Source organism: Agromyces sp. GL_144, assembly GCF_057834305.1.
In genome coordinates this window covers 461,374-519,044 of record NZ_CM174399.1, presented here as the reverse complement: position 1 = coordinate 519,044, position 57,671 = coordinate 461,374, and the positions used below count along the sequence as shown (strand labels likewise).

General features: G+C 71.2%; 42 protein-coding genes and 1 tRNA gene (1 of these 43 running past the window's edge). 10 read left to right on the top strand and 33 right to left on the bottom strand.

All coding sequences use genetic code 11. From position 1 onward, the window contains the following. Window positions 1–124 precede the first annotated feature (124 nt). The 7 genes from AC3IPY_RS02265 to AC3IPY_RS02235 form a co-directional block, all read right to left on the bottom strand. Window positions 125–808 carry an RHS repeat-associated core domain-containing protein gene (locus tag AC3IPY_RS02265; RefSeq protein WP_489186375.1) on the bottom strand — a complete coding sequence of 228 codons (684 nt, stop codon included), beginning with the start codon at window positions 806–808 and terminating at the stop codon, window positions 125–127. Continuing rightward, complete coding sequence (locus AC3IPY_RS02260; protein WP_489186374.1) at window positions 805–1,311, bottom strand: hypothetical protein; 507 nt, start codon at window positions 1,309–1,311, stop codon at window positions 805–807. Before AC3IPY_RS02260 ends, AC3IPY_RS02265 begins: the two co-directional genes overlap by 4 nt. Before the next feature lie 95 nt (window positions 1,312–1,406). Continuing rightward, the gene (locus tag AC3IPY_RS02255) at window positions 1,407–1,901 is read right to left on the bottom strand and encodes a hypothetical protein (protein ID WP_489186373.1); all 495 of its coding nucleotides are present in this window, start codon (window positions 1,899–1,901) and stop codon (window positions 1,407–1,409) included. 263 nt (window positions 1,902–2,164) lie between these two features. Beyond that, window positions 2,165–4,135 carry a glycoside hydrolase family 13 protein gene (locus AC3IPY_RS02250; RefSeq protein WP_489186372.1) on the bottom strand — a complete coding sequence of 657 codons (1,971 nt, stop codon included), beginning with the start codon at window positions 4,133–4,135 and terminating at the stop codon, window positions 2,165–2,167. 168 nt (window positions 4,136–4,303) lie between these two features. After that, window positions 4,304–5,173, bottom strand: coding sequence for a sugar ABC transporter permease (locus AC3IPY_RS02245; RefSeq protein ID WP_489188415.1), 870 nt, complete (start codon window positions 5,171–5,173; stop codon window positions 4,304–4,306). 122 nt (window positions 5,174–5,295) lie between these two features. Next, complete coding sequence (locus AC3IPY_RS02240) at window positions 5,296–6,930, bottom strand: ABC transporter permease subunit (RefSeq protein WP_489186370.1); 1,635 nt, start codon at window positions 6,928–6,930, stop codon at window positions 5,296–5,298. 118 nt (window positions 6,931–7,048) lie between these two features. Then, window positions 7,049–8,278 (bottom strand): sugar ABC transporter substrate-binding protein, encoded by a 1,230-nt coding sequence (locus AC3IPY_RS02235; RefSeq protein WP_489186368.1) that lies wholly within the window; start codon window positions 8,276–8,278, stop codon window positions 7,049–7,051. 270 nt (window positions 8,279–8,548) lie between these two features. Between AC3IPY_RS02235 and AC3IPY_RS02230 the strand changes: the two genes are divergently transcribed. Further along, window positions 8,549–10,381 (top strand): glycoside hydrolase family 13 protein, encoded by a 1,833-nt coding sequence (locus AC3IPY_RS02230; protein WP_489186367.1) that lies wholly within the window; start codon window positions 8,549–8,551, stop codon window positions 10,379–10,381. Window positions 10,382–10,699: 318 nt separating this feature from the next. Here AC3IPY_RS02230 and AC3IPY_RS02225 read toward each other — a convergent pair whose 3' ends face one another. The 5 genes from AC3IPY_RS02225 to AC3IPY_RS02205 form a co-directional block, all read right to left on the bottom strand. Next, a complete protein-coding gene (locus AC3IPY_RS02225) occupies window positions 10,700–12,298 on the bottom strand; it encodes a M23 family metallopeptidase (protein WP_489186365.1) in 1,599 nt (532 codons plus the stop codon). Between the two features lie 306 nt (window positions 12,299–12,604). Next, window positions 12,605–13,462: an inositol monophosphatase family protein gene (locus AC3IPY_RS02220; protein WP_489186363.1), complete on the bottom strand. Its 858-nt coding sequence runs from the start codon at window positions 13,460–13,462 to the stop codon at window positions 12,605–12,607. A gap of 127 nt (window positions 13,463–13,589) precedes the next feature. After that, window positions 13,590–13,674 (bottom strand) — tRNA-Tyr (locus AC3IPY_RS02215). A gap of 254 nt (window positions 13,675–13,928) precedes the next feature. After that, window positions 13,929–14,636, bottom strand: a complete 708-nt coding sequence (locus AC3IPY_RS02210; protein ID WP_489186362.1) for a PH domain-containing protein — start codon at window positions 14,634–14,636, stop codon at window positions 13,929–13,931. Between the two features lie 10 nt (window positions 14,637–14,646). Next, window positions 14,647–14,811, bottom strand: a complete 165-nt coding sequence (locus AC3IPY_RS02205; protein WP_489186361.1) for a hypothetical protein — start codon at window positions 14,809–14,811, stop codon at window positions 14,647–14,649. 160 nt (window positions 14,812–14,971) lie between these two features. Between AC3IPY_RS02205 and AC3IPY_RS02200 the strand changes: the two genes are divergently transcribed. Both AC3IPY_RS02200 and AC3IPY_RS02195 read left to right on the top strand, forming a co-directional pair. Then, window positions 14,972–15,991, top strand: a complete 1,020-nt coding sequence (locus AC3IPY_RS02200; RefSeq protein WP_489186359.1) for a LacI family DNA-binding transcriptional regulator — start codon at window positions 14,972–14,974, stop codon at window positions 15,989–15,991. 164 nt (window positions 15,992–16,155) lie between these two features. Beyond that, a complete protein-coding gene (locus AC3IPY_RS02195; RefSeq protein ID WP_489186357.1) occupies window positions 16,156–16,644 on the top strand; it encodes a YajQ family cyclic di-GMP-binding protein in 489 nt (162 codons plus the stop codon). 126 nt (window positions 16,645–16,770) lie between these two features. Here the strand turns inward: AC3IPY_RS02195 and AC3IPY_RS02190 are convergent, their stop codons facing one another. The 6 genes from AC3IPY_RS02190 to AC3IPY_RS02165 all read right to left on the bottom strand — a co-directional run bounded on the left by AC3IPY_RS02190 (window position 16,771) and on the right by AC3IPY_RS02165 (window position 23,504). Beyond that, complete coding sequence (locus tag AC3IPY_RS02190) at window positions 16,771–17,763, bottom strand: hypothetical protein (protein WP_489186355.1); 993 nt, start codon at window positions 17,761–17,763, stop codon at window positions 16,771–16,773. Between the two features lie 300 nt (window positions 17,764–18,063). Then, complete coding sequence (locus tag AC3IPY_RS02185) at window positions 18,064–19,116, bottom strand: alpha/beta hydrolase (protein WP_489188414.1); 1,053 nt, start codon at window positions 19,114–19,116, stop codon at window positions 18,064–18,066. Between the two features lie 97 nt (window positions 19,117–19,213). After that, entirely contained in the window at window positions 19,214–19,918 is a 705-nt protein-coding gene (locus tag AC3IPY_RS02180) for a prepilin peptidase (protein ID WP_489186353.1), read from the bottom strand. A 166-nt stretch (window positions 19,919–20,084) separates the two neighbouring features. After that, the gene (locus tag AC3IPY_RS02175; RefSeq protein ID WP_489186352.1) at window positions 20,085–21,464 is read right to left on the bottom strand and encodes an FAD-dependent oxidoreductase; all 1,380 of its coding nucleotides are present in this window, start codon (window positions 21,462–21,464) and stop codon (window positions 20,085–20,087) included. 54 nt (window positions 21,465–21,518) lie between these two features. After that, window positions 21,519–22,643 carry a polyprenyl synthetase family protein gene (locus AC3IPY_RS02170; RefSeq protein WP_489186351.1) on the bottom strand — a complete coding sequence of 375 codons (1,125 nt, stop codon included), beginning with the start codon at window positions 22,641–22,643 and terminating at the stop codon, window positions 21,519–21,521. A gap of 153 nt (window positions 22,644–22,796) precedes the next feature. Further along, a complete protein-coding gene (locus AC3IPY_RS02165; RefSeq protein WP_489186349.1) occupies window positions 22,797–23,504 on the bottom strand; it encodes a class I SAM-dependent methyltransferase in 708 nt (235 codons plus the stop codon). 95 nt (window positions 23,505–23,599) lie between these two features. Here AC3IPY_RS02165 and AC3IPY_RS02160 point away from each other — a divergent pair, with 95 nt between their 5' ends. Then, window positions 23,600–24,952 (top strand): isochorismate synthase, encoded by a 1,353-nt coding sequence (locus AC3IPY_RS02160; RefSeq protein ID WP_489188413.1) that lies wholly within the window; start codon window positions 23,600–23,602, stop codon window positions 24,950–24,952. A 608-nt stretch (window positions 24,953–25,560) separates the two neighbouring features. On the opposite strand, the gene AC3IPY_RS02155 is transcribed toward AC3IPY_RS02160, so the two are convergent. The 3 genes from AC3IPY_RS02155 to AC3IPY_RS02145 all read right to left on the bottom strand — a co-directional run bounded on the left by AC3IPY_RS02155 (window position 25,561) and on the right by AC3IPY_RS02145 (window position 28,869). Further along, window positions 25,561–26,418, bottom strand: a complete 858-nt coding sequence (locus AC3IPY_RS02155) for a polyphosphate kinase 2 family protein (RefSeq protein WP_489186347.1) — start codon at window positions 26,416–26,418, stop codon at window positions 25,561–25,563. 176 nt (window positions 26,419–26,594) lie between these two features. Continuing rightward, entirely contained in the window at window positions 26,595–28,448 is a 1,854-nt protein-coding gene (gene menD / locus AC3IPY_RS02150) for a 2-succinyl-5-enolpyruvyl-6-hydroxy-3-cyclohexene-1-carboxylic-acid synthase (protein WP_489186346.1), read from the bottom strand. Then, on the bottom strand, window positions 28,441–28,869 hold the full coding sequence (locus AC3IPY_RS02145; RefSeq protein ID WP_489186344.1) for a PLD nuclease N-terminal domain-containing protein: 429 nt from the start codon (window positions 28,867–28,869) through the stop codon (window positions 28,441–28,443). Before AC3IPY_RS02145 ends, menD begins: the two co-directional genes overlap by 8 nt. Before the next feature lie 72 nt (window positions 28,870–28,941). Here AC3IPY_RS02145 and AC3IPY_RS02140 point away from each other — a divergent pair, with 72 nt between their 5' ends. Beyond that, the gene (locus AC3IPY_RS02140) at window positions 28,942–29,226 is read left to right on the top strand and encodes a DUF4229 domain-containing protein (RefSeq protein WP_489186342.1); all 285 of its coding nucleotides are present in this window, start codon (window positions 28,942–28,944) and stop codon (window positions 29,224–29,226) included. Window positions 29,227–29,296: 70 nt separating this feature from the next. On the opposite strand, the gene AC3IPY_RS02135 is transcribed toward AC3IPY_RS02140, so the two are convergent. From AC3IPY_RS02135 to AC3IPY_RS02125, 3 genes are all read right to left on the bottom strand, one after another. Then, window positions 29,297–30,307 (bottom strand): 1,4-dihydroxy-2-naphthoate polyprenyltransferase, encoded by a 1,011-nt coding sequence (locus tag AC3IPY_RS02135; RefSeq protein ID WP_489186340.1) that lies wholly within the window; start codon window positions 30,305–30,307, stop codon window positions 29,297–29,299. 178 nt (window positions 30,308–30,485) lie between these two features. Further along, a complete protein-coding gene (locus AC3IPY_RS02130) occupies window positions 30,486–31,814 on the bottom strand; it encodes an AMP-binding protein (RefSeq protein WP_489186338.1) in 1,329 nt (442 codons plus the stop codon). A gap of 43 nt (window positions 31,815–31,857) precedes the next feature. Beyond that, window positions 31,858–32,784, bottom strand: a complete 927-nt coding sequence (locus tag AC3IPY_RS02125) for a 1,4-dihydroxy-2-naphthoyl-CoA synthase (RefSeq protein ID WP_489186337.1) — start codon at window positions 32,782–32,784, stop codon at window positions 31,858–31,860. 104 nt (window positions 32,785–32,888) lie between these two features. On the opposite strand from AC3IPY_RS02125, the gene AC3IPY_RS02120 reads away from it, so the two are divergent. Further along, window positions 32,889–33,458, top strand: coding sequence for a hypothetical protein (locus AC3IPY_RS02120; RefSeq protein ID WP_489186336.1), 570 nt, complete (start codon window positions 32,889–32,891; stop codon window positions 33,456–33,458). A gap of 32 nt (window positions 33,459–33,490) precedes the next feature. Further along, complete coding sequence (locus AC3IPY_RS02115; RefSeq protein ID WP_489186335.1) at window positions 33,491–36,625, top strand: ATP-binding cassette domain-containing protein; 3,135 nt, start codon at window positions 33,491–33,493, stop codon at window positions 36,623–36,625. Here AC3IPY_RS02115 and metH read toward each other — a convergent pair. Next, window positions 36,540–40,268, bottom strand: a complete 3,729-nt coding sequence (gene metH / locus AC3IPY_RS02110; protein WP_489186334.1) for a methionine synthase — start codon at window positions 40,266–40,268, stop codon at window positions 36,540–36,542. The two genes, AC3IPY_RS02115 and metH, sit on opposite strands and share 86 nt — an antisense overlap. A gap of 12 nt (window positions 40,269–40,280) precedes the next feature. Here metH and AC3IPY_RS02105 point away from each other — a divergent pair, with 12 nt between their 5' ends. Both AC3IPY_RS02105 and AC3IPY_RS02100 read left to right on the top strand, forming a co-directional pair. After that, window positions 40,281–41,282 (top strand): o-succinylbenzoate synthase, encoded by a 1,002-nt coding sequence (locus tag AC3IPY_RS02105; RefSeq protein ID WP_489188412.1) that lies wholly within the window; start codon window positions 40,281–40,283, stop codon window positions 41,280–41,282. An 85-nt stretch (window positions 41,283–41,367) separates the two neighbouring features. After that, complete coding sequence (locus AC3IPY_RS02100) at window positions 41,368–42,027, top strand: hypothetical protein (RefSeq protein WP_489186333.1); 660 nt, start codon at window positions 41,368–41,370, stop codon at window positions 42,025–42,027. A gap of 64 nt (window positions 42,028–42,091) precedes the next feature. Here AC3IPY_RS02100 and AC3IPY_RS02095 read toward each other — a convergent pair whose 3' ends face one another. The 7 genes from AC3IPY_RS02095 to AC3IPY_RS02065 form a co-directional block, all read right to left on the bottom strand. Continuing rightward, window positions 42,092–43,159 (bottom strand): IS110 family RNA-guided transposase, encoded by a 1,068-nt coding sequence (locus AC3IPY_RS02095; RefSeq protein ID WP_489185656.1) that lies wholly within the window; start codon window positions 43,157–43,159, stop codon window positions 42,092–42,094. Window positions 43,160–43,459: 300 nt separating this feature from the next. Further along, window positions 43,460–49,726: a pullulanase-type alpha-1,6-glucosidase gene (gene pulA, locus AC3IPY_RS02090; protein ID WP_489186332.1), complete on the bottom strand. Its 6,267-nt coding sequence runs from the start codon at window positions 49,724–49,726 to the stop codon at window positions 43,460–43,462. A gap of 380 nt (window positions 49,727–50,106) precedes the next feature. Then, a complete protein-coding gene (gene ccsB, locus AC3IPY_RS02085; RefSeq protein WP_489188411.1) occupies window positions 50,107–51,174 on the bottom strand; it encodes a c-type cytochrome biogenesis protein CcsB in 1,068 nt (355 codons plus the stop codon). A 51-nt stretch (window positions 51,175–51,225) separates the two neighbouring features. Next, the gene (resB, locus tag AC3IPY_RS02080) at window positions 51,226–52,965 is read right to left on the bottom strand and encodes a cytochrome c biogenesis protein ResB (protein ID WP_489186331.1); all 1,740 of its coding nucleotides are present in this window, start codon (window positions 52,963–52,965) and stop codon (window positions 51,226–51,228) included. Continuing rightward, entirely contained in the window at window positions 52,949–53,704 is a 756-nt protein-coding gene (locus AC3IPY_RS02075) for a cytochrome c biogenesis CcdA family protein (RefSeq protein WP_489186330.1), read from the bottom strand. Before AC3IPY_RS02075 ends, resB begins: the two co-directional genes overlap by 17 nt. A gap of 1 nt (window position 53,705) precedes the next feature. Beyond that, window positions 53,706–54,335 (bottom strand): TlpA family protein disulfide reductase, encoded by a 630-nt coding sequence (locus tag AC3IPY_RS02070; RefSeq protein WP_489186329.1) that lies wholly within the window; start codon window positions 54,333–54,335, stop codon window positions 53,706–53,708. After that, window positions 54,335–54,979, bottom strand: a complete 645-nt coding sequence (locus AC3IPY_RS02065) for a histidine phosphatase family protein (RefSeq protein ID WP_489186328.1) — start codon at window positions 54,977–54,979, stop codon at window positions 54,335–54,337. The genes AC3IPY_RS02070 and AC3IPY_RS02065 overlap by 1 nt, the downstream gene beginning before the upstream one ends. An 80-nt stretch (window positions 54,980–55,059) precedes the next feature. On the opposite strand from AC3IPY_RS02065, the gene aspS reads away from it, so the two are divergent. Continuing rightward, window positions 55,060–56,403, top strand: coding sequence for an aspartate--tRNA(Asn) ligase (aspS, locus tag AC3IPY_RS02060; RefSeq protein WP_489186327.1), 1,344 nt, complete (start codon window positions 55,060–55,062; stop codon window positions 56,401–56,403). 82 nt (window positions 56,404–56,485) lie between these two features. On the opposite strand, the gene AC3IPY_RS02055 is transcribed toward aspS, so the two are convergent. Then, window positions 56,486–57,671: the 3' portion of a SulP family inorganic anion transporter gene (locus tag AC3IPY_RS02055; RefSeq protein ID WP_489186326.1), read on the bottom strand. 503 nt of this gene lie beyond the right edge of the window; only the last 1,186 of its 1,689 coding nucleotides appear in the window; its start codon lies off the right edge, out of view; it ends in the stop codon at window positions 56,486–56,488.

Here is a 57,671-nt window from a genome sequence, read left to right as displayed (position 1 = left end):
ATGCACGCTCCTACGGACGCTCTCTGAAGCGGCCCAAGAACGATCCAAGAGACGATTGCAAGCGGAATTGCCACCCAAAGCAAGAGCCCTCGAAGAATGAGAACAACGAACTGCAGAAATGTGTTCACATCAATCCTCCGAGCCAATCGAGCCAGTGGTCTCCGCCAGGGAGCACGTTCGCAGCGACCTCTCCGATCCATGGCTCCCAGTCGCTCTCGACTATTGGTCGATCACGTTCTTCGCTGATCTGTCTGACCCCTCTCAGTAGTTTGAATCCTCCACTGCCAGCTTGGTAGGCGCCGTAGACATCCAGCGCAATGCCGATTGGAACCCCTGCGATAGTTGCGGTCGCCCCAGTTCCAGCAGCCAGTGCAACCAACCCTGAAGTCAGCTTTTGACTACCCCAAGCCACGTTGATCACTCCAGCTGTGAGTCTTGGATTAGGGAAGTCCCTGGACTTCTGTTCGGGAATGTACAGCAACCGGTTCGGCGTGACACTACCTTGACGCCCAATGCGCATTCCGTTGCACTCAGACCCGATGCAGGCACGCTCTCCGCTGAGGTCCAGGACGTTGATCGGGTCGGCCGGGTAGTCGTAGTTGTTCGTCACGCCGCCCTCGACGGGGTCGACCTCGAGGAACCGCCCCAACGCGGGCACGTACTGACGGGCACCCATCTCGACCGTCAGAATCGTGCCGGCATGCTCAGTCAACTTCCGGTACCCGCCAAGCCAACCGAAGTCCGCATCCCCGACCAGCGTGTCAGGCCCCGAATCATCCGCCGTCACCGTGCCCGTCTGCCCGGTCACCTGATCGACGGGTGCCCGAACGGGTCATACCGGAACACGCCCGCCGCACGCACACCCGCAGCATCCGCCGTGACCGTGACACTGCCCTGCAGGTTCGGATACGACCACGACTGCCCCTCCACGCTCAGGCTGACCGTGACCCCACCGGGCAGACCCAGCAGACGCTGCAGCACCCCACCGGCACCATCCAACACGAAGGATGCCCCGTCACCACCACCCGTGTGCCCGTAGCGGACCACGACCGGATCCTCACCCGGCGTGGTCTGGGTGCGCTGCACGACCCTGCCCGTGACATCACGCAGATACGTCACCTGCGTGCCGGCATCCGGACCCGACGTGATACTCGTGGTCACGTGCTGGTCGGCGATGTCATACCCGAGCACCTGATCGGCCAGCTTGGTCGTGTTCCCGTGCGCGTCATACGCCAGACCCGCCGCCAGAACGCCCGCGACCACCGGAGTCGCATCAGGGCCGGCAGGGACACCGGCAACCGTCGTGGACATAGTTTGTTCGTCACACGACCCTCGACTGGGTCGACCTCCAAAGACGGAGGCCGGCAATGGATGTGGCGAACCGCGTGACGCACGGTGATCCAGCCTCAGCGCGAAGTCGGCCGAGTCGCGCTATCAAAATGCCCGCATGGCATTGCAGAACTTCCGCCGTCCGAGAAGAACCAGTCGCCGTTCAGTTCGTCCCACGGCACGTCGCCGAGATAGACGGTCATCGAGCGCTCAGGTCCCAGGAACTGTACGGTGACATCCTCCACGCCCTCGACGTTGAGATTCTCCTGGAACTCCGCGACAAGCCTTCCTGGTGTTTCTGCTCCACCGAATGTCGTTCCATCGAAGAGATAGTCCTCACCTTCGAACTCGGAGACGACCACCCATTCCCCGTCAGTCCCTCGACCGCGAACGGAGACACTAACCGACTCGACATCCATGCCAGCGCAGAGGGCCACCGCGACCGTTTTACCTTGCTGGCGAATTGACACGGCTTGCGGCGGCGAGAGCCGAATCTCGCCGCAGCCTGACAAGGCAAGTGCAGCCGTTAGAGCGGCCGCGAGTACGATTACGCCCCGGATGCCACTACCCACAGGGATAGTTTCCATCTGCGAACCCCGCGCCAGCCTCAAATACGTTATGGCACTGATTCCCACCCGACCGCGCAATACGACTCCTCGTCCGTAGGGAAACGACTGCGTGCACTCTATGGGTTACCTGAGAATCACTGGTCACCCCCAAATGGGGGTCACTCTGCTCGACGAAGCAGGGGCCGCTCTGCTCGCCCAAACAGCGAGTCTCGAACCGCCACGGCGAATTCCTCGTGCTCCGCATCGCGGCCCGCATCCGACCGCGCTCACCAACCCGGCGCAGCGACCTCCGGCAGCAACCAAGCGGTGAAGCCCGGCCCGTCGGCCGTGAGGTGCAGAAGACCCGCGGATGCCTCGAGCCGGCCGTCGCCGAACAGGGTCGTTGCGGCATCCGCACCGCCTGAGCCGGCCGCCGGCAGCGCAGCCGCGCCCGCCCCGCCCGCCGGCAGCGCAGCCGGGTCGACCTCGAGCGTGGCCGCCGCCCGCGCCGCGAACACCAGCACCGAGGCATCCGCCGACTCGCGCACGAAGGCGAGGGCGTCGTCGCCGACCGCGAGCCAGCGGATGCCGCCCGTCGAGAGCACCGGGTGCTCCCGTCGCAGTCGCAGCAGCGCACGGTACGTCTCGAGCACGGGCGCGACCTCGGTCGTGCCCTCGGTTCCCCACGGCATGGGCGTGCGCGAGGCCTCGCCGTCTTCGCCCGTGAGGCCGAACTCGTCGCCCGCCCACACGACCGGAATGCCGGGCAGCGTGACCGCGAGGCCGAGTGCGACGGGCACGGTGCCGGGCCTGGCGTGCGTGGCGAAGCGCGGGGTGTCATGCGTGTCGAGCGCGTTCATGGTCGCGAGGCGCGTGCGCCACGAGAACTCGGCGGTGAAACGCAGATGCGTCGCGAGCACGTCGCGGCCGGTGAAGGTCGGCACCCGCCCGAGCGCGAAGCCGATTCCGCCGCCGCCGGGGCTGCCGGGCTCGAGCAGCCAGCTCCACAGCGGTCGCGTGAACGGCGTGTACGTCATCGCGCCGTGCCACGCGTCGCCCTGGAAGTCGGATGCCGCGTCGTTGGTCGACTCGCCGAGCAGGATCGTGTCGGGGTTCACGTCGAGCATCGTGCGGCGGATCGTCTGCCGCACCTCGGCGTTCAGGTCGGCCGCGCCGAGCCGCCCGGTCATGTTCGCGACGTCGATGCGCCAGCCGTCGAGGCCGAACGGCGCCTGCAGGTAGCGGGCCACGACCGAGTCGGGCCCCTCGATGAACCGGCGCCGCAGCTCGGCCGAGCTCCAGTCGAACTTGGGCAGGCTGGGCACGCCGAGCCACGACTCGTATCCCCCGCCGTCGGCCCCGTCGGCCCCGTCTGTCTCGTCGCGGAAGAAGTAGAACCCCCGCTCGGATGCCTCGGGGTCGGCCTGCGCCGCCCGGAACCACTCGTGCGCATCGCCCGAGTGGTTCGACGTGAGGTCGCCGATGACGCGGATGCCACGCGCATGCGCCGCCTCGACGAGTCGCACGAGCGCCTCGTCGCCGCCGAGCAGTTCGTCGACGTGGTCGAAGGTCGACGCGTCGTAGCGATGGTTCGACCGCGCCGGGAACACCGGCGTCAGGTAGAGCAGGTCGACGCCGAGCGATTCGAGGTGACCGAGCCTCTCGCGCACGCCGTCGAGGTCGCCGCCGTAGAACTGCGCCGAGCGGTAGGGCGGGTCGAGGCGCTGCGGGTCGCCCCACTCCGCCGGGAACGCCCAGTCGGGTGTCGGGCGCCCGGCCGCGGCATCCGATCTCGCGAACCGGTCGGGGAACACCTGGTACATGACGCTCGACGCCGCCCACGCAGGGGCCGGTTCATGTGCGACGAGGCGGAAGTCGTCGCGATCGCGCGTCTCGGTGCCGCTGAGCCCGAGCTGGTTCAGCCAGTGCTGGCGGCCGTCGGCGCCGACGAGCAGCCACCGGTACCCGTGCACGGGGTTCTCGACCTCGACCTCGGCCTGCCACCACTGCCAGTTCTGAGCGTCGGCGTCGGCGTCGTCCTCGTCGCCCGCGGCCGACGCGACGACGGATGCCTCGTCGAACCGCGGCTCGCGGTTCGGGTTCGACCTCGTGCCCACCCACGCGAGCTCGCCGATCGGCGTGCCGTCGGCAGCGACGGCGCCGCTGGGCACCCGCAGCCGCACGCGCACCGTCTCGCCGAGCGTCGGCGCAGGGTTCGACACGTGCAACCCGGACCCATCGTGGTGCGGCGTCAACATCCCCTCATCCTCCCAGCCCATCTGCGCAGCCCGTTGCAGAATTCAGGACGGTTGCCGGGAAGCCCCCGCAACCAAGCACTTCACCAGGAGCTTGCCCGTGCATAACGACCACATGTTCCTGAATTCTGCACCACACCACCGAACGCCTGCGTCCGCACGGGGTGAGCCCTACTTGACGGCGCCCGCTGTCAGGCCGCCGACGATGTACTTCTGCAGGAACAGGAACAGTGCCACGACGGGCAGCGCCGCGATGACCGCGCCGGCCGAGAACGCGCTCCAGTCGGCGTAGCGCGGGTTCGACACGAGCTTCGTGAGCCCCACCGCCAGCGTCTGCTTGTCGGTGTCGATGAGCAGCACGGATGCCACGACGAACTCGTTCACGGACGCGATGAACGAGAGCAGCGCGACGACCGCGAGGATCGGGGCGACCAGGCGCAGCACGATCGTGAAGAAGATGCGCGCATGCCCGGCGCCGTCGATCTTGGCCGCCTCGTCGATCGAGACGGGGATCGTGTTGAAGAAGCCGTACATGAGGAAGGTGTTCACGCCGAGCGCGCCGCCGAGGTAGACCATGATCAGGCCGATGTGCGTGTTCAGGCCGATGGCCGGGAACAGGTCGCCGATCGCGCTCATGAGCAGGAAGATCGCGACGACCGCGAGCAACTGCGGGAACATCTGCACCACGACGATGCCGATGAGGCCGAACCGACGACCCGTGAAGCGCATGCGCGAGAACGAGTACGCGGCGAGCGCCCCGAGGAACACCGTGAGCAGCGCGGTGATGCCCGAGATGACGAGCGTGTTGCCGAGCCAGGTCGTGAACGGCACCTGCGGGTCGGTGAGGATCCGCACGTAGCTGTCGAGCCCGATCTTGGAGAACAGCGCGTTCGAGCCGGTCAGCGTGCCGTTGGGGTTCAGCGACGACGAGATGACGAACACGATCGGGAACAATGCGAACGCGACCATGACGACGCCGACGACATGGCGCCAGCCGGTGTCCGTGAACCACCGTCTGAGGTTGAACGGCCGCTTGGGCATCTCCCGCACGGGGCCGGGTGCGAGCGTGCTGTGCGCGCGGGTCGAGTCGTCGACGTCGCCGAACTCCGCGAGTTCGCCCACCACGAGGCCGGCCTGGGTTCCGGGAACGGGCTTGCGGGCCATCAGTTCAGCTCCTCGAGGGACTTGGTTCGGCGGAACGCGATGATCGAGATCACGGCGACGATGATGAAGATGAGGATCGAGTAGGCGCTCGCGAGACCGTAGTCGCGGGTCTGCCCGGTGAACGCGACCTTGTAGACCATCGTGATCAGGATGTCGGTGAAGCCGACGGGAATGGGCGCGTTCGAGTCGCGCGGCCCGCCGTCGGTGAGCATGTAGATCGTGTTGAAGTTGTTGAAGTTGAACGCGAACGACGCGATGAGCAGCGGTGCGACGCTCACGAGCAGCAGCGGCAGCTTGATCAGGCGGAAGACCGCCCACGGCCTGGCGCCGTCGACCTTCGCGGCCTCGAGGATGTCGTCGGGAATGGACTGCAGGGCGCCCATGCACACGAGGAACATGTACGGGAAGCCGAGCCAGAGGTTCACGATGAGCACCGAGACCTTCGCCAGCCATGGATCGGTCAGCCAGGGTATGGATGCCCCGCCGAAGAGCACCTGGTTGATGAAGCCGAAGCTCTCGTTCATCATGCCGGCCCAGATCAACGCCGACAGGAACGACGGGATCGCGTACGGGAGGATCATCAGCACGCGGTAGGCCATGCGCCCGCGCATGCGCAGGTCGTTGAAGACGATCGCGAGGAACAGGCCGAGGAAGAACGTCGACGCCACCGAGATGAGGGCGAAGGCGAACGTCCAGAGCGTGACGTAGACGAGCGGGCCGGCGAGGCGCTGGTCGGTGACGGCGCGCACGAAGTTGTCGAAGCCGATGACGATCTGCCAACCGGGCAGCAGCTCCTCGCCGACGTCGGAGGTGAAGGCGCCCGTGCCGATGTCGGAGTACACGGTGCCGGTGTCGAGGTCGGTCATGGTGCCGGCGGCCTCGTCGTACTCGAGCGTCGAGACGTAGAGGTACGCGCTGGAGCCGTCTGGCGTGCGCACCGCGCCGTCGTTCGGGTCGTCGGAGAAGGGCACCGCGAGCGCCGTGATCTCGTCGGTGCGGGCGAGCACCTGGGCGAAGCTGAGGGTGGTCCAGCCGTCGGCGGCGACCGCCTTCGAACCGTCGAACTCGGCGTCGACCGGTTCGAGGGGCAGCTCGGCGGTGCCCACGAGGGCGTCGCCCTCGGGGTCGGTGACGAGCAGGCCGAGCTCGCCGCCGCGGTCGACCACGGTCACCGGATAGGTGGCGGAGTCCTCGACGCGCTCGAGCGAGGAGGCCATGAGCGAGGAGACCGCCTGCTCCTTCGAGCCGTTGTGGCCGGTGCCGTAGTTCGTGAAGGCGATGTAGCCGGTGTAGACGAGCACGAACACCTGGAAGACGACGAGGAAGATCACGCCGGGCGTGAGGTACTTCGCCGGGAGCTTGCGCCGCGAGAAGTAGATCCAGTTGACGAGGATCGCGACGCCCGCGACGATCGCCGCGACCAGCCACTGGCCCGCCCCGACGAGGATGATGACGCCGAAGATCGCCAGCGCGTCGACGATGCCGAGGCCGAGCATCTTCACGAGCAGCACCTTGATGCCGACGGATGCCGCGTCGGCGATGCCTGCGGCCTGTCGCTGTCGCCTCGTAGGAGGCGTACCGCGGCCTCCCGTCGTGGGATCGCCGGCCGTGGCCGATTCGGTGGTGGTGCTCATGCTGCTCGCTCTTCTCGTCGCGTCGGGGAAGACGTACGCCCAGAGGCGGAACCCGCCGACCGACCCGCGCGATGCGCGTTCCGGATCCGACGAGCCCCGCCCCGAGGCATCCGCTCTGCTACTCGATGGCCGCCTGCACGTCGCTGGCGAGCTTCTGCCAGGTCGCCACCGGGTCGGCACCGTTGATGATGTCGGCCTCGGCGATGCCCCAGTACTGCCAGACCGCGCCCATGGCGGGAATGGCCGGCATCGGCACGGCGTCGGCACCGGCGGCGGCGAAGCCCTCGATGATCGGGTCGCTCGAGGCGGTCTCGGCGGCCGCGGCGTTCGCGGGCAGGACGTTGCCGGCCTCGAACAGCTCGAGCTGGGTGTCCTCGCTGCCGAGGTAGTTGACCAGGAAGTCGTTCGCGGCGACCTTGTTCTTCGACTCGGCCGAGACGAAGAAGCCCTTGACGCCGGCGAAGGGCTGGGCCGGGTCGGCGGTCGGGCTCGGCGTCGGGTCGACCGCCACGTTGATGCCGGCGTCGACGGCCGCGCCCACGTTCCACGGGCCGGTCAGCCAGAAGGCGGCCGTGCCGTCGATGAACGCCTGCTTGGCGATGTCACCGTCGATGTCGGTGTTGAAGAGGCCGGTGCCGTTCTTGCCCTGCGAACCGAGCCAGGTGGCGAACGCGTCGCCGCCCTCGTTGCCGATCTGCAGGTCGGTGGGGTCGTAGCCCTGGTCGTTCGAGCCGAAGACGGGTGCGCCGAATGCGGTCTGGAACGGGTACAGGTGGTAGGGGTTGCCCTCGGCGCCCTGCTCGACGACGAACGGCTGGGTGAGGCCGGCGGCCTTGCCCTTCGCGATCATGTCGTCGAAGCTCGTCGGCGCCTCGGGAACGAGGTCGGCGTTGCGCAGCACGGCGATGTTCTCGACCGCGTACGGGAGCATGTAGACGGTGCCCTCGTAGGTCGACGCGTCGATCGCGACCGGGAGGTAGTCGGCTGCGGAGTCGCCGAGCTCGAGCGGGGCGACGACGCCGTTGGTCGACAGTTCGCCGAGCCAGTCGTGCGCGCCCATCGTGATGTCGGGGCCCTTGCCCGTCGGCACCTGCTGGATGAAGTCGTCCTTGATGTCGGCGTTGTCCTTGCCGACGAGGTCGACCTTGACGCCGGTCTTCTCGGTGTAGGCGTCGGCCGCGCCCTGCAGCGCGTCGACGCGCTCGGCGTCGACCCAGACGGTCAGCGTGCCGCTGGCCGAGGCTTCGCCCTCGGAGCCGCTGTCGGCGCCGGCGCAGCTCGCGAGGCCGAGCGTCGCGACGACCGCGACAGCGCCCGCGGCGAGGAGGCTCTTCGTGTTCACCCTCATTGGTGTGCCCTTCTCAGTGTGCGTGAGATCGGCGCCTTCGCCGGTGCCGTGCCCCTGTGCCCCGTACGGGGGAAGGGGCCCGCGCCATGATGAAAGGCCGTTCTTCCGTGTGGATTGCCCGCAGAAAATGCAAGCGATTACAGGTATACCTTTCCCGTAGTCAATCGCAAAACCGGGAGGCGGCTATCGATACGGGTTTGTGACCATTGGTGTTTCCAATGCGTTATGCAAGCGTTTCCATTGGCTTGACGGATGTCGTACAGTGTCGCCATGACTTCCGAGTGGTGGCGCACCGCCACGATCTACCAGATCTATCCCCGCTCCTTCGCCGACGCGAACGGCGACGGCATGGGCGACCTCGCCGGCATCACCGCGCACCTGGCCGACCTGCAGGAGCTCGGCGTCGACGCCATCTGGCTCTCGCCGTTCTACACCTCGCCGCAGCGCGATGCCGGGTACGACGTCGCCGACTACTGCGACGTCGACCCGCTCTTCGGCACCCTCGCCGACTTCGACGAGATGCTCGACGAAGCGCATGCCCGCGGCATCCGCGTGATCGTCGACCTCGTGCCGAACCACTCCTCCGACGAGCACGAGTGGTTCCAGGCCGCACTCGCCGCCGCGCCCGGCAGCGCCGAACGCGCGCGCTACCTGTTCCGCGACGGCCGCGGCCCTGTCGGCGACGAGCCGCCCAACAACTGGGACTCCGTCTTCGGCGGCCCCGCGTGGACCCGCGTCACCGAGGCCGACGGCCGACCCGGCCAGTGGTACCTGCACCTGTTCGACAGCTCGCAGCCCGACTTCGACTGGACGAATGAGGAGGTGCGCGAGGAGTTCCGCCGCATCCTCCGCTTCTGGCTCGACCGGGGCGTCGACGGCTTCCGCGTCGACGTCGCGCACGGCATGATCAAGGCCGACGGCCTGCCCGACTACACGCCGCCCGCCGAGGGCGGCAGCATGGGCGGCGCCGGAGGGGTCACGACGGCGGATGCCGCGACCGACGAGACTGCGGACGGCGGTGCGCCCGGCGGTGTCGCACTCGAGCCCGAGATCAGCGACGAGGGCGACGGCGCACCCTACTGGGGCCAAGACGGCGTGCACGAGATCTACCGCGACTGGCGGGCGCTGCTCGACGAGTACCCCGACGACCGCATCCTCGCCGCCGAGGCGTGGGTCGACCCGCTCCCCCGCGTGGCCAAGTGGGTACGCCCCGACGAGATGCACCAGGCGTTCAACTTCGCCTACCTCGAGACCCCGTGGGATGCCGCGGCCCTGCGCCTCGTCGTCGACGCGTCGCTCGCCGCATTCGGCGCCGTCGGAGCGCCCTCGACGTGGGTGCTCTCCAACCACGACGTCGTGCGCCACGCCACGCGCCTCTCGGTCACCGAGGCGAACCCGCAGGGCCACGGCCTCGGCCCCCGCTCGAAGGGCATTCCGGCCTACGCCGACGGCGTGCACCGAGCCCGCGCCGCGACCGCGTTCATGCTCGCGCTGCCCGGCTCGTCCTACCTCTACCAGGGCGAGGAGCTCGGCCTGCCCGAGGTCATCGACCTGCCAGACGACGCCCGCCAGGACCCCACCTGGTTCCGCACGAACGGCGAGCGCTACGGACGTGACGGATGCCGCGTGCCGCTGCCCTGGAGAGCGGATGCCGCGAACTACGGCTTCGGCGCCACCGGAACGCCCTGGCTCCCGCAACCGGCCCTCTGGGGCGCGCTCGCGCGCGACGTGCAGCGCGAGGACCCGTCCTCGACGCTCTCGCTCTACCGCGACGCGCTGCGCCTGCGGCGCGAGCACGGCCTCGGCGCCGGAACGCTCGAGTGGATCGAGCTCGACGGCCCCGACGGCGCTTCGCCCGAGGCATCCGACGCAGCGACCTCGGCGACCTCGGCGACCGAGGCATCCGACGCGGCAATCTCGGCGACCTCGGCGACCGCGCCGACCTCGGCGACCGTCGCGGCCTTCCGCAACGGCGACGTCATCGTCGTGGCGAACACCGGCTCGACGTCGGTGCCGCTGCCCGCGGGCACGGTGCTGCTCGCCAGCGGGCCGCTCGACGGCGATTCACTGCCCGGCGACACGACCGCCTGGATCGCCGCCTGACGCAGCCTCCGCGCCGGGCCTGAGCACCCCTGCAGAACGGGCCGGCATCCGCATTCCGCGGATGCCGGCCCGTTTCGCGTGCGCGCGGTCGCGGTCGCGGCCCGCGTGACGCCGCTTCGCTCCGCCACGGCCCTTCACCGCCCGCACAGGACGTCGTGGGCCCGCAAAGGGTCGTGGCGCGAAGGGTGTCCAGCGCGCGAGGGGCCGTGCTGCGGCATCCGCACGCTCCTGCGACCCTGTGCGGCCTGGAGGTCGCACGGCGATCTGCCTCCAGCCCGCAAAGCGTCGCGGGATCGAGGGGGCGAACGACCTATCGGCTCAGTTCGTGTTGGCGTAGAGCCATTCGAGCGGGTCGACCCACTCGCCGTCGACGCCGCCGATGCGGATCTCGAAGTGCAGGTGCGGGCCGGTCGACATGCCCGTGGTGCCCGTGAGCCCGACGATGTCGCCGACCTTGATGACGTCGCCCACCTCCATGCGGCGCGAGTCGTACTGCATGTGGGCGTAGACGCTCGTGATGGTCTGGCCGTCGATCTGGTGGTCGATCATCGTGACGACGCCGAGGGACCCGCCCTCGTCGGTCGACTGCGAGACGACGCCGTCGGCGATCGCCTGGATCTGGGCGCCGAACCCGGGGTTGAAGTCCTGACCGTGGTGGTCTTCGGAGCAGCCGGCGCAGTCGCGGTAGCCGAACCGGTCGCCGATGTGCACTCCGACCGCGAACGGCCACTGGATGGTGCCGCTCGGGTTGTTCGTGAACGTCGCCTCGGCGCGGATGCCGGCGGCCTCGGCGTACTCCTCGATGGTCTGCGAGGCGTAGCCCTCGCGGTCGACGGAGGGTGCCGTGACGTCGCCGATGGCCAGCGACTGCCCGTCGATGGAGTCGGCGCCGCTCTGCGAGAGGGCGAGTGCCTGCACGTCGTCTTCGCTGAGCAGCGACAGGGCCGGGATGGTCGTGGTCACCGCGAGCATGGCGACGAAGCTCATCGCCACGATGCTCGCGAGGCCGCGCGCGCGGCGCCGGGCGGGCGAGGTGCGCACGCTGCCCGACGTGGACGCCGCAGCGGGGGCGACCGCCTGGGCCTCGGGGCCACCTCGGCGGCGGCCGGGGGGCGTGGCCGTCGCGCGACGGGAGGAGCGAGCGGATGCCGCGGGCTGGTCGCCCGGCTCGCCGCGCTGCTCGCGCCGCGTGGCGCGGACCCCGGCGGAGGGCTCGTGCGCCGTGACGGTGTGCGCCGACGTCTCGTGCGGGGCATCGGACGCGACGGACGCCTGGACGCCGAAGATGTCGAGTCCGTCGGCGAGACCGAGGTCGAGCTGCGGCGGCGCGGCCGGGATCGCGAGCGGAACGCCGGCGACCGGCTCGGGCGACGGGACGACCGTCGGGTCGCTCGCGGCGGCGGCGGCGCGGCGCGCTCGGCGCGGGGTGTCGGCGGGAGGCGCGACGGGCGCAGCAGGCGCGGGCTGCGCGACGGGCGCAGCAGGCGCAGGCGCGGCGGGCGCGGCCGCCGCAGCGGCGCGGCGGGTGGTCGGAGCAGCCGCGGCGGGCGCGGGCAGCGGGGCGGGGACGTCAGCGGCACGTCGCGACGTGCGAGTCGGAGCAGGCGCCGGGGGCGTGGAACCGAAGAGCGCATCGAACGCGGGGCGGGCCGCGGCCCGGCTCGTGGGCGCACTGGCGGGCGCAGGCGCCGCGGGCTGCGCCGCGACGGGTGCCGAGGCCGCGGGCGCCGGGCGCGCAGGCGCCGAGGGGGCCGCGGGCATCGACACCGCGGCATCCGGAGCCGTCATCGCCCCGTCTCGAAGGGCCTGCATGGCCTCCCGCTCGCGAAGCTCCCGACGGGTCAGGGGTCGCCCGGACCGCAGGGGATCCTGGGTGCCTGGCGTGGAATCGTCGGGCACGAGGGGGGACTCGAGCACGTGGGGGAACCTTCGACGTACGAACGGGGAACGGAGGTGACATCCCGATCTGACGCCGGGATAACGGATTGGTAAAGCGTATATCGAACCCGCCGTTCACGCCATGCGCCGGACCAGTGGATCCGTCGTCGTCCGGCCCCCTGACGACGCGTTCCGCATGAATGCCGGTGCGGATGCTCGCACCCGCTCCGAGCCGCCGCCGACCTGAGAGAGTCCTGCGAATCCAGGGGCCCCGGCGAGGCCGATCACCGGCTCGAGCACAACCGGAAGCAGGCGCCGCCGCACCGCGGCTCAAGGCACCCCGGCTCAGGCATCGAGGCCGGAGGCCCGCAGCAGCGCCGCGAACGCGTCGTACAGGTCTGGCGCGCTCGCGATCAGGAGTTCGGAGTCCTCGGCCCCGCCGCGCGGTCCGCCGACCCGCGCACCGGCCTCGCGCGCGATGAGCCCGCCCGCGGCATGGTCCCAGGCGTTCAGCCCGCGTTCGTAGAAGGCGTCGAGACGCCCGGCGGCGAGCCCGGCCAGGTCGAGCGCAGCCGAGCCGATGCGGCGGATGTCGCGCACCTCGGGCAGCACGCCGCGCAGCACGTCGGCCTGCTCGCGCCGCACGTCGGAGGCGTAGCCGAATCCGGTCGCCACGAGCGCATGCCCGAGCGGCACCCCGGTGTTCACGGCGAGCGGCTGCCCCATCGACCGCGCTCCCCCGCCCAGGCTCGCCTCGAACAGCTCACCGGTCACGGGGTTCACGACGACCCCCGCGAGCGTGACGCCGTCGATGGCACCCGGCCGCATGGCGGCATCCGCCCGCCCCGCGGCATCCGCCCCCGACCGCTCGGCCACGGCGATGCTCACCGACCACGACGGGATGCCGTAGAGGAAGTTCACGGTGCCGTCGATCGGGTCGACGATCCAGTCGAGGCCGCTGGTGCCGATGTGGGCGGCGTCCTCTTCACCGACGATGCCGTCGTCGGGGCGCGCGTCGAGGATCAGCGACCGGATCAGCGCCTCGGTGTCGCGGTCGACCGCGGTCACCACGTCGGTCGGCGTCGATTTCGTCGCGGCGACGCTCACCCCCGCGCGCCGCGCCTCGAGCGCGAACTCCGAGGCGCGCACCGCGATGTCGCGGGCGAGGGCGAGCAGGTCTGCGGATGCCGCGGGCGAGGTCATGCCCCCACGCTACGCGGGGCCCGCCACGGCGTCACCCGCCGCAGGCGAGCTGTGAGGGGTTTGTGAGGAGCTTCTGCGGGCACGCACGCGAAAGCCCCGGTCGGATCCGAGGATCGGCCGGGGCGCATGGTGGCGAGTGAGGGATTCGAACCCCCGAAGTCGATGACAGCTGATTTACAGTCAGATCCCTTTGGCCGCTTGGGTAACTCGCCAGTCGCACCCGACCGCGTTCTGCACACGACCGGGGGCCTGTCAAGGATACCCGCAGGGTGGCGTGTCGTGAAATCGAGGCGGACAGCGGATGCCGCGGCCCGCTCTCCGACCGCCGGGCGGGCCTCGAGGCGCGTGCTCAGCAGGTCCTCGCCGGGGCGTGCTCCCGCTCGCATCCGCGTGTGCGGGCGACATCTGGCCGGTCGCGGGAGCGTCGGCCGCGTCTCGCGGACGCATCCGCCGTTCGTGGTCTCGGCTACTGCTTCCACCACGGCATCTCGGCCGTCGCGTTGTGATCCTCGAGCGGGAACTCCGCGGTGTCGCCGGTCTCGAAGCGGGGGCCCGTCTGCCGTGCGGAGGCCTCCTGCTTCGCGACCTGCCGAGCCGCCTCCTCCTGGGCCGCCAGCGCCGCCTGGGCCATGGCCTCGCGTTCACGCCGCTCGTCCTCGGCGCGCCAGGCGTTCGAGGACCCGCGGAGGCCAGCCCGCTGGATGACGCGCTGGATCGTGAGGCCGCGCTCGTTCGGGTTCGGCACGAAGCGGATGTCGCGCAGCCCCTGCTCCTGCGCCGCGGACTCGAAGACGAAGTGGCCGTACCCGAGCACGCGCCCGATGAGCGGGCGATGCACCGAGATGTCGAGGATACGGGCGAGCGGCATGGTCGCGATGTTGCGGTTCAGGATGCCGTGCACGCGGAACACGCGCATGTTCGTGATCACGAACCGGTCCATGCGGGCGCCGAGGATGCGCCACGAGGCGTGCACGACGAGCCCCAGCGCGAGCAGGAGCGGGAACCAGTACAGCTGCGACGGCATCCAGGCGATGAGCATCAGCACCGGCACCGCCGCGAGCGCCTCGAGGATGGCACCGGCCACCGCGGCCCAGTGCTTGCGCACCTCGTCGACGACGAACTCGCCCTCATCGGCGATGAGGTGTCGCTCGACGCGCGGATCGAGACCGGGCACGCCCATGGGACTACGAGGCGAGCGAGCTGAAGAACTGACCGATGGCCTCGGTCGCGGTGAACACGGCGCCGAACGCGCCCTGCACGATGTTCGCCGCCTCGGTCGGGCGGGTGATCACGTAGAACGCCGCGAACACGACGACGAGGGCGAGGAGGATTCGTTTGACCCACTTCACGAGCGTGTATCCCTTCGAGTGCGGCGGTCTGACGGACGCGTCTCCCCCGAACGCGGGCCGACCGTGCTTTTCTACCGTACGAACGTGCGTCGGGCAACGCGCCACGCAGGGCGGCGCCGATAGGATGACGAGGTTCAGGCAAGCCCGGAAGGCAGGCGCGATGGCCGGCATCGAAGAGGTCGCACGGCTCGCAGGCGTGTCCACCGCCACCGTCTCGCGCGCGCTGAGCGGTCGCGGGCACGTCTCTCCGACGTCGAAGTCCAAGGTGCTCGACGCCGCCGCACAGCTCGGGTACGTCGTCAGCTCGAACGCCTCGAGCCTCGCATCGGGTCGCACGCGCAACATCGGCGTCGTGATCCCGTTCCTGAACCGCTGGTTCTTCTCCTCCGTGCTCGAGGGCGCGCAGGGGGCACTGCTCCGCCGCGGATACGACCTCACGCTCTACAACCTGTCGGGCGACGGCGAGGAGCGCTCGAGCGTCTTCGAGCACTTCCTGCTGCGGCAACGCGTCGACGCGGTCATCGCCGTCTCGCTCGAGCTCACCGAGCCCGAGGTGACCCGCCTGCACGAACTCGGCAAGCCGCTCGTCGGCGTCGGCGGCCCGATCTCGGGCGTGCGCACCCTCACCATCGACGACGTCGAGGTCGCCCGCCTCGCCACCGAGCACCTGCTCGCGCTCGGGCACCGTCGCATCGCCCACATCGGCGGCGACGTCGAGAACGACCTCGACTTCCACCTGCCCACCAATCGCCGCCACGGTTACGAGTTCGCGCTGCGCGACGCCGGCATCGACGTGGATCCCCGGCTCTTCGCCCCGGCCGACTTCACCATCCGCGGCGGCTTCCACGCGGCCAAGCAGCTGCTCGGCGTGCCCCACGACCGGCCGACCGCCATCTTCGCGGCCTCCGACGAGATGGCCATCGGCTCGATCCTCGCCGCGCGCGAGCTCGGCATGGTCGTGCCGCGCGACGTGTCGATCATCGGCATCGACGATCACGACCTCGCCGACTTCTTCGGACTCTCGACCGTCGCGCAGTTCCCGCGCCTGCAGGGCGAGAAGGCGGTCGAGATCCTCATGGAGCAGCTCGAGCCCGGCCCCGATGCCGCGGCGCCCGCAGCGACCCCCCTGCCGTTCGAGCTGCGCGTGCGCTCCTCGACCGCCCGCCCGCTCGACGCGTAGGGTCTCCCCGCGACATCCGCTCGCCCGCTCGCCCGCTCGCCCGCCGAGGGTCGAGTTCGCCGGTCGAGTTCGCCGGTCGAGTGACGGAGCGCATCGAGACCCGCTCGGCCACCCTGCGACATCCGCTCTGCTGCGACATCCGCTCGCTCGGTAGACTGGCCCGCATGGCTGATTCCACGTTTGACATCGTCTCCAAGGTCGACCACATGGAGGCCGAGAACGCCGTGAACCAGGCGCGCAAAGAGGTCGAGCAGCGCTACGACTTCAAGAACGTCGGCGCCTCGGTCGAATGGAGCGGCGAGAAGGTGCTGCTGAAGGCGCAGACCGACGAGCGCGTCAAGGCAGTGCTCGAGGTCGTCGAGTCGAAGTTCATCAAGCGCGGCATCACGCTGCGCTCGCTCGACACCGGTGAGCCCTACCCGTCGGGCAAGGAGTTCCGCATCGAGATCGCCCTCAAGAACGGCATCGACAGCGAGAACGCGAAGAAGATCTCGAAGATCATCCGCGACGAGGCGCCCAAGAGCGTGAAGTCGCAGATCCAGGGCGACGAGCTGCGCGTGTCCTCGAAGAGCCGCGACGACCTGCAGGCCACCATGGCGCTGCTCAAGGGCAAGGACCTCGACGTCGCCCTGCAGTTCGTCAACTTCCGCTGACCCGCGCGGCGCTGCGCTCCTGCGATGGTTTGCGGGCTGGAGTGCGTGAAACATCCTGCCTCCAGCCTGGAGAAGGTCGCGGGACGGTACCGACCGAGCCCCCGCCGCAAGCACGCCTGCACTGACTCACAAGAGGCGGATCGGACGCCGTACCTGTGGGAGGCCCGCCCGGACCAGGCGGTCCCGTATGGGTTCACGGGCCCACATGTCGGTCCAATCCCAGCGATCGAGCGCCTCGAGTCTGCGTCGGAGAGCATTCTCTCGATTCTTCTCGAGGACGACACGCTCGCCCGTCGCCTCGCCGTCGCCGGATCCCAGATACTTGCCATTGCCGTCGGCTTCCGCTCCGATGCCGTACTTCTCCCAGAAGAAGTCGAGGTACGCGGTCTTGCCGAGTTCGGGCAACCAGATCCCGTGCTGAAGCGCCGGCGGCGGGAATCCCCACTCTTCGATCACGAGGCGACTGCACGTCTCGAGCGGCGAGTCGGACTCGGATGTGGCGCGCTCCAGCACCGCTGCGACCTTGCGGCTTGCCGTGTAGCGTCCGAGCTGGCCGTGCGTTTCCCGGAGTCGCTCGATCGTCGTCCTGGGCGCCTGATCGCTCGCGGGTGTTGCGCGGAGCGCGGCATCGACCGCGGTCAGTGCGGCGCCGAGCGACGCATGACGGCACAACTGGATCAGTGATTGCTCGATCGAGGTGACCGCGCAACCATCGATCAACTCCGTCTGGAGTTCGATGCCGGTCGGGCGACCGACTGAGATGACACCGCGGCGACGATGACCTTGGCGGTCGGGCGCAAGCACGATGACGTCATCCGGCCAGCGTCTGACGATGGGAAGGTCGTGCAGCGCGATCGCCGAGTACGAGGTGAAGATCGGTGCGCGCATCGTCTGCGCCGCTGCCAGGACTTGCCGACGGTAGGCGATCGCCCACTGCTCGGACACCGACTTGGTCGTGTAGGCGCGGTCTTCGGTGAGTGGAGCAGCGTAGACGCCGCGACGCACGCGCACGAGTTCGCCTGCCTCAACGGCTGCCTGGAGCGTGGATTCCCGGCCCGCGGCTCTGGCCGCGCGGGCGAGGACGAAGCCGTTTTCGGTGGTGAGAAGGCCGCGGATCATCGTTCGATCATGAAGGCGCACACGCTCGCAGCCTCGTCCACAACGGCTTCATCCGGCGGCATCCGGACGGCATTGCGCTGTGGAGGAGAGGTCGTCGGGTGATCGCGGTCACTCGGCGATCACCTCGTACGATCTCTTCCCTCCCTCCCAGTCATCTCCCGCGACCTGCTCCGGGGTGGAGGCAGCTTGCCTCACGTCCTCCACCCCGCAAAAGGTCGCGGGAGCGAAAACGAACAGGTGGGCGAGCGCGGGCGAGCGCGGGTTCGGGCGCGGGTTCGAGCGGGCGAGCGGGCGCGCGCGTCAGCGACGGCGGCGCGGGGCGTAGCCGCGCAGCCAGCGCGTGATCGCGGCGTAGGCGGCGGCCCGCACGGGCTCGCGCGAGAGGAACACGTCGTGCAGCGCGCCGTCGATGCGCGAAACGGCGATGTCGGGGCCGAGCCGCGTGGCCCGCTCGGCGATCTCGTCGACGACGAGCACGCTGTCGCTCGAGCGCATCGCCTCCTCCCAGCGCGGGAGCAGCGTCGAGCGCGTCGACAGCAGCGTGAGTGCGGGCGCCCCGACGTCGATGCCCGCGGCGACGGCGGCGTGCCCGGCGAGCACGGCGGTGAGCCAGGCCGGATGCGTCGTGAAACCGCGCTCGGGCCGCCATTCGGGCGAGTAGTCCCATTCGCCGCCCATCGCCTTCGATACGGCGCGCGTGTAGAACCCGAGATCGACGTTCGGCATCGGGCCGAGGGGGTTCACCCGCGCGCCCCATCCGATCACGGGCGCGAGCGCCTGCCGCCCCGTGCGGCTGAGCTGGAACTCCAGCCACGGGCTGTTCAGCACGAGCGCCGACGCGCGCCCCGGATTGCGCGACGCCCACAGGCTCAGCGTGAGGCCGCCGGTCGAGTGCCCGACGAGGATCAGCGGTCGAGCGGATGCCCCGTGCGAGCCGGATGCCGCACCCGATGCCCCGCCCGAACCCTGCGCCGAACCGTGTCCCGCCCCGTGCCCCATGACCTCGAGCGCGGCCTCGAGGTCGCCGTCGTACGTGGCGAGGTCGGTGACGTAGCCGGGCGTCTGCCCCGGCCGCAGGCTCCGCCCGTACTTGCGCAGGTCGAGGGCGAAGAAGCGCGCACCGGCATCGACCCAGAAGCGCGCGAGCTCGGTGTTGAAGAAGTAGTCGCTCCAGCCGTGCACGTAGAGCACGTCGGCACCGGATGCGGCGCCACGGCGCCCCGGCCACCGGAATCCGGGCGAGTACCGGACCAGGGTCGCCACGACCTCGCCCTCGTCGTCGGTGCCGAGCGGCAGGGTGCGCTGCTCGAATCCGGGCCCGAGCACATCGGGCCGCCAGCCGTCGACCCGCACCTTCGACGGCACGCCCGCCTGCGCCCCGGACGGCGGCACCGAGGGCGTCTCGGACGATTCGGACGTGGACACGAGACCTCCCCCCGGGGTTCGGCTCTCAGCCTAGCGTCGCGATTCCGACGAGCGACGGGGCGTTCCCGACGAGCAGCACGGCGACGATCGCCCCGCCGAGCATCGACGGTCCGAACGGGATCGACCCGCGCAGCGTCACCCGCCGCAGCGCGAGCGCGACGAGCGAGACCACCCCGCCGATGACGAACGCGCCGAGCAGCCCGACGATCCACGCCGAGAGGCCGAACCAGCCGAGCACGAATCCGATGAGCAGCGCGAGCTTGACGTCGCCCATGCCCATCGCACCCGGCGAGATGAGCGCGAGCAGCAGGTACACGGCGAACATCGCCACCGACCCGACCAGCGCCCAGACGATCGAGAGCGGCCGCCCCGACAGCGGTGAGGCGATCAGGAACAGCACGGCGACGAGCCCGAGCGCCGGGAACACGACGGCGTTCGGCAGGCGGTGCTCCGCGAGGTCCACGAGCGCGAGCACGGTCGCGGATGCCGCGAACGCGAGCAGTGCGGGCAGTACCCAGGCATCGCCGAAACGCAGCCCGAGCAGCCCGAACGTGACCGCCGTGACGACGGATGCGGCGACCCGCAGCGTCTGCCGGGACATCCGCCGGCCACCGCGGCCCTCGGGCATGCGCAGGGACCGAAGCGTCCACGCGGTGAGCGGCCACCACCCGAGCACGGCGCCGAGCGCCGCGCAGGCCGGCGCGGTGACGATCAGCGACTCGAGCGGCACGGGGTGCAGCGTACCGGCTCGCCGGCCGGCGCCTCGCGCGTCATGCACAGGGTGTGCGGGGCACGCGACATCCGCTCACCGCGCCGAACCCGCCGAGCACGAGGCATCCGCTCGCCGTCGAAGACCCGCCGCGCACGAGGCATCCGCAGACCGCACGAAGACCCAGCTACACGTCACCCCGCGAGATGCCGACCATGTCGTCGCGGGGCACGACCTTGACGCGCACGCGCCCCTCGGCCTCGCCGAGCGAGAGCTCGTGCTGATCGAGCCGGTGCCAGCCGTCGAGGTCGGTGTAGGCGATGCCGCGCGACTCGAGCAGCTCGATCACCGACTCCTCGGAGGGCGACTCGGGAGTCCACCAGTTGCCGAGGTCGTTGATGACGTGCTTGATCGTCTCCATGGCGTCGGACTTGGTGTGGCCGATGAGACCCACGGGGCCGCGCTTGATCCAGCCGGTGGCGTAGACGCCGTACATCTGGCGAGGCTCGCCGGTGAGGGGGTCGTGCGTGAGCACCTGGCCCTCGTGGTTCGGGATGACGCCGAACCGGGTGTCGAACGGGACGCCGGGCAGCGGCGACCCGAAGTAGCCGACCGCGCGGTAGAGCGCCTGGATCGGCAGCTCACGGATCTCGCCCGTGCCGACCACGCCGCCCTCGCCGTCGGGCGCGGTGCGTTCGTAGCGGATGGCGCCGACCCGGCCGGTGCCGTCGTCGACGATCTCGAGCGGCTTGGCGAAGAAGTGCAGGTGCAGGCGACGCGACGCCTCGCCGACCTCGCGCTTGCGCCACTGCTGCAGCACCTTGTCGATGACGAAGACCTGCTTGTTGCCCGCGACGGCCGCGCGCGCGGCGTCGTCGTAGTCGAAGTCCTCGTCGTACACGATCATGTCGACGTCGCGCAGCTCGCCGAGCTCGCGCAGCTCGAGGGGCGTGAACTTGACCGAGGTCGGGCCGCGACGGCCGAACACGTGCACGTCGGTGACGGGCGACTCGGCGAGGCCGGCGGCGACATTGGCCGGGATCTCGGTGACCATGAGGTCTTCGACGTGCTTGGCGAGGATGCGCGAGACGTCGAGCGCGACGTTGCCGTTGCCGATGACGGCGACCTCGCGCGCCTCGAGCGGCCAGGTGCGCGGCACGTCTGGGTGCCCGTCGAACCAGCTCACGAAGTCGGCGGCGCCGTACGACCCCTCGAGCCCGATGCCGGGCAGGTTGAGCGAGGCGTCGCGCACCGCGCCCGTCGCGAAGATCACCGCGTTGTAGTGGTGCTTCAGGTCGTCGAGCGTGAGGTCATCGCCGAAGCGCACGTTGCCGAAGATGCGGATGTCGCCGCGGTCGAGCACCTCGCGGAGCGCCGTGATGATGCCCTTGATGCGCGGGTGGTCGGGCGCGACGCCGTAGCGCACGAGCCCGTACGGCGCGGGCAGGTGGTCGAAGAGGTCGATCGACACGTCGAAGTTGCGCTCGGACTTCAGCAGGATGTCGGCGGCGTAGATGCCCGCGGGCCCGGCCCCGACGATCGCGAGTCGCAGCTTGTTCCTGGTCACCGTCGGTCCTCCATCAGTCGAGCGGATGCATGCGAGCGGATGCCTCGAGCCGGCCTAGCTCGCGCGGTCGACGACCGACTCGGCGAACCGGGTCAGCGCCTTCTTCACGGTGCCCTCGGGCAGCGGGTCGAGCGCGGCGACGGCCTCGCGCGCCCAGCGCTGCGCCTCGTCGTACGTGGCCGTGGTCGCCTCGTGCTCGCGCAGTTCGGCGACGATCGCGTCGACCGTCTCGCGCGAGGGCACGATGCGCGAGGCGAGCGTGTTGGTGTCGTGCGGGTCGGTGAGCTCCGCGCCGTCGGCGGGCGGCATCACGTCGCGCCGGATGCGTCGGAGCAGGTCGGCCGAGGCTGGGTCGGTCTTCGCGAGCTCGGTCAGGCGCAGCACGGGCAGCGTCACGACGCCCGCACGCAGGTCGGTGCCGGGCACCTTGCCGGTGGTCTCGGGCTGCGGCGAGAGGTCGATGACGTCGTCGATGAGCTGGAACGCGATGCCGATCTTCTCGCCGAACTCGACGACGGGCGCCTCGTAGGCGGGGTCGGCCCCCGAGAAGACGAGTCCCGACTGGGCGGCGGCCGCGATGAGCGACCCGGTCTTGTCGGCGAGCACCTGGATGTAGTGCTCGATGGGGTCGTCGCCCTCGACGGGTCCGACGGTCTCGTGCAGTTGCCCGAGCACGAGCCGCTCGAACGTGCCGGCCTGCATGCGGATGGCCCGCTCGCCGAGCTGGGCCATGAGCTGGCTGGCACGGGCGAAGAGCAGGTCGCCGGTGAGGATCGCGACCGAGTTGCCCCAGACGGTCTGCGCGCTCGGGACCCCGCGGCGGCGCTCGGACTCGTCCATGACGTCGTCGTGGTAGAGCGAGCCGAGGTGCGTGATCTCGATGGCCTCGGCCGCGGTCACGACGTCGTCGGTGATGCCCGCGCCGAGTTGCGCGGTGAGCAGCGTCAGCATGGGACGCACGCGCTTGCCGCCGGCCTGGAGCAGGTACCTGGTCGAGGCATCGGCGACGGAGTCGGCGAAGCTGACCTCTCGGATCAGTCCCGCTTCGACGCGCTCGATGCCCGCGTCGATCGCCCTCGCCATCGCCTTGTCGGCGGATGACGCGAACAGGCGCTCGCTCAGACCCAGGTTCGCAGCGAGCGCTGAGCCGCGTCGGGCGACCGGATGGCTCGGATTCACGTGTTCGAGTCTATCGGGGCGAACCTGCGAGCCCCGTTCGCCCGGTCGGCGGCGGCGCGCCCCGCGGATCGACGCGGCGGCGATCCCCGCCCGGGCTCGGCCCGAGCGGCGTCTGCGGTCGGCGCGAGCCGCTCCTGCGGCCGGCGCGAGCCCTCAGGCGAGCGGCTTGCGCGCCCGGTGCAGGGCGACGATGCCGCCGGTGAGGTTGCGCCACGCGACATCCGTGTAGCCGACATCGCGGATCTTCGCCGCGAGCGCCGCCTGATCGGGCCAGGCCTCGATCGACTCGTTGAGGTAGTCGTAGGCGTCGTCGTTCGAGCTCGAGAGGCGCACGAGCGTCGGCATGACGTAGCGCTGGTAGGCGTGGTAGCCGGCGCGGATGATCGGGGCGGGCGGCTCCGAGAACTCGCACACGACGAGGCGACCGCCGGGCCTGGTGACCCGGAGGAACTCGGCGAGCGCGAGCTCGGGCCCGTTGACGTTGCGCAGGCCGAACGAGATCGTGACCGCGTCGAACTCGTCGTCGCCGAACGGCAGCGCGGTGGCATCGGCCTCGACGAAGACGATGTTGGGCACATGCGCCTGACGGCTGCGGCCGACCTCGATCATGCCGGGCGAGAAGTCGGCGGCGACGACGCTCGCGCCCGAGGCCGCGAGGCTCGCGCTCGAGGTGCCCGTGCCGGCCGCGACGTCGAGGATGCGCTCGCCCGGCTTCGGGGCCACGGCGCGCGTCGTGGACACGCGCCAGAGCGGGGCGTTGCCCATGGAGAGCACGGTGTTGGTGCGGTCGTATCGGGCGGCGACCCGGTCGAACATCGCCGACACCTCGCGGGGGTCCTTGCCGAGGTCTGCGCGCGTCATCCCTCGATTCTAGGTCGCCGATGCGGTGCATGCGCTGGGAAGCATGTGCCGGCGCGCAGGTTCGTGCCGGGGCGCGAGCGTAGGCTGATCCGGTGATGCAGACGGATGCCGCGACCGAGCCGGATACCGCCGCCCAGACGGATGCCACCGCCGAGCGCCCCCGGCCGCGCCTCGTGGTGCGAACCGAACCGGTCGACGAGCTCGCACCGCTCATCCCCAGGGCCGACCCGCGGCATCCGCTGCTCTGGATGCGCCGCGGCGAGGGCATCGTGGGCCTCGGCGAGACGCTGCGCATCGAGACCTCCGGCGCCGACCGGGTCGACGACGCGGCGGCCGTCTGGACCGAGCTCGCGGCCGATGCCGACATCGACGACCGGGTGGGGCTGCCCGGCACGGGCCTCGTCGCGTTCGGCGCATTCGCGTTCGCCGACGAGTCCGCGTCGACGAGCGTGCTGGTCGTGCCCGAGCTCGTGCTCGGCCGCCGCGACGGGCGCGCCTGGGTGACCCGCATCGCGCTCGCGGAGGTCGCAGCCGACACCGTCGCGAAGGCCGGCGCCGACGAGGCGGGGGCGGATGCCGCGGGGTCCGACCTGCTCGCGATCCCCGAGCCGGCGCCGCGGCGACGCATTCCGCGGGTGACGTTCGAGCCGGGCGCCGTGCCGCCCGATCGCTACGAGCAGGCGGTGGCCGAGGCCGTGCGCCGCATCGACGGCGGCGAGCTCGCCAAGGTCGTGCTCGCGCGCGAACTCGTGGGCGAGCTGCATGAAGAGGACGGGCTGCGCGCGACGATCCACCGTCTCGCCGAGGACTACCCCGACACGTGGGTGTTCGCGGTCGACGGCCTCATCGGCGCGAGCCCCGAGACGCTCGTGCGCGTCGACCACGGCACGGTCTCGGCCCGGGTGCTGGCCGGCACGTCCGCACGGGGTGCGGGCGAGGCATCCGACCGCGAACGCGCGACCGCGCTCACCGAGTCCGTCAAGGACCGTGCCGAGCACGCCCTCGCCGTCGCGAGCGCGGTGAAGCGGCTCGAACCGCACACCGCGCGCCTCGACACGAGCCCCGAGCCGTTCACGCTGCAGCTGCCGAACCTGTGGCACCTCGCGACCGACCTCAAGGGCACCCTCGGCGACGGATCGACCGCCCTCGACCTCGTGCGCGCCGTGCACCCGACCGCCGCGGTCGCCGGCACGCCCAGGCGCGTCGCGCTCCGCGTACTCGCCGAGCTCGAGGGCTTCGATCGCGGGCGCTACGCGGGCCCGGTCGGCTGGGTCGACGGCGACGGCGACGGCGAGTGGGCGATCGCGCTGCGCTGCGCCCAGGTCGAGCCCGACGGCACCGTGCGCGCGTATGCGGGCTGCGGCATCGTGCACGACTCGGTGCCGGCCGACGAGCTGGCCGAGACCGACATGAAGTTCCGCCCGATCGTCGAGGCGTTCGGCGGCTGAGCTCTCACTACTGGTGCCGTGCCGCCTCGCGCACTGACCAGCCACTCGCGGTCGCCACCGGACGCGCGAGCCACCACTCGCAGTCGCCACCACTCGCACTCGCCACCGGACGCGCGAGCCACCAGTCCCGCCGGCCACCGATCGCAGGTCACCGCCGTGCGCTGTGCTCTCCGACGACGCCGTCACCTGACCTGCCACCACCGGGAACGTCGCAGCCGTAGACCACCCCGGCCTCGCGCCCGGGTCATCGCGTGAGGGCCCGGGGGTCGCTCCTGAATCTCGGTGGAGAAGTGGAGAAGTAGCCATGCAGCCCTGCAGCCATGCAGCCATGCAGCCATGCAGCCATGCAGCCATGCAGCCATGCAGCCATGCAGCCATGCAGCCCTGCAGCCATGCAGCCATCATTCTGGAATCGACACCCGCCCTGCGCGCGAGACGTACAGGGCACGACCTGCGCTCACGAGGCCGGCGGAAACCTTCGCCGGCACCGAGAACCCCACGCGCAATGCCGCCACCGAAGACCCCATGCGCAAGGCCGCCGCCCCGCCGCCGCGCCGCCCCGCCGCCGCCGTCGCGACAGCCACGCGCGCGGTTCAGTCCAGCGCCGCTCAGCTCGCCGCGAGCCGCGCCTTCTGCTCCTCGACGTCGTAGTCGGCCTTGGGCCACTCGAGCCCCATGCGCTCGAGCGCGTCGGTCAGCAGATGCTGCACGACCAGGCGCGAGTACCACTTGCGGTCCGCGGGAACCACGTACCACGGGGCATCCGGCGTCGCGGTGCGCTCGAAGGCGGTCTGGTAGGCCTCCTGGTACTTCGCGCCGAGCAACCGCTCGTCGATGTCGCCCGGGTTGAACTTCCAATGCTTGTCGGGCCGGTCGAGCCGCTCCTGCAGGCGCGCCTTCTGCTCGTCGGCCGAGATGTGCAGCATGACCTTGATGATCGTCGTGCCGGTGGCGGTCAGTTCGCGTTCGAAGTCGTTGATGGCGCCGTAGCGGCGCTCGATCTCCTCAGGAGGCGCGAGCGACCGCACGCGCGCGATGAGCACGTCCTCGTAGTGCGAGCGATCGAAGACGCCGATCAGGCCGGGCCCCGGCACCTCCTTGTGGATGCGCCAGAGGAAGTCGTGCGCGAGCTCCTCGGCGGTCGGCTTCTTGAACGCCGCGAGCTGCACGCCCTGCGGGTCGACCGCACCCATGACGTGCTTGACGATGCCGCCCTTGCCTGCCGTGTCCATGGCCTGCAGCACGAGCAGGATGCGCCGCTCGTCGCCGCCCATGCGGCTGCCCGCGAACAGCTGCTCCTGCAGGTCGGCGAGGCGAGGGAGCCCGTCGGCGAGGGCCTGCGCGCCCTCGGCCTTGCCGCCGTCGAAGCCGGGATGCGAACGCGGGTCGACGTCGGCGAGCCGGAACCCCTCACCGACCCGCAGCAACTCGATCGGGTCGGCGGTCCAGTGCGGTGCGTGGTTCATGCGGCTCCCCTCGCGCGACGCGGCGTCGCGCAGGTCTCCATCCTGTCGAGCGAGCGGATGCCGCGGCAAGGCCTCATGTCGCAGGGCCGGTCGAGCAGGCCGCCCGCGGTCGCCGGTCGAGCAGGCCGCCCGCGGCCGTATCGAGACCGCCGCCGGTCGAGCAGGCCGCCGGCGGCCTACCGCGGCAGCGGAACCTCGAGCAGCGACGGGCCTTCGACGGGCGCCGCGAGCGCGTCGCTGAGTTCGCCGCGCGTCGTCGCGCGGGCGTAACCCCAGCCGTACGCCGTCGCGAGCGCCGAGAGGTCGACCGCCTGGGGCGTGTACTGCACGCGGTCGAACGCCGTGTCGGCGGCCGAACCGGCGACCTCGAGCGCGTCGAAGATCGTGCCGCCGCCGTCGTTGCCGACGATGACCTGCAGGCGCGGCCTCGCCTCGCCCGCGCCGAGCAGCAGCGAGCCGACGTCGTGCAGCAGCGTGAGGTCGCCGATCACGGCGCGGGTCACGGCTCCGCTCGCGATGGCCACGCCGAGCGCGGTCGCCACGGTGCCGTCGATGCCCGCGAGCCCGCGGTTGGCGTGCACGGTGATGCGGCGCCCCGGCACGGCGCGGTCGGCGTCGCGGATGAGCCTCGATGCGCCGAACACGAGCCGGTCGTGCGGCCAGGTCGCCGCCCAGACGGCGTCGACCAGCATGCGCCGGGTGATCGGGGCGCGCACGGCGGCGAGCTGCGCCTTCATGTACTCGCGCTGCGCCGCGTAGTCGGACACGTGCCCGGTCTCGTCGATGCCGCTCTGCAGGCCGACCGTCTGCGGCAGGCCCGCCTCGACGATCGAGCGGCTGGCGTGCACCCAGCGGCCGAGCCACTCGCGCGCCTCCTGCGGCAGGGGGCCCGGTTGCGCTTCGGCCCGCACGGCGCGTTCGAAGCGGCGCACCCGTCTGCCGGGGTTGTACCACTCGATGCCCGACGCCGAGACGACGATCGCCTCGACCCCCGAGCGCTGCACGAGCTCGGGCACCTCGCGCGACAGCGTCGGGTGTCCGAACACGACGACCCGCTCGACGCGGTCGCCGAACCCGGGCTCGCGCAGCAGCTCGCGGTAGGCGACCACGAGGTTCGGGCCGAAGTGGGCGCCGCTCGTGACCTCGGCGATGAGCGGCCAGCCGCCATCGCGCGCGAACTGCTCGGCGCCCGGCCCTGCGCCGTCGCCCGCGACGACCACGGTGCGCGGCCCGCGCTCGATGACGGCGCCATGCGGGGCATCCGCGGCGCCGGCACCAGGGGCGGATGCCGCGGCCCGCCCGGATGCCGCAGCAGAGCCGGCCGTCGCCGTCGAAGCGGATGCCGCGGCCGACGCGAGCACCGCGGCCGCGACCGCGTCCGTCTCGTCGACGACCGGCGCCTCGTCGAGCTCGATCGCCGAGGACAACGGCTCGGTGAGCTGCAGGTTCAGGTGCACCGGACCCGGGCCCGGGTGCGCCGACGGCTGTCCGCGATCGTCGCGTCCGAGCGAGACGGCCACGGCCACGCGCGCGAGCCGGGCCGCTGCGGCCGCCTCGGCGGGGTCGCCGACCGGCGGGGGGACGTCGCGTTCCATGCGCACCGCGCCGGCGAAGATGCCGGGCTGCACCGTGGTCTGGTTGGAGCGGATGCCGCGCATCGCCTCGGGGCGATCGGCGGCGCACACGATGAGCGGCACACCCGAGTGATGGGCCTCGAGCACGGCCGGGTGCAGGTTCGCGACGGCGGTGCCCGACGTGACGACGACGACCGTCGGTCGACCCGACTCGGCCGCGAGTCCGAGCGCGAGGAACCCGGCGCCGCGCTCGTCGATGCGCACGTGCAGGCGGATCGCGCCGAGCCGTTCGAGCTCCGCCGCCGCGAGCGCGAACGCCTGCGAGCGGGATCCGGGCGCCACGACCACGTCGCGCACACCCGCACGCACGAAGCCGCCGAGCAGCGCGAAGGCCGCGGCGGATGCAGGGCTGCGCTCCGCGATGGGCTCGGAGGGCAGGCGGTGCGCCTCAGCCATTCGGCCGGCCGGATGCTCCAGCCTCGCCGGCGGCGTCGGGGCCGTCGTGGCGCTTCGAGTCGGGGTGCGGCACGTCGTCGCCGGATTCGGGGTCGTGCGGCTCGTCGGTGTCGAGGTCGGCCAACTCCTGCTCGAGGCGGCGGATGCGCTCGTCCTGCTCGGCGTCGCTGCGCAGTCCCTTGAGGAACTCGACGTCGTCGTCGGGTGCGAGCGGGCCCTTGCCCCCGGCGCGGTACGCGCGGCCACGGCCGATGAGGAACCAGAGGATGCCGCCGATCACGGGCAGGAGCACGACGATCGCGACCCACCACCCGCGGCTCACTCCACGGATGCGGGATCGATCGAAGAACGCGCAGTCGGCGATCGCGTAGACCCAGAAGATCACGGCCGCGATGCCGAGGACGAACCAGACCCGAACCATGCCGTCAGTCTAGGCGTGTCGGGCGGGTTCCGGCTGGGAGAGCGTACAGGCTCGCCGACCTACACTTGCAGGGTGAAATCCGTTCCCGTCTGGATCCGGTACACCGCGTTGCGCATCCTGATGTTCGCGGTGCCGCTCGCCGTGCTGCTCCTCGCCGGCGTGCCCGGATGGATCGCCGCACTCGTCGCCGCCGTGTTCGGCCTCAGCGCGTCGCTCATCTTCCTGCGCCGCCCGCGCGAGTCGATGGCCTCCGACCTCTACGCCGCACGTCACCGCGAGAGCCCGGCCGTGCATGAAGACGACGCCGACGAGGACGCCGCGATCGACGCCGCGTCGCGGAAACCGCCGGTCGAGTAGCGCACCGCGCAGCCCCGAGCGCGACTGACGCCCGACCTTCGGAAGAACGCCGCCCCGCGGCATCCGCGGTTCAGAACGCGATCGCGAGCCCCAAGCCGATGCCGTACGCGAGCGCGGTGAAGCTCGTGAGCTGCAGCGCGAGGATGAGTTCGCGCGGCGTCTTGGCCGTGAGCACGATGACGCACGCCGGCAGGGCGAGCAGCAGTGCGAAGAACACGAGCACCGCGGTCGGGTAGAACAGCGCGAAGAAGCCGACGAACACGAACGGCACGAGCGTGAAGACCGTGAACAGGATGCGTCCGGCGAGCGGCCCCACGAGCACCGCGAGCGTGCGCTTGCCCGCCGCGCGGTCCTGCACGACGTCGCGCAGGTTGTTGGCCATGAGCACCGCGCAGGCGAGCAGGCCCACGCCGATGCCGCCGATCCACGCCTCGAGGTTCACGGTGAGCGCCTGCACGAACGCCGAACCGGCCGTGGCGACGAGGCCGAAGAAGACGAAGACGAACACCTCGCCGAGGCCGTAGTAGCCGTATGGGTGCTTGCCGCCGGTGTAGAACCAGGCGGCGACGATCGCGACCGCGCCGACCGCGATGAGCCACCACTGCTGCGTGATGACCGTGAGCGCGAGGCCCGCGAGCGCCGCGACGGCGAAGAACGCGAGGGCGACGAAGAGCACGGCCTTCGGCTTCACGAGGCCCGACGCGGTGAGCCGGGCGGGGCCGACGCGGTGGTCGTCGGTGCCGCGGATGCCGTCGGAGTAGTCGTTGGCGTAGTTCACGCCGATCTGCAACGCGAGCGCCACGACGAGCGCGAGCGCGAAGCGGGTCGGATGCCACGTCTCGTCGGGGACCGCGATGATGCCGGCGCCCGTGCCGAGCGCCACGGGTGCGATCGCGAGCGGCAGCGTGCGCAGGCGCGCACCGGCGATCCAGTCGCCGGGAGTCAGCCGGGTGCGACCCGCGACGGCCGGACCCGCCTTCGCGGCGGCCGCCGCCTTGGCCGGATTGCCGGAGCGGCCGACCGGGGTCGGGCGTCGCTTGGGGTCGGACTGGTTCGAGCGCTGGGGTTTCGGGCGTGCCACACGATCATGCTAGTTCGCGGTTCCTATGACCCGGCTTCGCGCACGTGCCCCGGCTGCGCATGCGGCGTCCATCGCGCCACGCCCTTTCGCCGGTCCACGACCTCGAGCGGCGGCCCGCAAGACGTCGTGGCGCGTGAAAGCGACGTGGCGGAGCGGGGGGCGAGCGCGGACGGGGCCGTCAAGCGAGCCGCGCGGCGAGCGCCCGGCGGTCGGGCTTGCCCGAGGCCAGGTGCGGCATGCGCTCGAGCTCGAGCAGGCGCACGGGGCGGCCGGCGGGTGGGAGGCCGGCGGCGTCGGTCGCCGCGGCGAGAGCGGCGAGGGCGTCGGGCGCTTCGCGAGGGGCGGATGCCGCGACATCCGCTCGCTCGGATGCCGCGCGTTCGACGACGACCGCCGGCCGCTCGCCCCACTCGGGGTCGGCGACCGGCAGCACGACCGCGGCTGCGAATCCGGCGACGGCGCGCACGGCGCGCTCGACCTCGCCGAGGGAGACCTTGACGCCGCCCGAGATGATGACGTCGTCAGCGCGGCCGGTGATGCGCAGGCGGCCGTCGGGCGCGAGCTCGCCGAGATCGCCCGTGCGGTACCAGCGCGTGCCGCGGGCGTCGGTCGTGAAGGCGGCCGCGGTGCGCTCGGGATCGTCGAGGTATCCACTCGCAAGCGTGGGCCCGCTGAGCTGCACCTCGCCTCGGCCGGGCGTGCCCGCCGACGCCGACGGGCTCGACGGCGGCTCGTCGACGATGCGCACGCCGACGCCGTCGAGCGGGCGTCCGTCGTAGACGCATCCGCCCGAGGTCTCGCTCGACCCGTAGGTGCGCACGACCGCGACGCCCGCGTCGGCGGCACGCTCGGCGAGCGCGGGCGCGAGCGCCTGTCCGCCGATGAGCACGGCGTCGAACGACCGCAGGGCGGCCCCGACGAAGGCGTCGCGGTCGGCGACGTCGAGCAGGCGCGCGAGCTGCGTCGGCACGAGCGAGGTGTAGTGCGGCACGTGCGCGTCGAGCCGAGCGGATGCCTCGGCGAACGCGCGCGGGTCGAACGGGCCCTGCGGCAGCACGACGGTCTCGCTGCCCGCCAGGATGCCGCGCACGAGCACCTGCGCCCCCGCGATGTAGTGGCCGGGCAGGGCGAGCAGCCACTGGCCCGTGCCGCCGAGGGCGTCGTGCGTGGCGTCGGCGCTCGCGACGAGGGCGTCTGCGGTGAGCAGCACGCGCTTCGGGGCATCGGTCGAACCGCTCGTCTCGACGACGAGGGCGATGTCGTCGGCGACGTCGAGGCCCTCGGCCACGAACCCGGTCTGCGGTGTCACCCGATTCGGAGTCTCGGTCGACACGCCGAGCGCGGCGGGCGCGGCGACGGGGTGTCGGCCCACATCTCCGAATCCGGTGGAACGGGCGACGCGCTCAGACGGCACCGGCCACACCGCCGGGCCGCCGTCGAGGGCGTCGGCGAGCGCCCGGCGCAGCGCCGCGGCATCCGCCGCTGAAACCCTGATGAGCGGTTTCATCGCGAGACCGGCAACCCGCCGAACCGGTGTCGGGTAACCGGCATCAGTAGTGCCAGGGATAGGGGCCCCAGTCGGGGTCGCGCTTCTCGAGGAACGCGTCGCGGCCCTCGACGGCCTCGTCGGTGCCGTAGGCGAGGCGCGTGGCCTCGCCCGCGAAGACCTGCTGGCCCACCATGCCGTCGTCGACCGCGTTGAACGCGAACTTCAGCATGCGCACGGCCGTCGGCGACTTGGTGAGGATCGTGCGCGCCATCGCGATGGCCTCGCGCTCGAGCTCGGCGTGCGGCACGACGCGGTTGACGGCGCCCATCTCGTAGGCACGCTCGGCGGAGTACTCCTCGGCGAGGAAGAACACCTCGCGGGCGAACTTCTGCCCGATCTGCTTGGCGAAGTACGCCGAGCCGTAGCCCGCGTCGAAGCTGCCGACGTCGGCATCGGTCTGCTTGAAGCGGCCGTGCTCGCGCGAGGCGATGGTCAGGTCGCAGACCACGTGCAGCGAGTGCCCGCCGCCGGCAGCCCAACCGGGCACGACCGCGATGACGACCTTGGGCATGAAGCGGATGAGGCGCTGCACCTCGAGGATGTGCAGGCGCCCGGTGCTCGCCCCGGCCGCGGGATCGCGCACGACCTCGGCCTCGTCGGCGGAGTACTGGTAGCCGTCGCGACCGCGGATGCGCTGGTCGCCGCCCGAGCAGAACGCCCAGCCGCCGTCCTTCGCGCTCGGGCCGTTGCCTGTCAGCAGCACGACGCCGATGCGCGGGTTCGTGCGGGCGTCTTCGAGGGCGCGGTACAGCTCGTCGACCGTGTGCGGCCGGAACGCGTTGCGCACCTCCGGCCGGTCGAACGCGATGCGCGCGATGCGGCCGTCGTTCGAGTGGTGGTAGGTGATGTCGGTGAGCCCTGCGGCGCCTGCGACGGCGGATGCCGCGTCGACCCACTCGCTCGCATCGAAGAGTTCGGAAACGCTCACCGTTCCAGCCTACGGCCCCGCCCCGACCCGCGCGGGCGCGCCCACGGCCTACCCGCGGCGACACATGCGCGGCCGCTCGGCGGCCCGCCGCCTACCCTTGGACGGTGACCACGACTCTGCGCACCTTCGCCGCCACTGCCGCCGCCGCCCTCCTGCTGGCCCTGACCGCCTGCGCGGCATCCGACCCCGCGTCGTCCGAGGCGACGACCGCCTCCGCCTCTCCGTCGGCCGAGGCCGGTGCGGGCACGACCTCCGGCGACGACACCACCTGTGCCGGTGTCGCCGTCGTCGTCGAGCTGCCAGAGCTCGACCTGCCCGACTCCCCCGCCGGAACCACCTGCGTCGAGACCGATGCGCCCATCGCCGCGAGCGAGGCCCTCGCCGAGGCGGGCATCACGACCGAGGGCACCGAGGAGTACGGCGACCAGGTCGTCTGCCGCGTGAACGGCGTGCCGGCCGAGGACTTCGCGCTCACCGCCGACGACGGCTCCGACTACTTCGAGACCTGTGCCTCCATGCCGGCCGCGTTCGCCTACTGGTCGCTCTGGACCCAGCCCGAGGGCGGCGAGTGGGGCTACGCGCAGGAGGGCCTCGCGACCCTCGAGCTGCAGCCCGGCGAACGCCTCGCCCTCCTCTTCACGGTGAACGGCGAGCCCGCCGCGCCGACCGTCTGACGCGCTCCACGCTCCCACCGTCTCCACGGCACATGCGCATCCGACCCGCACCGATCCGAGCCGCGGCCCTCGTCGCCGCAGGCTTCGTCGCGGTGCGGGTCGCGTATCGCGTCCTGTTCCATGGGGCGGATGCCGCGGGGCCGGTCGTGCTCCCGCTGCCGGCCATACCGCTCCCTCCGCCGTTCGGCCACGTCGTGCTGCTCGGGCCGGCCACGACGGGCGGACTGTGGGATGCCGCGACGAGCGCGCTGCCCATCGCGCTCACGATCCTCGCCTTCGGGTTGCTCAACGCGGTGCTCGACGTGCCGCGGCTGCTTGCACGCGGTGCCCGTCGCGGACCACTGCGCGGCGTCGCGCGCACCCTCGCCGTCGCATGGGCCGGGCTGCCGGCTCTCGCCGACGCCGTTCGCCGCGTGGGGTTCGCGCAGCGGCTCCGCGGCGAGCGCGGCGGCGCGCGCCTGCTCGCACCCGTGCTCGAACGCACGCTCGAGCGGGCGACGGCCGTGGCCGCGGCGCTCGAGCTGCGCGGCCTCTCGGGCCGCCCGGTCGAGGGGGTGTGCGAGCGACCGGTCGAGATCCACGACCTCGCCTTGAGCCATCGCGGGGCCGCAACATCCGCCGTGCAGGTCGACGAACTCGAACTCGAACCGGGCATGCTCACGCTCGTGACGGGGGCGACCGGCAGCGGCAAGTCCACGCTGCTCCGCGCACTCGCGGGCCTGCACACCCATCTCGACGGCGGCACCGCCGCGGGCGAGCTGCACGTCGTCGGGCACGACCGCGCGACCACGCCGCCGCGCGACACCGCACGACTCGTGGGGGTCGTGCTGCAGAACCCGCGCGAGGGATTCGCGACCGAACGCGTCGCCGACGAGATCGGCCTCACGCTCGAACTGCGCGGGGTCGACGCGACGATCGTGCGGGCGCGGGTGCACGAGATCGCGCACCGCGTCGGCATCGAGTCGCTGCTCGAGCGCGAGCTCGGCGGACTGTCGGCGGGCGAGGCCACGCTCGTCGCGATCGCCGCCGCCATCGCGGAGCACCCGATCCTCCTCCTCGTCGACGAGCCGCTCGCCGACCTCGACACCGCGTTCCGAGGGCGCATCGTCGAGATCCTCGACGCGCTCGCGCACGATGCCGGCATCTGCGTGATCGTCGCCGAGCACCGGCACGCCGAGTTCGCCCGGGTCGCCGATGCGCGAGTCGAGCTCCGCGGCGGGATCGCGCAGGAGATCACGGCGGATGCCACGACCGCGGCGGATGCCTCGACCCCGGCGGATGCCTCGACCCGAGGCCCGCTCGCCCACGCCACTGCGCCCGACCCCGACCCCGCCGCCGCCCGAGAATTCGCGCCCGCCGCCGCGGCCGGCCCCGTCCGCGCACCCGGTCGGTCTGGCGACCCGGTGCTGAGCGTCCGCGAGCTGACCGTTCTCCACGATGCGCACCGCGCGGTCGACTCGGCGAGCTTCGATTTCGCCGCCGGCGAGATCGTCGCGCTCACCGGCCCGAACGGCGCGGGAAAGTCGAGCCTCCTCGTGGCACTGGCGACCGACCACCACGCCGTGACGACGTTTCGCGTCTCCACGCCGTTCGACGCGGCCCGGCAAACCGCCGTCACGCCGCACAAGGTCGTCACGCGGCGGAGCCGAGGGCGGGAGCGCGCCGCGCGTCGCGACGTCACGCTGGTTCCGGATGCCTCCGATGACCTCTTCACTCGCACCACCGTCGCGGCCGAGTGCGCCCGCACCGATCATCGCGCCCGGCTCGCGCATGGCAGCACAGCGGCGCGGCTCGCGGAGTTCCTCGGCCTCGCGCTCGACTCGACGGCGTTCGAGCAGCGCCTGGCGCGGCATCCGCTCGACCTCTCGCTCGGCGAGCGCCGCTGCCTCGCGATCGCGATCCAGTCGGCGAGCGAGCCGGCCGTGCTCCTCGTCGACGAGCCGACCCGCGGACTCGACCCGGCCGCGCGAGCGCTCGTGGCCGCGGCGCTCTCGCGTGCGACCGAGCGCGGAGCCGCGGTGCTCGTCGCGACGCATGACGCCGACTTCGTCGCGGCCCTCGCCGACCGCGTACTGCCGATGCGCGACGGCGTGCTAGGCGAGGCGGCTGCACCATCACCCGTCGGCGCGCCGCGACCGGCCACCGCCGCTGCGCAACAGCCCGCGTTCCCCGCCATCGCGCAGCAGCCCACCGCCGTCCCCGCCGCACCCTCGAGGCATCCCTCCGGGCGTCCGTCCGGGGGCGCCGTGGGCCCCAGTTCGCCGGCCACCCCCACGCGGCCGGCCCGCGGCATCCGCTCGACCCCACCGGTCCTGACGGCTCCGGCCCTGCTCCTCGCGAACCTGGTCGCGCTCGCGTCGTTCACGTGGCCGCTCGTCGCGTACGCCCTGCCCTCGCAGGCAACGGCCGCGGCGCCCGCCGCCGCACTCGCCCTCGCACCGGTGGCGGCCCTCGTGGTGCTCGCCGCGCTCGACGGCTCGGTGCGCAGCGCCCACACCCTCGCGCTGCTCGGCACGCTCGCCGCGATCGGCGCCGCCGTGCGCATCGTGGGCACGGGCGTCGGCGGGGTCGAGGCCGTCTTCGTGCTGCTGATCCTCGCCGGGCGCGCGTTCGGCGCCCGCTTCGGCCTGCTGCTCGGCCTCGTCACGATCGCGCTCTCCACGGTCGTGACCGGCACGTTCGGCCCGTGGACGCCGTTCCAGATGTTCGCCTGCGCCTGGGTCGGCGCGGGCGCCGGGCTGCTCCCCCGCAGCCTGCCGCGACGCGTCGAGATCGCGATGCTCTGCGTCTACGGCGTGATCGCCTCGTACGTCTTCGGCCTCATCATGAACCTCTGGTTCTGGCCGTTCGCGATCGGCGCCGGATCCGACATCTCCTACGAGGCGGGCGCCCCGATCGGGCAGAACCTCGCCAGCTTCCTGCTGTATTCGCTCGTGACCTCGTCGATCACGTGGGACACGCTGCGCGCGATCACGACGATCGTCGGCCTCGTCACGATCGGCGCCGGCGTGCTGGCGGCGTTCCGCCGCGCGAAGCCGGTATCGAGCACGGCCGCAGGACGAAGCCCGAGCGCGGCGCCGGTCACACCGAGAAGTACTTCGCCTCGGGGTGGTGGAACACGAACGCGTCGGTCGACTGCTCGGGATGCAGCTGCAGCTCCTCGCTGAGCTCGACGCCCATGCGCTCGGGCTTCAGCAGTTCGACGACCTTGCGGCGGTCCTCCATGTCGGGGCAGGCGGGGTAGCCGAGCGAGAAGCGCGCGCCGCGGTACTCGAGCTTGAAGAGGCCGGCCGTGTCGGTCGGGTCCTCGGCCGCGAAGCCGAGCTCAGAGCGGATGCGGGCGTGCCAGTACTCGGCGAGCGATTCGGTGAGCTGCATGACGAGCCCGTTGAGCTCGTAGTAGTCGCGGTACTTGTCGGCCGCGAAGAGCTTCGCCGTGACCTGGTCGATATGCGCGCCGGCCGTCACGAGCTGCACGGGCAGCACGTCGACCTGCCCCGAATCGGCAGATCGCACGAAGTCCGCGAGGCACAGATGCCGATCGCGGCGCTGCCGCGGGAAGTGGAAGCGCAGCCGCTCCTCGCCGAGCGCGCCGCCGCGCCCGGAGCCTGCCGCAGGGCCGCCGACGCTGCCGCCGTCGGGCGCGAGCAGCCCCGCCCGCCCGAGCACGCCCGAGGGGTCGTCGCCGTGGTGCAGCACGATGAGGTCGTCGCCCTCGCTCACGACCGGGAAGTACCCGTACGCGACCGAGGCGTCGAGCATGCCCTCGGCGAGGATGCGGTCGAGCCAGTACCGCAGGCGCGGCCGCCCCTCGGTCTCGACGAGTTGCTCGTACGAGAGGCCGTCTTCACCGCGCCCGGGCTTCAGTCCCCACTGGCCCATGAACGTCGCCCGCTCGTCGAGGAACGCCGCATAGTCGGCGAGCGCGATGCCCTTGACGATGCGGGTGCCCCAGAACGGCGGCACCGGGATCGGGTTGTCGGATGCCACGTCCGAGCGCCCCGGCATCTCCTCGGGCTCGGTGAGCGTGAGCTTGGAGCCCGCACTGTGGATGCGCTTCTTCAGCGCCGGCAGGCCGACGGAAGCCGGGTCGGCACCGCGCGCGACCTTCACGAGCGGCTCCATGAGCGTGAGCCCCTCGAACGCGTCGCGGGCGTAGCGCACCTCGCCGTCGAAGAGGCTCGCGAGGTCGTCCTCGACATAGGCGCGCGTGAGGGCTGCCCCGCCGAGGATGATCGGCCACTTCTTCGCGAGGCCGCGCGACTGCAGCTCCTGCAGGTTCTCCTTCATCACGACGGTCGACTTCACGAGCAGCCCCGACATGCCGATGACGTCGGCATCGTGCTCCTCCGCGGCCGCGATGATGTCGGCGATGGGCTGCTTGATGCCGAGGTTGATGACCTCGTAGCCGTTGTTCGTGAGGATGATGTCGACGAGGTTCTTGCCGATGTCGTGCACGTCGCCGCGCACGGTGGCGATGACCATCTTGCCCTTGCCGCCCGACGAGGTCTTCTCCATGTGGGGCTCGAGCAGCGCGACCGCGGCCTTCATGGTCTCGGCGGACTGCAGCACGAACGGCAGCTGCATCTCGCCGGATCCGAAGCGCTCGCCCACGACCTTCATGCCCTCGAGCAGGTGGTCGTTGATGATCTGCAGGGCGGTCATGCCATCCGCGCGCGCGAGGTCGAGGTCGGCCTCGAGTCCCTTGGAGGCGCCGTCGATGATGCGCCGCTCGAGCCGCTCGCCGACCGGCAGCGCCGCGAGCTCGGCCGCGCGCTGGTCGCGGAGGGCCGCGGTGTCGACCCCGGCGAAGAGGTCGAGCATGCTCGCGAGCGGGTCGTAGGTCAGGTTGCCGTCGGCGTCGTACTCGCGTCGGTCCCAGACGAGATCGAGCGCGACCTTGCGCTGCTCCTCGGAGAGCGAGGCGAGCGGCACGATCTTCGCCGCGTCGATGATGCCCGAGTCGAGGCCGGCCTCGACGGCCTCGTGCAGGAACACCGAGTTCAGCACGCTGCGCGCCGCGGGGTTCAGCCCGAACGAGACGTTCGAGACACCGAGCGTCGTGTGGATGCCGGGGTACTTCTCGTTCAGGCCCCGGATCGCCGCGATCGTCTCGATCGCGTCGCGACGCGTCTCCTCCTGGCCGGTGGCGATGGGGAACGTCAGGCAGTCCACGACGAGGTCCTCGACGCGCATGCCCCAGTCGCCGACGAGCGCGTCGACGAGGCGCGAGGCGATGCGCAGCTTGTGCTCGGCCGTGCGCGCCTGCCCCTCCTCGTCGATCGTGAGGGCGATGACCGCGGTGCCGTGCTCCTTCACGAGCGGCATGATGCGCCCGAACCGGCTGGTCGGGCCGTCGCCGTCTTCATAGTTGACCGAGTTGACGACGGGCCGCCCGCCGATGAGCTCGAGGCCGGCGGCGATGACGGCGGGCTCGGTCGAGTCGATCACGAGCGGCAGCGTCGACGCGCTCGCGAAGCGCGACACGACCTCGCGGATGTCGGCGACGCCGTCGCGGCCGACGTAGTCGACGCAGACGTCGAGCAGGTGCGCGCCCACGCGGATCTGGTTGCGGGCGATCTCGACGCATTCGTCCCAGTTGCCCTCGAGCATGGCCTCGCGGAACGCCTTGGACCCGTTGGCGTTCGTGCGCTCGCCGATCGCGAGGTACGAGGCGTCCTGGTGGAACGGCACGTGCTGGTAGAGGCTCGCGACGCCGGCCTCGGGCTGCGGATGCCGCGCGCCTGCGGCGCCCTCGGGAACCCCGGAGGCGAGCCCCTCGCGCAGCGGGCGCAACCGCTCGACGACGGCCGACATGTGCTCGGGCGTCGTGCCGCAGCATCCGCCGATCAGGCCCAGGCCGAACTCGCGCACGAACTGCTCGTGCGCGGTCGCGAGCTCCGCCGGCTCGAGCGGATAGTGCGCGCCGTTCGCACCCAGCACGGGCAGCCCGGCGTTCGGCATGCACGCCACGGGCACGCGCGAGTGCTTCGAGAGGTGGCGCAGGTGCTCGCTCATCTCGGCGGGGCCGGTGGCGCAGTTCAGCCCGATGGCGTCGACGCCGAGCGGTTCGAGCGCCGTGAGCGCGGCGCCGATCTCGCTGCCCATGAGCATGGTGCCGGTGGTCTCGACGGTGACCTCGACGAAGATCGGCAGGCGGATGCCGCGACTGACGATGGCCTGCTTGCAGCCGTTGACGGCGGCCTTCGTCTGCAGCAGGTCCTGCGAGGTCTCGATGAGGAACGCGTCGGCGCCGCCGTCGATGAGGCCCTCGGCCTGCAGCGCGAACGTCTGCTTGAGGTGGTCGTACGTCGTGTGCAGCAGGCTCGGCAGCTTCGTGCCGGGTCCCATCGATCCGAGCACCCACCGCACGCGACCGTCGGATGCCTCGGCCGCCTCGACCCGTTCGCGCGCGATGCGCGCCCCCGCCTCGGCGAGCTCCTCGATGCGGTCGTCGATGCCGTAGTCCGACAGGTTCGACCAGTTCGCGCCGAACGTGTTCGTCTCGATGGCGTCGATGCCGACGGCGAGGTACTCGTCGTGGATGTCGGCGATCATGTCGGGCCGGCTGACGTTGAGGATCTCGTTGCAGCCCTCGAGCTGGAGGTAGTCGTCGAGCGTCGGCTCGTGTCGCTGCAGCATGGTGCCCATGGCCCCGTCGGCGATGACCACGCTCGAGTTCACGGCGTCGAGCAGCGCCTGCGACCGCGCGGGCCTCGCCACCCCGTCGATGTCGAGGGGGAAGCGAGGGGTGTTCGTTCGAGCCGTCACCCGCGCGAGTCTACTGAGCGCGCGCGGGTCCTTTGCCATGATGAGCACATGATGACGCTGCCCCCGCTCGACGACCTGCTCGCGACGGCCCGCGTCGTGGCGCTTCCCCTGGTGACGCGGTTCCGCGGCATCGACGTGCGCGAGGCGCTGCTCCTCGAGGGGCCGGAGGGGTGGACGGAGTTCTCCCCCTTCGTCGAGTACGACGACGTCGAGGCATCCGCGTGGCTCGCGGCGGCGATCGACTACGGCTGGACGCCGACGCCGGCCGCCCTGCGCAGCTCCATCCCGGTGAACGCGACGGTGCCGGCCGTCGACCCCGACAGCGTCGCCGCGGTGCTCGCCCGGTTCCCCGGTTGCCGCACGGCGAAGGTGAAGGTCGCCGCGAGCGATCAGGACCTGGCGCAGGATGTCGCGCGCGTGCGCGCCGTGCGCGCGGTGCTCGGCCCCGAGGGGCGCATCCGCGTCGACGCGAACGCGGGCTGGAACCTCGACGAGGCCGAGCACGCCATCCACGCGCTCGCGGAGTTCGACCTCGAGTACGTCGAGCAGCCCTGCCTGACGGTCGAGGAGCTCGCCGAGATCCGCCGCCGCACGAAGTACATGGGCATCCCGATCGCCGCCGACGAGAGCGTGCGGCGGGCCGACGACCCGCTCGCCGTCGCGGAGGCCGGCGCCGCCGACCTGCTGGTGATCAAGGCGCAGCCGCTCGGGGGCATCCGCAGGGCACTCGGCATCATCGATCGGGCGGGCCTGCCCGTGGTGGTCTCGAGCGCGCTCGACACGAGCGTCGGCCTCGCGATGGGCGCCGCGCTCGCGGCATCCGTCGCCGAACTCGAGTTCGACTGCGGCCTCGGCACGGCCTCCCTGCTGGCGGCGGATGTCACGACGTCGCCGCTCCTGCCCGTCGACGGCGCGATCCCCGTCGGCCGCGTGCAGGTCGACCCGGCGCTGCTCGACCGGTTCGCGGCATCCGAGGAGCGCACCGACTGGTGGCTCGAGCGACTCGGCCGCTGCCACGCGGTGCTGGCGAATCCCACGAGCGACGAACACTGACCGTCTGGGGGTGCGGGTGCGAGAATGCTCGCAGTCGTCCGTCGCGACCTCGGCGAGACCGGGGCCGCCGTCCGTTGGAGGTTCCATGCCGGTTCGCCCCCGCCTCGCGTCGTCGTTCGCACTGCCCTCACTCGCCGTGATCGCGGCCATCGCCCTCGCCGGCTGCAGCCCGACGCCGTCCGGCGGGCCGGCGACGGGCTCCGCCTCCGCGAGCCCGACCTCGAGTGCGGACGCCACCGCATCGGCCCCGGCGACGGACGCGGCCGCGAGCGAGGACCCGGCCGAGGCATCCGGATCGAACTGCCTCGTCGGCGACTGGGTGCTCACCGACGACCAGATGCAGCTCTACTACGACCAGGTCACCGCCGATCTCGCGGAGTACGCGATCGTCTACGACCCGACCGGCAGCGCGGGCCTGTCGTTCCGCGCCGACGGCACCTACGCGTACACGCCCGACCTGTCGCTCTCGGTCGACATCGCCGGGCTGCCGGCCGAGGCCACCCTCGGCGGAACGCTCTCGGGCCAGTACGCCGTCGACGGCGACACCGTGCGCACGAGCAACGACACCAACGAGCTCTCGATGGACGTCACGGTCGACGGCGTCGCGATGGACGGCACCGCCGTGACGGAGCAGATCCTGGACTCCCCCATCACGGCCGCGCCCTACGACTGCTCGGGCGACACGCCCGTCATCCACTTCTCGACCGGCGGCGGCAGCGTGCCGCTCACGCTCGCGCGCGGCTGACACCCGCCTGCCGTCGGTCGAGCAGGCGCCCCGGGCGCCGTACCGCCGGATGGTCCTATGGATGTCAAGTCGGGGTGAGGTCGGTTTTGAGGTCGTTGAAGACTTGGCGGGCGACGTAGCGTTTGAGGGCTCGTATGGTGTCGCGTTTTGAGAGTCCTTCGGTGAGTCGGCGTTGGATGTAGGCGCGTGTTTCTGGGTCGTGTTTCATGCGGCCGATGATGACCATGTGCAGTGCCCGGTTCGCTTGTCGGTCCCCGCCGCGGTGCAGTCGCATGCGGTGGGTCCGGCCTGAGGACACGGGGACCGGGGCCGCACCGCAGAGTCTCGCGAACGCGGCATCGCTGGGGATGCGGTCGATGTTCGCGGCAGCGGTGATGAGGAACCGGGCTGCGGTATGCACCCCGATCCCGGGTCTGGCGTACAGGGTCGGGGCGGTCGCGGCGACCAGGGCGGTCAGGTCCCGGTCGGCGGCGGTGATCTCGGTCAGGAGATCATCGATGCGCATGCCGAGGCGTTTCATGGCGAGTTTGGTTGCCTGCTCAGGCTCGGCCAGCCGGGCCGGGTCGGGGCGGAACTTCACGGCTTCACGTGCCAGGGCTGGCAAGGTCATCCCATCGAGGCGTTCGCGTAGCCGTGCGGGCGCGGTGACCCGGAGGTCCTTGAGCTGATTCAACGCTTGCGTGCGCGCCCGAACGGCGGAGTCGCGGACCAGGGTCAGCATCCGGATGGACTCGACCACACCGGTGGTGTCCTTCGGTGTCGTGCCCGCCATCCCCGCGAGGACTTTCCGTGCGGCGGCGATCGCGTCGATCCGGTCGTCCTTGCCCTGTCGGGCGCGGGTGGCCTTGTCCGTCGTGTCGACCTCGGCGACCTCGATCCCGGCGGCGCTCAGGTGCCGGGACAGGCCCGCCCCGTAGGAGCTGGTCAGCTCGATCCCGATCCGGTCGATGACGCCGAACCCGCTGACCCAGTCCAGGAGTGCTTGGTACCCGCCCGTGTCGGCCGGGAACTCGGCATCGCCGAGCAGCGCACCGGTCAGCTCGAGTACCGCGACGTGATGAGTGTGCGTGTGCGTATCGACGCCGGCGACGATGATCCGAGCCTGTGGGGGCGCAGCCTGTGTGGCTACCATGATGGTGTCTCCTTTCGAGTGATCGATTGGATGACCTCACCGGGCCGGGCGGACAAGACATTGAAGAGTCGGTGGACAGGGTCCTATTAGGTCACATCCCCACGCCCGGTCCGGCCTTCCGAACCGCGTGAACGGTGATCCCGGACGGGCCGACAAATCCAGCGCATGACATCAGCGAACGAGTCCGTCGAGTAGCAGGTCAGACCCACCCAGAACCACCACGACCATTCTTCAATGTCGAGTAGGCGCCCCGGCGCCGTATCGAGACCCTCGAGCGCGGTCTCGATACGGCCGCGAAGCCTACTCGACCGGCGAGGCCTCACCCCGGAGCGCCCGCCGGATGCGAGGGGCGAGCACGAGCGCGCCGCCCACGAGCAGCACGAGCGCGAGCAGCACCACGAAGCCCGCCTCGAAGCCGGTCATGCCGAGCGGGCCGAGCACGACGAGCGCCGCGGATGCCTCGAGCCCCGAGCCGACGCCCAGCAGGCGCACCTCGTGGTCGCCGAGTTCGGCGTCGAGCGGGATCGTCGCATTCACCGAGAGCCCGCCCTGGTCGTCGGCGGTCGCCGCGACCAGCAGCTGGGGCGTCGAGTGCAGCCAGATCTGCACCGTCTCGCCCGGCTCGAAGCCCGTGCCGGTCACGCCGATGGTGTCGCCGGGTCGCACGCTGCCGACCGAGAGCTGCACCGTCGGGGCCGCCGCACCCGGCTCACCGGGCTCGCTCGGCTCAGTCGGGCCGCCGGGCTCACCGGGTTCGCCGGGTTCGCCGGGTTCGCCCGGCTCGCCGGGTTCGCCCGGTTCCCCGGGCCCAGCCTCCTGCGCCTGCACGAGCACGGCGACCGACCGCGCGGGCACGGTGACCGTGCCGGTCGCGGCATCCCAGGCGGTCGTCTTCACGACCGCGTCGGAACCCGAGGCCTGCGCCTCGGCGAGCGCGAACTCACGACCGGCGAGTGCGTCGACCTGCTCGGTCACGGCCTCGGGCGAGGCGTTGAACACGACGAGGGCGCCGTCGAGCTCCGGGTCGACGTCGTCTCCGACGAGGTCGTCGACGAGCATTGTGATCACGCCCGGCGTCGCGTCGGCCCCGCTGTTCGGGAACGTCAGCTTCTGCTCGATGAGCTCCGCCGAGCCGAGCTGCAGCAGGTCGACCGAGGAGCGCACGCGCAGCAGGTCGAGGGCGGATGCCTCGGCCGCGGCGATGTCCGCGGCGGTCGGCTTCAGCGCGGGGTCGGCCAGCAGCGGCTCCATGATCGGCCACTTGTCGGTGTTGTCGGCCGCCATCGGCAGGCCGGAGCCGAAGGTGGACTCCTGCCCGGTCCAGTCGATGCGGTTGAACCAGTCGCCCGAGTTGTAGCTGTTGCGATCCAGCGACTTCGAGCGCAGCAGCTCCGTGCCGGCGTGCCAGAACGAGGGCGACTGCGAGAGCGTCACGGTCGCGAGCGACAGCGTGTTCATGCGCACGCGATCGGCCATCGACGTGTCCCTCGGCAGCTTCAGCACCGAGACGTCGTAGAGCGTCTCGTTGTCGTGCGCGTCGACGTAGTTGATGACCTCGTCGGGCTGGTCGGCGTAGCCGGCCGGCGCACCCCGGTAGTCGAGTTCGTCGCCCCGCACGGTCTCGCCCGAGGCATCCGTCAGCTCGTAGCCGCGCAGGTTGCCCGCGAGCCCGAGCTCGACCAGGTCGGTCTGGTGCCCGAGGTCGACGAGCTGGTCGGCCTGCGACGGCGTGCCGGGCTGTCCGTTCGGCGCGGTGCCGAGGCCCGTGCCGAAGCCCTGCTGGTACGTCGAGCTGCCGTCGACCGGGCTGCCGCCGTGCACGGCGTCGCGCAGGCGGTCGTTGAACGTGCCGATGCCGGTGCCGCCGAGCTGGCCCTGCGTCGCCTGCTCGAAGAGGGCGTTGTCGGCGACCTCGCCGAAGTTCCAGCCCTCGCCGTAGAGGTACACGGCCGTGCCGTCGACGCCGTCCTTCTCGAGCGTGAGCTCGTCGAGCGCGGCCCGCACGGCGAGCAGGTTCGCCTTCGAGTGGTGCCCCATGAGGTCGAAGCGGAACCCGTCGACCTTGTACTGCTTCGCCCAGAGCACGACGGAGTCGACCATGAGCTTCTGCGCGACCTCGTGCTCGGTGGCCACGTTCTGGCAGCAGGTCGAGGTCTCGACCGCGCCGTACGTGTTGAGGCGCTGGTAGTAGCCCGGCACGATGCGGTCGAGCACCGACCGCTGGCCCTGGCCGGCCTCGGCGGTGTGGTTGTAGACCTCGTCGAGCACGACCTGCAGGCCCGTCCCGTGCAGGGCGCCGATCATCTCGCGGAACTCGCTCACGCGCGCACCGCCGTCGGGGTCGACCGCGTAGGAGCCCTCCGGCGCCTGGAAGTGGAACGGGTCGTACCCCCAGTTGAAGCCGTCGAGGTCGCGGATCGCCGCGATGCACGCCTGCTGCTCAGGCGAGGCGGGTCCGTACGACGCGAGGTCGCAGTCGGGCGTCGCCTGCGCTGCGCGGTCCTCCTCGATCGTCGCGAGGTCGAAAGTGGGCAGCAGGTGCACCGTGTTGATGCCGGCCGCGGCGAGCTCGCGCAGTTGCGCCGTGCCCGCCGAGTCGCGCGTGAACGCCGTGTAGGTGCCGCGCTCGGCCTCCGGGACGCTCTCGTCGCCGATCGAGAAGTCGCGCACGTGCAGTTCGTAGATCGCGCGGTCGACCGCGCGCTCCACGATGGGCGCGGGCGTGTCGCGCCACAGGGGCGGCTGGAACTCGGGGTCGTCGAGGTCGACGACGACCGTGCGCGCCGAGTTCGTCGTGAGGGCGACCGAGTACGGGTCGGTCACGGAGTTCGTCTCGATCGCACCCGTCGACGGGGCGAACACCTCGACGCTCCAGCGGTACTCGTCGCCGTCGTCGAGGCCGTCGACCGACCAGGTGCCGTCAGCCTCGTCGCGCTCGGCGGCGATGAGCTCGGGGTCGCCCGTGGCGCCGGCATCCCAGCGCTCGAGCGAGACCGCCTGCGCGGTCGGCGCCCAGAGGCGCGCGGTCGCGCTCGTCCCGGCGTCGTTCCACTCGAGCCCCAGTGTCGTCGTCGCCACGGCGCCGCCGTAGACGTGGTCGAGCACGCCGGGCAACTGCACACCCGTGAAGGCGCTCAGCTCGCCGCCGGTGACCTGCGCCACCGCGAGCTGCTCGGTGAGCAGCTGCTCGACATCGGCGCGGTCCAGGCCCACCGGATGCAGCGCGACGAAGCCCTCGAGCGCCGGGAAGGTCGCGAGCTGCTCGACGCTCAGCCCGTCGGGGTCGACCTCGAGCTCGATCGCATCGCCGCCTCCCGTGACGGCGCCGTCGGCGACCGCGAGGCTCGCGTCGGGCGAGTGCTGCAGCGTGAACTGCGCACCGTCGGCGGATGCCGCGCCGAGCAGTTCGGCCGGCCAGGCGAGCGTGTCCTCGCTCACCCAGTGCGCGCGCGCCTGCCCGGTGCCCGCCAGCGGCGGGTCGGAGACCACGATCTCGAGCACATGCGTCTCGAGGGTGTACCGGAACTCGACGAGCTCACCGTCGTCCGTCGAGAAGGTGTAATTGTCGCCGCCGGGAGCACCGCCGACGCCGTAGTTCTCGTCCCAGCTGCGGCCGTGCGCGACCTTGACCTCGTACGAGCCGGCCGGCAGCGCCGAGGTCGAGTACGTGTACACCCCGTCCTTGTCGCCGTCCTGCATGAGCGTCGCGAGGCACTCGGGCTGCCAGTCGCCGGGGCATCCGAGCTCGGACTGCAGACTGCCCGGCAGGGTCACGACGGGGCCCTCGGCGGTCGAGGAGACGACATGCGTCGTCGGGTTCCAGAAGAACGTGACCGGCGTCGTGCCGTCGGTCGAGTACGTGACGTTGCCGCCGTTCGGCTCGCCGTTCGCGCCGTAGTTGAGATCCCAGCTGCCGTTGATCGCGACCTTGTACTCGTAGTCGCCCGCGGGAATCGCGAACGTGCCCTCGTAGATGCCGTCGGCGCGCAGCGTGAGCTTGGCGGCCTCGCAACCCGGAGCCCAGTCGCCCGCACAGCCCATCTCGGAGTTGTGGCTGCCGGGCACCGTGACGAGGTCGATCGGCTGCTCGGGCTGCTCCTCCTCGACGAGGTTGACGGCGTTGCCCACGCTCGCGTACGTGCTCGCCGCAGAACGGTGGCCCGCGGCATCCGTCGACACCGCGCGGTACTCGATGAGCGTGCCGCCCTCGAGGCCCGCCGTGTCGTGGAAGACGCGCGGGCTCGTGTCCTCAGCCGTGCCGAGCGCGTGCCAGTCGTCATCGCCGGCGCCCGCGACGCGCCAGGCGAAGCTCGTCTCCTGCCAGGTGTCGTCGTCGACGTCGGCTGCGACGGGCGTGATGCCCGAGACGCCGGCGCCCGCGGAGGGCGTCGAGACCGAGATGGCGGATGCCGCGTCGGGGGCGCTCACCGCACGGTCGGCCTTCCATACCACGGCCCCGAGCGCCGGCACGGTGACGGATGCCACGCCGTCGACATCGGCCGTCACGGCCTGCCCGTCGCCCGAGAGCACCGTGAACGCGCCGTCCTTCGTGAGCGTCGGCACCTGCACGGTGCGCTCCTCGTTCGCGTTGTTCGCGGCGACGAGGTACTCCACCTTCTCGTCACGGTCGACGCGCGAGAACGCGTAGACGCCCGCGCCGTTGTCGACGTAGCGCTCGATCTGGGCACCGGTCGCGAGCGCGGGGTGCGCCTGGCGCAGCGCGGAGAGGGCGGCGATGTGCTCGTAGAGCGGGGCATCCGTGTCGTAGCGGTCGACGCTGCCGGCCGTCTCGCCGGTCACCAACGGCTGGTTCTCGAACTCGTCGACCTGGCTCGCGAACAGCGTCTGGCGGGCGCTCTGGTCGCCCCCGATGCCGGCGAAGCCCTGCTCGTCGCCGTAGTAGACGACGGGCTGGCCGCGCGTGAGGAAGAGCAGGGCGTGCGCGAGCTCGTCGCGCTCGAGCGGGGCATCCGTGCCGGAGAGGAAGTACCCGACTCGGCCCATGTCGTGGTTGCCGAGGAAGGTCGGCAGCGCCGACGCCGAGGTGTCGGCCGTCGTGTAGTAGTCGTCGCCCGCGAAGAGGGACTGCAGGTTCTTCGCCGAGTTGCCCGCCGCGAAGCTCACCGCCTGAGACTGGAAGGTGAAGTCGAGCACCGAGTTCATGTCGGTCTTGCGCACGTACGGGCTGAGCTTCTGCGGGTCGGCGTCGTAGACCTCGCCGAACATGAAGAAGTCGGGCTTGCCGTGCTCGTGCGCGTAGTCGAGCACCTGCGTCGACCACTGCTCCCAGAACTCGAAGTTCACATGCTTCGCGGTGTCGATGCGGAACCCGTCGATGCCGAGGTCGATCCACCGGTCGTATACGTCGACGAAGCCGTTCACGACGGTCGGGTGCTCGGTCATGAGGTCGTCGAGGCCGACGAAGTCGCCGTAGGTGACGGACTCCCCCTCCCACGTCGAGTCGCCGCGGTTGTGGTAGAGCGTCGGGTCGTTCAGCCACGCCGGAACCTTGAGGTCGGCGTCCTCGGGTCGCACGACCGGCGTGTACGGGAAGCTCGTCGACGCGTCGAGCGCCGGGAACGGGCCGGCGTCGGGTCCGGCGTAGTCGGCGAGGTCGATCTCGTCGCCGTCGGCGTCGGTGTACGGGCTCGTCGCCTGGTCGATGTAGGAGTACTGCTGCTCCTCGTAGTCGATGACGTCGGCCGTGTGGTTCGTGATGATGTCGAAGTAGACCTTGATGCCCTTGTCGTGCGCCTCGGCGATGAGCGCCTCGAGCTCGGCGTTCGTGCCGAGGTGCGGGTCGATCTGGGTGAAGTCGGTGACCCAGTAGCCGTGGTACCCGGCGCTCGCGTTCGCACCCTCGCCCTGCACCGGGCGGTTCTTGAAGCTCGGCGTGAGCCAGATCGCCGTCGTGCCGAGGCCCTCGATGTAGTCGAGCCGGTCGCGCAGGCCCTGCAGGTCGCCGCCGTTGTAGAACCCCTTGTGGGTCGGGTCGAAGCCCGTGGTCAGGGCGTCGCCCGTGAGCCCGCCCTCGTCGTTCGAGGCGTCGCCGTTGGCGAACCGGTCGGTCATCACGAAGTAGAAGTTCTCTTCGCTGCCGAGCTGGCGCACCGGATCGGCGACGAGCGCGGCGTCCGCCTCGTCGGTGTAGGCGCCGCGGAGTCCGGTCGCCTCGAGCCCGACGCGCTTCAGGGTGTCGTCGAACACGACGCGCACCGGGGTGTCGCCTGCGACGGTGAGCGGGATGTTGTCGCCGCCGCCGTTCAGGCCGTACGCCTCGTCCCACGCGTCGTTCACGGCGACCTTGTACTCGTACGTGCCGGCCGGCACGGTGAAGTCCGCGGCGTAGACGCCGGGAGTCGCGGTCGCGACGAGCTCGGTCTCTGCACAGTCGGGCGCCCAGTCGGCGGCGCAACCGAGTTCGTCCTGGAGCGAGCCCACGAGGGCGAACGTGCGGGGCTCGTCGGCGGTCGCGGCGAGGCCCGGGACGACGGCCAGGGCGGATGCCGCGAGCCCTCCGGCGACCACGAGGGCGAACCAACTGCGAGCGCGAGTGCGTTGCGTCATCCTTGACTCCTGTTTCCCGGCACGACGACGTGCCACCGACTTGGAGCCGAAGCTAGCAGCGCGCCTCGGGTTAATGCAAGCGCTTGCATTAATGTCGGGCCGAAAGATCAACCCATGCGGCGCGCGCGAACGCCTGATCTGCAAGCGTTCTCACGGGATCGGCATGGCGTCCCGCGGCGCGCGGGACGGTGCGCGACGCGGCGCGCCGCCTGCAGCCGTAGCCCTGCGCGCCTTCCCACGCAGGTTTCCGTTCGCGCCCGAGGTCTCCGCGCGAACGGAAACGCCTCGCGCGAACGGAAACACGTGCCGAACAGGGTGCCGCAGGATGTCGCGGGCCGACGGACGCCGCGCAGGGCCGACGACGCGCAGGGAAGGCGAGATCAGAGCCCGGAGTACGCGTGCAGTCCCTTGAAGAACAGGTTGACGATCGTGAAGTTGAACAGCACCGTCGAGAAGCCGATGATGGCCAGCCACGCCGATCGCGAGCCGCGCCAGCCGCGCGTCGCGCGTGCGTGGATGTACCCGGCGTAGACCACCCAGATGATGAAGGTCCACACCTCCTTGGTGTCCCAGCCCCAGTAGCGGCCCCATGCGGCCTCGGCCCAGATGGCGCCGGCCATGAGGGTGAAGGTCCAGAGGATGAAGCCGATGATGATGACGCGGTAGGCGAGGTTCTCGAGCGTCGCCGAGTCGGGCAGCGTCGCGAGGAACGAACGCTTGGCCGCCTTGGCCGAGGCGACGATCGCCTCGCGCCTGGCCTGCATGAGCTGCACGACCGAGAGCGCGAAGCCGAGCGCGAGGAAGCCCACGGCCGAGGTCGCGACGAACACGTGGATCACGAGCCACGCCGACTGCAGTGCCGGCGGCAGCGGCACGACGCTGACGTAGAAGTTCACGGTCGCGATGCCGAGCAGCACGAGCACGAGCCCGGTGATGAACGTGCCCAGGAAGCGCAGGTCGTGCTTGGAGACCACGAGCACGAGCAGGTACACCGTCGTGATGACGAGCGTGCCGGTGAGCGCGAACTCGTACATGTTGGCCCACGGCACACGGCCCGCGGCGAGCCCGCGCGTCACGTCGGCCGCGAGGTGCAGGGCCCACGCCAGCACGGTCATGGCCACGGCCACGCGCAGTGACGGCGAGCGCCCGTAGGCGATGCTCGCCCCGTCGGCGCCTCGAGCGGGGCCGTCCTGAGCCGCGCCGCCCCGAGCCGGTCGAACGGATGTCGCGGCCGACGTCGCGGCGGCGGTCGATGCCGATGCCGCCTTCGACGCCGACGCCGACGCCGACGCCGACGCCGACGCGGCGATCGTCGTGGGGGCGCCGACCCGTGCGGGCACGACCGGGGCCGAGGCCTCGGTCGCGGCATCCGCCGCCTTGGTCGCGGCCGCCGAACGACGCGCGAGGTCGATCGAGTAGGCGATGAACGCGATCGCATAGACGGCCATGGCCGAGTACACGAGGGTGATGGAGATCTCGTCGAGCGTCACGCTACAACCTTACGTCGTCGGTTTCGCCGGATCACCGGCGGTTTCGGATGCATCTTGCTGTGAGGCCTGCTCGGGCGCCGGCCCGCCGTGGCGATCGGCGAACGAGCTGACGGCGTCGTCGAGCCCGGGGTCCTCGCCGCGCGCGAGGCCGGCGTACTCGAGCACGACGGCGCCGTCGGGGCGCGTCGCGGCCTTGACCCACACGCGGCGACGCGGGATGAACAGCGACACGAGCAGCCCGGCGACGATGAGGATCGCGAAGACGAGCACCCAGCCCTGCGAGGGGTCGCGGTGGATGTCGAAGCTCGCGAACCGGTCGACGCTGTGCGAGTAGTCGCCGTCGGCGGCGTTCGGGAGCCCTTCGGGCGTGACGTCCTCGAACGTGACCGTGCCGAGCCCGTTCGGCAGGTCGACGGTCTCGCCCGGCATGAGCTCGAGCGCCGCGACATCCGTGCCGCGCCCGTTGAGCTGCTCCATCTTCGACGGGTCGAGGGTGTACACCGAGGTCGGCGTGCCGGCGTCGATGCCGAGATCCCCGGAGTACACCGTGAGCGTGAGCACCGGGTAGACGAGGTCGGGGTAGTTCGAGGCGTACGCCCCCGAGTCCAGCGTCGTCTGCGTCGGGTAGAAGAGGCCGATCATGCCGAGCTGCTCGGGCATGCCGTCGGGCACCTTGACGACGCCGATCGAGGTGAGGTTCGCATCCTGCGGCAGGAACGGGATGGCGTCGGTGAAGACGACGTCGCCGTCGGCGTTCGTGACCGTGATCGTGGGCGCGTAGCCGTTGCCGAGCAGGTACACGTCGGTGCCGTGCGCGCGCAGCGGGTGGTTGACCTTGACCTCGCCCTCGACGGCCTCGTCGGCGCCGCGCTCCGTGACCTCGACGGTCGCGGTGAAGTCGACGGGCTGGCCGAGCGCCTCTTGATTCTGCGTCTCGTAGACGGCGTCGAGGTCGGTGAGCGTGAGCTTGTACGGGTCGAGGCTCGCATCGTCGAAGAACCGCCCGGGGTTGAACGAGTCGTAGGCCGCGAGCGTGTTCACGAAGGACTGCCCCTCGACGACGACCCGCTGCCCGGCGAAGCCGAACCCGCCGCCGATGGCCACCGTGACGAGCACGCCGAGCAGGGCGGTGTGGAACACGAGGTTGCCGGTCTCGCGCAGGTACCCGCGCTCGGCCGACACCGACGGCTCGCCGCGCAGCTCGTACCGCTCGACGCGGTAGCCCGCGCGCTTCAGGTCGGCCTCGGCACGGTCGATCGCAGCCTGCGCGGACTCGCCCTCCGGCAGGGCGCGCTCGGTGTAGCCCGCCAGCCTGGCCAGGCGTGCGGGGGTGCGCGGCGGCCGGGCCCGCAGGGCGTCGAAGTGGTGCTTCGTGCGCGGGATGATGCATCCGATCAGCGACACGAACAGCAGCAGGTACACGGCCGAGAACCACGCCGACGTGTAGACGTCGAACATCTGGAATCCGTCGAGCACCGGCGCGAGGGTCGGGTTGTCGGCGAAGTACTGCGTGACGCCGTTGGGGTCGCTCGAGCGCTGGGGCACGAGCGAGCCGGGCACGGCCGCGATCGCGAGCAGCAGCAGGAGCAGGAGCGCGGTGCGCATGCTCGTGAGCTGGCGCCACGCGAAGCGCAGCCAGCCGACGAGGCCGAGCTTCGGCTGGGTGACGGATGCATCGACCGACGGCTCGGGCGAATCGATGTGGTCGTCGGGGCGCGAGAGCGCGCCTGGGTCAGATCGCGGGGACAAAGCCGGAGATCACCGCCTGCAGTTCGTACATCCAGATGGTCCAGAGACCCGAGAGCATGAGCAGCCCGATCGCGATGAGCAGCGACCCGCCGATGATGTTGATCGTGCGGATGTGGCGGCGCACGAAGGCGAGCGACCCGGTGACCCAGCCGAACCCGAGCGCGACGAGCAGGAACGGGATGCCGAGGCCGATGCAGTACGCGAGGCCGAGCAGCACGCCGCGCCAGAGCGAGCCCGAGTCGGCACTGAGCGTGAGCACGACCGCGAGGGTCGGGCCGATGCACGGCGTCCAGCCGAGGCCGAACACGACGCCGAGCAACGGGGCGCCGGCGAGCCCGGTCGCGGGACGCCACGACGGCTTGATCGTGCGCTGCAGGAACGTGAACTGCCCGATGAACACGAGCCCCATGACGATGAGGATCACCCCGAGGAACCGCGTGATGACGTCGCCGTAGGCGTTGAACCAGGCGCCTGCGACGCCCGCGAGCAGGTTGAACGTGACGAACACGACCGTGAAGCCGGCGACGAACAGCAGCACTCCGAGCACCAGTCGGCGACGGTATCGGCGCTCCTCCGAAGCATCCGCCGATGCCTCGACGAACCCGCCGATGTAGCCCAGGTAGCCGGGCACGAGCGGCAGCACGCACGGAGAGAGGAAGGAGACGATGCCCGCGAGCAGGGCGATGGGCATGGCCGCGAGCAGCTGCCCGTTGAGCACGACCTCGCCGACGCCGCCCACGCTAGGCCTGCTCGTCGAGCACGCGGTCGACGATCGACGAGAGGATCGACGCGTCGGTGAGCTGGCCGAGCACGCGCGCGGCGACGCGTCCTTGCTGGTCGAGCACGATCGTCGTGGGCACGGCCGCCGGCGGCACCGGGCCGGCGAAGGCGAGCTGCGCCTCGCCGGACTCGACGTCGAGGATCGACGGGTAGGTGACGCCGTAGGTCTGCTCGAAGGAGGCCGCGTTGGCAGCCTGGTCGCGCACGTTGACCCCGACGAACGCGACCTCGTCGGCCTCGTAGCCCTGGTGCACCTCTTCGAGCACGGGCGCCTCGACCCGGCAGGGCGCGCACCCCGCGTACCAGAAGTTCACGACCGTGACCTCGCCGAGCGTGTCGGCCGAGTCGAACTCGTCGCCCTCGACCGTCTCGCCTGAGAACGAGATCGGCTCGCCGCGGTCGCCCGCGTCGTACTCGGAGATGCTGCCGTCGCCCGCGATGTAGTTCTTGCCGCTGCCCTCGCGGAACTGGTCGGCGAGCGGGTCGCTCGTGCAGCCGGTGAGCAGCAGGGCGGATGCCGCGACGAGCGCTGCGACGGCGGCTGCGGGCCGCCGCCCGCGGATCGTTCGGGCGGGTCGGGTTCGGCGCATCACACGGCTCCCACGTCGGTGGCCTGCGCGGCGAGGCCGGAGGCGGGGTCACGGTAGTCGACCTCGACGAAGCGGTCGCCTCGGCGCTCGAGCGTGGTGATGCTCGAGAGCGCGCAGCGACGGCGGCGCGGATCGTGCGCGAGCGAGAGGCCCGCGAGCCTGCGGTGCACCATCCAGATCGGGAGCTGATGGCTGACGATGACGACGTCGCCCGAGTCGACCGAACCCCAGGCATCGCCGACGGCATCGAGCATGCGGGTCGCGATCGAGCCGAAGGCCTCGCCCCAGCTCGGCTCCCACGGGTTGACCAGGAACCGCCAGTTGCGGATGTCTCCGAGCGCACCGCCCCGGCCGGTCATGCGCTTGCCCTCGAAGCGGTTCTCGGGTTCGATGACCCGTTCGTCGAGCGTGGGCTCGAGGCCGAACGCGGCGGTCATGGGCTCGGCGGACTGCTGCGTGCGCTGCAGCGGCGAGGCGACCAGCGCCGTCACCGGACGACCGGTCGCGACGAGCAGGTCGGCCGCGGACTGCGCCATCTGGCGCCCGAGGTCGGAGAGCCCGTATCCGGGGAGTCGCCCGTAGAGCACGCCCTGGGGGTTGAAGACCTCGCCATGGCGCACGAGATGGATCTGCTCGGCCGGCACGGTCTCCAGTCTAGGGAGCGCGATCCTTTGAAATCGCCGTGCGTGGGCGCGTGAAACCGCCACAGGTAGGATTGACCCTCGTGAATGAACGCACCCTCGTCAAGAACCTCGCCGCCCTCCCCGACGGCCCCGTCACGACCGCCGGTTGGGTCGAGACCGTCCGCGATCAGAAGAAGGTGCAGTTCGTCATCCTCCGCGATGAGTCCGGTGCCGTGCAGGTCGTGAACCCCGCGACGCGCGAGCTCGAGGACGGCGCCGACGAGGCGGCATCCGCTCGTCTCGCGACGACCGAGGCGATCTCGGCGCTCGCGCACGGCTCGTTCATCCGGGTGACCGGCGAGCTCAAGCACGACGAGCGCGTGAAGCTCGGCGGCCTCGAGGTCAAGCTCGCGACGCTCGAGGTCGTCTCCGAGGCGAACCCCGAGACGCCCATCGCGGCCGACTCGAGCCTCGACAAGCGCATGGACTGGCGCTTCCTCGACCTGCGCAACCCGAAGCAGGCGCTGATCTTCCGCATCCAGACGACGTTCCTGCACGCGCTGCGCGGCGTCTGGGTCGAGAAGGGCCTCATCGAGATCCAGACGCCCAAGCTCATGGCGAGCGCGAGCGAGTCGCGCGCCGAGCTCTTCGAGGTCGACTACTTCGAGGGCAAGGCGTACCTCGCGCAGAGCCCGCAGTTCTTCAAGCAGATGGCGCAGGCCGCGGGCTTCGGCGGCATCTTCGAGGTCGGCCCCGCCTTCCGCGCCGACCCCTCCTTCACGAGCCGGCACGCGACCGAGTTCACCTCGGTCGACACCGAGATCAGCTGGATCGACTCGCACGAAGACGTCATGGCCCTGCATGAAGAGCTCATGGTCGCCGGCTTCCAGGCCGTCGTCGACGCGCACGGCGCCGCGATTCAAGAGCACTTCGGCATCGAGCTGCAGGTGCCCTCGCGCCCGTTCCCGCGCATCCCGCTCGCCGAGGCGAAGCAGATCGTCGCCGACCGCGGCTACGTCGTGCCCCGCGCCGACGCCGACATGGACCCCGAGGGCGAGCGCCAGATCTCGGCGTACGTGAAGCAGGAGTTCGGCCACGACTTCGTGTTCCTCACCGACTACGCGTCGAGCATCCGGCCGTTCTACCACATGCGCCACCCGGACGACCCGAGCCTCACGAACTCGTACGACCTCATCTACAACGGCGTCGAGATCTCCACGGGCGCGCAGCGCGAGCACCGCATCGACGTGCTCGTCGAGCAGGCCCGCGACAAGGGCATGGACCCCGAAGAGCTCGAGTTCTACCTCGACTTCTTCCGCTACGGCGTTCCCCCGCACGGCGGGTTCGGCATGGGCCTCGCTCGCGTGCTGATGCTCATGCTGGGCGAGTCCTCGATCCGCGAGACCACGTACCTGTTCCGCGGCCCGACGCGCCTGCTGCCCTAGGCTCCCGCTCGCCCGAGTGCCGAATCGGCGCCCGAGTGCACGAACGGCATGACCGATTCGGCACTCCGGCGCCGATTTCGCGTCAGTCGGCCGGCTCGCGCGGCGCTGCCGGCGGCGCGAGCGCGGCGAGCGCCGCCTCGACGGTCGGGAACGTGCGTCCCTCGGCCGCCACGCGCTGGAACCAGTCGGTGCGGTCGACGATGCGCTCGACGTCGGGGGCGATGCCCGCGAACCGCAATTGCAGGCCGGATGCCGCGAGCTCGCGCTCGAGGTCTTCGCACGTCTCGATGACGGTGACCGAGATGTCGTCGAGCCGTGCGGCATTCAGCACGACGACGGAGGCACCCTGCTCGGCGGCGACGCCGCCGAGGATGGCCTGCTCGGTCGTCTGCGCGTTCGCCGTGTAGAGCGGCCCGAGCAGGGTGATGACGACGGCCTCGGCCGAGGGCCGCTCGACGCGGATGCGCACCCTCGAGAGCGCCATGAGCACGAGCACGAGGGTGATGACGACCCCGGCCGCGACGGCGGTGAGCAGGCCTGCGGTCAACCCGATGGCGGCCGTGACGAGGGCGATCCAGAAGTCGCGCCGCGAGATGCGCCACATGAGCGCGAGCGCCCGCACGTCGATGAGCCCGAAGACCGCGACGAACACCAGCGCCGCGAGCGAGGCCTGGGGCAGCAGCGACAGCACAGGCCCGAGGAACAGCCCGACGAGCACGGCCAGCGCGACGGTCACGAGCGAGGAGACCTGCGAGCGGGCGCCCGCGTTCTGGTTCACGGCGCTCTGCGAGAAGCCGCCGGCGGCGGGCAACGTCGAGAAGAACGAGCCGATGACGTTCGCCGCCGAGGTCGCGAAGAGCTCCTGGTCGGCATCGATCGCCGGCTCCCCGGCCTTGCGGATGCCTCGGGCCACCGCCGCGGACTCGAGGAACGCCATGACGGCGATCGACAACGCCCCCGGCACGAGCGCACCCACGTTCTCGAAGGTCGGCACGCCGATCGTGGGGAACCCCTGCGGGACCGGCGCGATGAGCTCGATGCCGGCCTTCGCGGAGACGCCGAACGCCGTGAGGGCGATGCCGGCGGCGACGACGATCAGGGCGGCGGGCACGCGCGGCAGGAACGCCTTGAACAGGAACAGCGCCGCGACGGATGCCGCCGACAGCACGACGGTGCCGACGTTCGCGCTGCCGATCACCTCGATCACCGCGTTCAGCGAGTGGAAGAATCCGCCGCCGGTCGGGTCCTCGGTCTCGCCGAGCAGCTTC

Coding starts and splice junctions, on each gene's coding strand:
- AC3IPY_RS02145 (WP_489186344.1), bottom strand. CDS start 28,869: ATGGTTCGGGTCTGGTTCGTCCTCGGCATCGCGGCCGTGATCTTCTGG.
- AC3IPY_RS02130 (WP_489186338.1), bottom strand. CDS start 31,814: ATGAAACCGCTCATCAGGGTTTCAGCGGCGGATGCCGCGGCGCTGCGC.
- AC3IPY_RS02260 (WP_489186374.1), bottom strand. CDS start 1,311: ATGTCCACGACGGTTGCCGGTGTCCCTGCCGGCCCTGATGCGACTCCG.
- AC3IPY_RS02105 (WP_489188412.1), top strand. CDS start 40,281: ATGACGCTGCCCCCGCTCGACGACCTGCTCGCGACGGCCCGCGTCGTG.
- AC3IPY_RS02250 (WP_489186372.1), bottom strand. CDS start 4,135: ATGTTGACGCCGCACCACGATGGGTCCGGGTTGCACGTGTCGAACCCT.
- AC3IPY_RS02240 (WP_489186370.1), bottom strand. CDS start 6,930: ATGAGCACCACCACCGAATCGGCCACGGCCGGCGATCCCACGACGGGA.
- metH (WP_489186334.1), bottom strand. CDS start 40,268: ATGGCAAAGGACCCGCGCGCGCTCAGTAGACTCGCGCGGGTGACGGCT.
- AC3IPY_RS02095 (WP_489185656.1), bottom strand. CDS start 43,159: ATGGTAGCCACACAGGCTGCGCCCCCACAGGCTCGGATCATCGTCGCC.
- menD (WP_489186346.1), bottom strand. CDS start 28,448: ATGGCTGAGGCGCACCGCCTGCCCTCCGAGCCCATCGCGGAGCGCAGC.
- AC3IPY_RS02195 (WP_489186357.1), top strand. CDS start 16,156: ATGGCTGATTCCACGTTTGACATCGTCTCCAAGGTCGACCACATGGAG.
- AC3IPY_RS02165 (WP_489186349.1), bottom strand. CDS start 23,504: ATGACGCGCGCAGACCTCGGCAAGGACCCCCGCGAGGTGTCGGCGATG.
- AC3IPY_RS02115 (WP_489186335.1), top strand. CDS start 33,491: ATGCGCATCCGACCCGCACCGATCCGAGCCGCGGCCCTCGTCGCCGCA.
- AC3IPY_RS02230 (WP_489186367.1), top strand. CDS start 8,549: ATGACTTCCGAGTGGTGGCGCACCGCCACGATCTACCAGATCTATCCC.
- ccsB (WP_489188411.1), bottom strand. CDS start 51,174: ATGGCCGTCTATGCGATCGCGTTCATCGCCTACTCGATCGACCTCGCG.
- AC3IPY_RS02155 (WP_489186347.1), bottom strand. CDS start 26,418: ATGAACCACGCACCGCACTGGACCGCCGACCCGATCGAGTTGCTGCGG.
- AC3IPY_RS02245 (WP_489188415.1), bottom strand. CDS start 5,173: ATGCCCAAGCGGCCGTTCAACCTCAGACGGTGGTTCACGGACACCGGC.
- pulA (WP_489186332.1), bottom strand. CDS start 49,726: ATGACGCAACGCACTCGCGCTCGCAGTTGGTTCGCCCTCGTGGTCGCC.
- AC3IPY_RS02160 (WP_489188413.1), top strand. CDS start 23,600: ATGCAGACGGATGCCGCGACCGAGCCGGATACCGCCGCCCAGACGGAT.
- AC3IPY_RS02235 (WP_489186368.1), bottom strand. CDS start 8,278: ATGAGGGTGAACACGAAGAGCCTCCTCGCCGCGGGCGCTGTCGCGGTC.
- AC3IPY_RS02100 (WP_489186333.1), top strand. CDS start 41,368: ATGCCGGTTCGCCCCCGCCTCGCGTCGTCGTTCGCACTGCCCTCACTC.
- AC3IPY_RS02200 (WP_489186359.1), top strand. CDS start 14,972: ATGGCCGGCATCGAAGAGGTCGCACGGCTCGCAGGCGTGTCCACCGCC.
- AC3IPY_RS02220 (WP_489186363.1), bottom strand. CDS start 13,462: ATGACCTCGCCCGCGGCATCCGCAGACCTGCTCGCCCTCGCCCGCGAC.
- AC3IPY_RS02190 (WP_489186355.1), bottom strand. CDS start 17,763: ATGATCCGCGGCCTTCTCACCACCGAAAACGGCTTCGTCCTCGCCCGC.
- AC3IPY_RS02070 (WP_489186329.1), bottom strand. CDS start 54,335: ATGCGCCGAACCCGACCCGCCCGAACGATCCGCGGGCGGCGGCCCGCA.